We start from the raw sequence: 57671 nt of genomic DNA, 5'->3' as shown, positions 1-57671 counted from the left end.
TTGGGACGAAAGTACTTCGAGGACCTACTAAACATCGATGAGCTACCGAAGGTTATGCAGGAAGAGCTTGACCAAACTGAGTATCTCGACAGGCAAACCTCCATCTCCGATTACTAACCACAGGTATAGGCACTTATCAGCTACCGTCCCACAAATCCCTTCCCTGCTCACCCACTAGAATCAACGTTTCATCCCTAGCGGCCGCTGGTACTTGGTCTGAGCCATCACTCAGAGCATAGGACTCCCCAATCGTTGCTGATCATTAATTTAGTCAATAATTTGATAACCTGATTTGGTTGAATTCTGAAGGCACGGGAAGAATATAGAGCCTCGCCGTCGGGCGGATTTTGTTCAGGTCAGATCAGCCCGGAAAGCCCTCCAATTCGAATCCCCACGCCGTACTGCAGTTTTGTAACTTCTGGAGTTGGTTCGGTTGTGATCCGCGGTAAATTCCAAACGAACAATTCCAAGATTATGACAACGAGTGGGTATTTCTGGGACCGCAGCTCATCGCATTAGATTTCGAGGCCCAAAGACCGCAGTTCTTCGAGTTCACTTTGCACATTCTTGAGTCGTTCTTTCATCTGCCCCTCGGCTTCGAGTGCGGAGTCAAAGAGACGTTCCTGACGCTCTTCGATCTTCTCGACGCCTTTCGGGCCTAATGCCTGTCCGCACCACATACATTGAGCTTCTCCCCTTGGCGTGTCGCGCTGACAACGCGGGCACTGGACCGGCCCAATTGCCTCGATCTCGTCTTCCGAAACGTCTACACCGTGAGCTCGGGCTACTTCACGAGCAGTGTCCTCTCGGAATACGTCGATGTATCGTCGAGCCTCATCGCTATTTTTGACCCAGCCATGGTGCTTCTCTATATGATTCTGTGACACGTTCTTCCGCGCCAGATAACTTGCGGAGGATTTTCGCATCCGGGTAAACACCATCTTCGATGGCTTTCTGAGATCACCATTATCGACTGCTCGCTTGACGGGTGCTCGGAGCATCTTCAGTTTCATATTGTAGCTCACGTCCCGCCCAGTGTCTAAGTCCGACCAAAGCGGCGCATCAGGATCATTACCCCGAGGGTGAGCCTCTAGCCAGCGCCTGAGGTATGGAACTGAGGAGATTAGTACAATGGAGCGACGTCCTCGCTTCCCATCGACCGTGATTTCCATCCCGTACTTGTGATCGCTAACGTCACCGACAGCGAGTTCTTGGAACTCCTCAGACCGTGGACCAGCGTCCCAGTCTACGGCGACCGCTGCCTTGTTGCGAGCGTATTTCGCGTTATCCAGGACGGGAACGATGTGTTCGTCCCACCACCACATCTTCGTCGGGTCTGGTTTTGGATCGTAGTCCCTGGGGAGATCGGCAGAGATCCACTCGACGCTCGATGGTTTCTCCTCTTTATAGTCGCCTGCTGTGAAGTGCCCACCAAACATTCGAAGTGCGACTCGGTGGTCACGTTTCGATTCTTCGCTATCATACGTCGCGTTGATCCAACTGACGTATTTTTTCGCGGCATCCTTCTCCTTCTTGGATTCTCCGATGATGTCTGCCAGATCTGGCTCAGGTAGTTCATCTGGGGAGTACTTGTACGAGTCACCTGCCATCATCGTACAGTGTTGGAGGAGTTTCGTCCATCGGCCCACAGAGTAGTTGTGTACCCCGAGTTCGGAAGAGAACTTGAGGAGGGCGTCTTTATCCTCTGGTGAGAGATTCTCCGACCGCTTAATCCGCGTGTGGAGTGTTTCGATCTTGGGTGGCAACCCCGACATACTCTAATTTAGAACGGGTAGGCATTTGAACTCTTCGTATATTGCCGGGAGGCGGCATACTTCTTCCGCGCGGATTGGATTCGCAATACGGCGTAAGGATTCGGGCCTATATCACCGTATTTTCCCGCGAGATTTGAACCGGCTACAGCACGCACCCTGTGCCGTCGGGCGCTTCAATACATTGTAGGGGCCGTAGCCCTTTCAGTCCTTCCCCTATTTCGAGAAGAATTAGGGAGTATGATACCCCCAGCATGCTGATTTCGGACATTGAGGTAATGCGTTCACCGCAACAAGCGCGAGAGACCCGTGACGCCCGCGTGCAAGCGCTCGTTACCTAACCGAGAGGATTGGGCCACCTTCTGTGGGATACTCTCTAACGCTTTGAGCGGCTTCGAGAGCGAGGCTGTGTCACCTCTATGTTAACATACTATCCTCTCGGAGCCGTCTCGCGGTCGTGGGCGGCGGCGAGTCGGTGTGAAGACCGTTGACCGGAGTCAGCCTTGTACACTCGATATATATCACCTGTCTGTCGAATCTGGCCGAGTGTGCTATTGTACCAGTAAGACTAATGTGGTCTTACGCGTTGAAATCGTACAATGAGCGTTCACGTCGGGCCAGCCTCACTTTTGGAAACATTACCACAGTCAGTCGAGGTTGATGGGGAGTGGTATATTATAAGCAAAAATGAAGAAAGCCAGCCTGTCATATTCTCGTCAGAGTGTCCACATTTGGGTGGGACAGTTGAAGTTGTAAATGATGATTGTCTTCGCTGTCCACAGCACAACTGGGAGTTTGATGTGGAAACCGGGGATTCAACGACAGTTGAAACAGAGTCCTTGACAGCGTACAATTTGACGCAACGCGACGGGGAACTTTACGCTGACATTCCGCAAACTGACAACGTTATTGAATTTAGCGTTTCAAATGAAAACACTGCCCGTCCAAATATTTCTCTCCTGTCTCATGCTACCCTATCAATTGAATACGACGGATTCAAAATTCTGACTGATCCGTGGCTTGAAGGGCCAGCATTTCTCGATGCTTGGACACAGTATCCCCCGCCGACCTGTGATGTGGATTCAGTAGCAACAAGTACGGATGCTATTTGGATTACACATGAACACCCAGACCACCTCAACCCCCGAACTCTTGAGCGATTCCCAGATGAAACTCCAATTTATGTGCCCGAACTCAACTATCGGCGGCTCTCAAATCGTCTCCGAGAGTTAGGCTTTGAGAACGTGCATAGTCTTCCGACTCATGAACCCTATCAACTCGCGGAAGGTATTGAAGCAGTCTGTTTTGAGTCAAGTTCGACATTCAATGACAGTATTTTGGCAATAAATTGTGGCGGTTTCAAGATCGTCAATGTGAATGATGCGGGGGTTAACTGGGATGTGAACGAAGCAATTCCACAAGCAGACTTGGTGGCGACTGGATTTTCATTTGGGGCTTCAGGCTATCCAATCACTTGGAAGCACCTTACTAAAGAACAAAAGCGCCAGATGATTAAGGAGCGGAACGAGGGTCAACTACAGAAATGTGAACAGTTGGTAGAGATGTTTAACGCAGATTATTTGTTGCCCTTTGCGAAATTCTTCGAACTTGCACAACCCGAACACAAACCGTATCGAGAACTGATAGAAAAGAATCGCCCGTCCGATGTAACTGAACGGCTCTCTGAACGCGATGTGACCGTTTTAGACCTTCTACCGGGCGAAACATGGTGTGGAAACGATAAAAATATTGACCATCGGGCAAACCGAGAACAATTCTTTGATAAAGAATTCAGGGAACGATACCTACAGGACACCTACGAATCACAGACTCCCGTTGTAAATGAGCCATTCGACATGACTCATGAAGAATTGGCCACTTATTTCGAAAGTTTGGGAGAGTCTGATTTAGCCGCCAAGATTGGCGATTTTGCCCTCACACTCTCACTGACTGGTGAACAAACCCTCAACGCTCTCATCCGGATTCAAGAGGGAGAAATAGAATATAAACCGACCGAGAAACTGATTCCAGTCGGAGAACTTGACGCAAGCCACCATGTCAGTATGTCCTGTCCCGGAAGCCTTGTACAGTTTGTCGTCCGGAACGACCGATCATGGGACGATATTCATATTGGCTACTGGTGTGAGTTTGACCGCCAACCAGATGAATATAATCTCGGGTTTTGGCGTCTACTCCACGCACCTTGGGAAGCACGTGAAGATGTTATGCGTATAGCGGAAGACTACGATATTGAAACTAAACTTGAAGGAACCACTATGGCTGACCTTGTAGAGCGGAATGATGTGGGTGACATTCTATCGACGTATGGTCTGCACTGTGCTGGTTGCCCAGAAGGTCTGGGAGAAGATATTGTTGAGGCCGCTCGGATTCATGGACTTGGCCCAGAGCAGGCTCGTCGCCTAATTAGTGAAATTGAAGCCTCTGTCACCGGGGAGAAGGCCGTGAGCGATTAAACAAGTAGTTCCCTGTGGACGAAGGCTGGGAGATTAAAAAGATACAATCCACTTGGCGCGCTATCTGGTGTGTTACCTATCTTCTACGTGAAGTGAGCCGTCTCCTTGCATAAATCCGTGTTCGTTTTCCATATCCCACCTGCTCCAAGTTCTCCGATACTGAATCCATTCTCCTTCCTGGCCTATTCTTTCAAATCCATGCTTCTCAAACAATTTTTGCGAGCCGGTATTGTCTACATGAATTTCTGCTGAAAGTTCCTCTCGTTTGTCCTCAATAGCCTTCTCCAAGGCTTCCGAAGCAATTCCCTTTCCCCAGAGCCGTTTTTCTCCAATATAAATTCCAACGTCCCCATCAGCCGCAAGAGCGACAACACCAACTGGCCCGCCCATATACTCAATTATCAAATCTTCTCGGTCTTCAGGTCGGTTTTGAAACCATTCTACATGGTCGTGCCAATCTAATTCTTCGTCCTGATTTCGGAACCAGCGGTAGATCTCGGGGTCATTTCTCCACTGATAGATACGGTCTATATCTTGACGAGTTGCCTGGCGAAGCGATACGGAACGAGGCATATTCAGAACAATACAGTGCCGGGGCTTATTATTGCTGTCTCTACACCGACCGAAGCACAGAATCACCTACTCACTCGTATCTATTTGATTGCTCACTGGTGATCCTGTATATTTCAAGGGGCGAGAAGGAATTTCAGGACTCCGGCTGTCACTACTTGACTAATGACGACGACCGCAAGGTGGAAGCGTACCTACGCATGTTCTAACGCGGTTGGCCGTTCGTTCTGACAGTAGCCCTATCAGCGATTGTTTGGTCGCCATTTCGCTCACAGTATTCCTATCACCAATCGTTCCAGAATGGGGGATAGAAGGCCCACAAAAGCCATTTACGGGCGGATAGCATATCATCTATATCGACAGCCGAACACACCGCTATCGGGGAGATCTCCAAGGATGAATTGAAAGGGAAACTGACCAAGGATTCCCTTTGTCGGTGACGCCGGGTGTCGTGGGTAACACCAGACATGTCTACTACGAATCCAAGCGGCAAGAGCCTATCGAACAGTCCAATCAGTCGCAATCATGCTGTCGCCAAAACAAAGCAACTCCTTCTACAAGGCCCACAGGACGGCGAAGATTGTCTTGTACAGGCCCCGCCGACTGTTCATCCAGAGGAACTCATTCCCGGACTCGTCGCCGCTCACGACCTTCAAATTGTCTTCGTCGCCCCCACAGATTCCCAATTAAATCGCATGAAGCGGCGTTGTCGTACACTCAACCTTTCGACGCGAGAGATTAGTTCACAATATCAGAAGTGCCCCACTTACGCGGGAAAACATAATGATACGGTCAAGGAGAAATTGAAGAGCGCCACGAAGCAGATTCCTCTCGGTCTACTCCACAAGACTCGAGACTTACCATGCTGTCCCAACTGCCCATTCACCACTTGGAAGCGACCGGAGTTTACTGAACAAGTCGTTCTTGCAAATCCACGGCACGCCTATATGGACAGTGTTCTCGAAGACCGCGTTGTCTTCACTTGCTCTCTTCGCGGAGACGCGTATGTAACCAAAATTGAAAATCCATCGAGGGCGCTTGACGCCTACCTCGACAGGAATACCCAATTCACTGGCTACTGCGATTTCATTCAAAATCGAGATTCCGGCCGTGTGCCGTCCATATTGGACTACGAAGACGGGACGATTGACCCGTCCACGGACGACGAAGAGTTCGGCTATGCTATCGACAAAGACGGCCACCATTTAGCGCCACAAGCCGTCTTTGGGTTGCTACACGCCGAGGAACTCGACAATGGGTGGGAAACTTCGTTCAAGTATGAAAGGGACATAGTGAACAAACACTATCCGAAGAATCGTCCACCGGTAGGCGGCGACCCTTTTGACATTGGTGGGGTCGATTACCACCGAACGCGCGTAGTCCGACAGCCCGGTGAGACACTCAAAGAGGATACAATCTACGTGCTCGACGCACCGGATTTCACCAAGGCCAAGAGCGTCGTCGCGTTCGGCGTAGCCCCGACGCTGTGGATGTGGCGACTCTACTATGGGACAAATTTCGACCACCAGCGCGTGTACTCTGACGACGAGACCGCCGAGTTCCTTCGGAGCGCTATGAGCGTCGAGGTAGTTCAGACCGCGACGAGTCGGAAACCGTATGAGGGTAACAACGTGACACCGGGACGAGACGCGAGTATCGCTGTGTGGGCGACCGCCGAGTTCGGAAAGCCACCTATCGTCGTCAGTACGAAGAACGCGCTCGGACGCTACCGATCGAAACAGCCCGCATTGCTCAATGCCGACGCCAAGAACGGGATTCAGTATCGTCGTGGTGGTTCGGTTATTACCGGCAAATCCCCGCTTATCATTCTCAATGGGTCACCACGTCCCCGAAACGAAGAGTTCCAACTGTGGGGTGCGCTCGCGGGGAAATCGGTTCGGAACCCGAATCAAAACCAGTCGTTCGGGGAAACTGGTGACGAGATTCGACGCCAATTCTGTGAGTCTCGCGTGGGGAAGTGGGCGACTCGCTTCGACTGTCGAAATGCTACGGTAGTCTTGAACACGACCGCTGTCCCTGAATGGCTACAAAACAATCGACTCGCCACCCACGCTTCCCCGATGAATATCCTCTCCGCAAACGCAAGGGGTCGAAGAGCGGTCGCCCGGTATATTCGGGACAAAGGCGGTAATCGGGTGACGATGAACGACATTCAGACCCAAGCAGACGTTTCGGAAAATACCGCACGACGAGCGAGAAACTCGCTTATCGAACAGGAATGGGTCGCCAAGCACGCCACCAAGGGTCGTAAGCCAGACGAATATTCGTGGGTATCCTAATTCAACCTCAATCCCTCTTACAGTAGTATAGTACGGTAAGAGACATTGAGGTTGAAATTTCGTCGTCATACTCCGACCATTCCCAATCGGGGAATGAAATTTGAAACACGAACCCCCGAAATTGGTTTGGCACTCTTTCTGGTTATTCCCGATCTCGGAATGACCCCCGAAACAGGGAATATCCTATCAAATATCAGCCCAATTAACTGAAAGTCGCTCTCGAAGCAGGCCCCAGTTCCACACACCAGTAGCCGGGGGCCAGTCACAGTACCCCTACTGACGTACTTGTCGCACAGGCGAGTGAGCGTCGTCAGCACCCTGTGGATACCGAGGGTCAGGGGGGTAGGGGGTGGGAGAGACTGGGACGGTCGTTGGGGCGGGCCAGTGGGGGTCTGGACTGGGGGTATCCCCACGGGCCGTCCGGTGGGGGTCGGGGGTTCGAGAGGCGGCGATTTGTTCAGAGTACCGAGGCTCTCCCTCTGAATGTCCGTCTCTCGGGGTCAGGTAAGGGGAACCTTTGTACGCTGACAGATGGTCGCTTGGGGACGAGAATAACTCCGTTTCATAGAGAAAGAAGATACGCCACACTCTTATTAAGTTTTTAATCGTATTTAACAAGTGGGGCTTCCTATGAAAAACTGACAGCCGTCTTATATCGGTGGGAGATTGGCGGTGGTCTACTCGGAGTCGGAACCGTCTATGAGTCGTTTTTGCGCCCGGATTAGATTGGCCTTTTGTTTGCTCATAGTCTCTTCCTCGTCCGTATCCTCTTCAACCAGAGACACGGCGTCGTCGGGACTTTCGGGGATTTTCACGTCCGGGTTCTCGTCGCTCATGCTTGCATTGTGAGAGTGCGAAGGGGAATCCCTTTCGGCGGCTGGTTTTACACCTCTTCCAAGTACCCACGCCGCTGTTCGGCTCGTTGTGCCTCACTTCTCTTGTCGTAGTGCTTGTCCAATACGTCCTGACCAACGTTCATACGATCGCTAACGACCTTCTCGGGTACGTCCACCGATAGGTGGTGAGTGATACTCCCTCGCCGAATGGCGTGGGGAGAGACATTCAGTGGGCACTTGCTATATCCGTCGTAGTGCGTACCATCACACTCTTCCATATCACGTCCTTTCGGACAGTCCCCCGCGTAGTAGCACGGTCGCGTTATCTCGTAGACGGCGTCCCGAATTGACGAACCGACCATACGTCCCTGTCTGGTCGTGAGTAGTGGCTCGCGCCCTTCCTCGTCCGTCACGTCGTGGCGATTGTGTTTGATGTAGGCGTCAAGGACACTACACACGTCACCACCGAGAACGACGTGACGCTCGCCCTCGTCACCATTCTTCAGAGGCGTACCTTTCTTGGGTCGATGGTAGACGGTTAGCACCTCTTTCTCGTCGTCGTAGTCTTCACGGTCAAGAGCCTGAAGCGCTCCGAGACGCATTCCAGTATGCCACAGCAGTTCGAGGATAACGTGGCCCCGTGAAGCGTACTCGAACCGCCGTAGATATTCCAATATGGATTCGGCTTCTTCAACCGTCAGGATACTCTCGCTCTGTTCGTCTTCCTTCGAGAGCGTCGGCATAATGATTTTGTCGTGTAGTCCCTCGGGGACAGCGTTGTACGACTCACACCAACGGATGAACACCCGTAGAGCGTCAAGATTCCCTTCGAGCGTGACCGGCTTCAGGTCGCCGTCGTCTCGTCGCCACGTTCGGAACTCTTGAAGATTCCGACCGGTCAAGTCATTCATATTGTCGATACCCTTCTCGCCGCACCAGCGAATGAAGTGTTTGAGACGGTAATGGTACCCGCCGAGAGTACTCTCTGACACTTCGTGTTTCCGGGCGTCAAGGTACATTTCCTTTGCGCGCTCCGGCGTGATAGGTTCGAGTTCCTGTTGCATTTCAATCACCGAAGCGCCCAATCGGTTCAGGGTCGAAGTGCGCGCCACCGTAGCACAGTACGTGGGGAGCAACGAGACGGACAGAGAGACGCTGTCCCCCGTTCAAATCGGGGAGGCGGCATCCTGTTACCGGTCGAACGATGACCGAGAGAGGTGACGCTGTCCTGCGAGTCCGGTTCACCGTGTACGATTTCAACCGGTGACTGGACACACCCGACAGCGTGTTGCGTTCTGCAATATTTGATAGGGTCGAGGGCAACTTGATCCCGTGATAGAGACCAGATGCCGTCTCTCTGTGGGAGGTGCGAGTTATCAGAAGAGTGGCTGTTGGGCGCACACGTTCGAGCAGGCGTTCTACCCTCGTCCGAACGTACCACAGTACCAATGAGAGCCACTCGGCACACAGCAATACTCGGACGAGACGGTCGGTGTGAGTACCGGTGAGGGGTCAAGAGCCATCCAGTCTCGAACGAGTGGCTCACGCCAATTCTGCCAGTGGGGGTTCGACACCGCTTGCAGAATTCGATCCGATCGTTACTCGGGAGAGGGGTTTAAGTAGCGAACAACGGTGGCCTCGTACATGGAGACGATTCCGAAACAGGGTTTGGGAACGTGCGAGCATACGGTATTCGGACATGAATATTATTGACACCGAAGCCCATCGAGGCTTCTTCGATGTCGTCGCAAGCACCGACCGATCGCAGGCGGCGACGATGGTACTGTCACCAGGACAGTCGACCGGTGGCCCGGAAAACCGCCATCGAAACTCGGATCAGTGGCTGTTCGTCCAAGCCGGCAGCGGTGTCGCTACGGTCGGCGGCGAAACGTATCAAATCGAAGCGGGTGATCTTCTGTTAATCGAACCCGGCGAAGCTCACGAGATTCACAACGACGGTGAGGAACCACTGACGACGATCAACGTGTACGCGCCTCCGGAGTACTAGCGCCGGTCACTTCGAACAGTTATCTAGACCACGCTTCAGGAAGGTATTCAGCGAAGAGACGCGGGACCGGATTTGAGTCAGGATCGACACGGGAACCGGTCCCCGCTCGTGTTCCGTGCACAGGGAGGCCTCCACGGTGATATCGAGACGTTTCGGCAGGGTCTGATTCGTCGATCCGGCCTCAGGCGCCAGGCACGCCGAATGCGATGATACCGAGACCGAGGATGCTATTCAGTATGATGATGATGATCAGTGCGGCCAGCCACGCGACCAAACCCATAATCGCCGCGTCCGTCCAACCACCGGGATACCGCCACTTGATGACCCAGATCCAGGCGACCAGGGCGACCACGGATCCGATGAGCGGTATCAACGATCCGATTGCCCAGGCGATAGCGCCGATTACTGCTGTAACGACCGCGTACGAGTAGTCGTCGACGTCCACGATGACGCGGCCACTGATATAAATTGCCAGTCCACCGACCAGGAGCGCGACGAGGAACGACACAACGGTGCCTAAGACCATATGTGAATCATCAAAACCAGTACGATATAGTATTCGGTACACATATCAGATAAATTTATTATTACGTTCATCAGACGCACACCCCACACAGCGACGGAGAAGTTTCCAAAACGGAAACACCGGGCGCTCCGTTATCGCCGTCGGTGTCGCGGGGGGTCCAACAAAAATTCGGTCATTCGATTGATTGTGAGAGACCTCTACTTGTGGATCGTGAACGGGGCCGTCACAGGCATTCCACTTGTTACGTCGTCGCCGTTCTCGCGAGTGTAGCGAGCGGGACCGTCTCGTCGAGGTGCACGATCCGGAAGGCGATATCCCGATATTGTTCGACATCCCCACAGTCACTGTCGGGATCGATCGACAGTCACCGACGTCGCGTCGCGGCCACCCCTATTACGGCGACGAAACATGGAGCGTTATATGCCTGCGGGCGTGTGTTCCGGTTGAATGGACTCGACTGAGAACTGTGCCGTTTTGTATGAGGCGTGAGCATGATCCCACTTGCAGCCTCGGGCGAGTCCAACGTATTGATCCTCGTTGCAGTGATTCTCGCGCTCGGCGTCGCCTCTCAGGTCCTCGCCGATAGATTTCGTGTCCCAAGCGTTCTCTTTTTGATCCTTGTGGGTGTGGCCATCGGCCCGGAAGGGCTGGGAATCGTTACGGCGGACGTCTTCGGGTCGTCGCTGTCGATCATCGTGGGTATCAGCGTCGCGATCATCGTCTTCGAGGGAGCGTTTCACCTCAAGATCGAGAAGCTACGTGAGGCCCCGTCCGCGGCACTCCGACTTGTGACGGTCGGGGCAGCGATCTCGTTCGTCGGGACGACGCTTGCTGTGCGGTGGTTCCTTGGAGCCGAATGGGGGATCGCGGCCCTCGTCGGGGCGCTGCTCATCGCAACGGGACCGACGGTGATCACGCCGATCATCTCCGTGGTGCCGGTTCGTGATCGAGTGAGTGCGGCATTGGAAACGGAGGGGATCGTCAACGACGTGACGGCAGCGATCTTCGCGGTCGTTATCTTCAAACTGCTCGCCTCACAGGAGGCGCACCCGACCGCGTATTTCGTCGATTTTATCGAACGGTTGAGCGTCGGCATATTCATCGGACTCGTCGTCGCGGCAGTGCTGTGGTTCCTGCTCGTCAAAGTTGACCTCCCGGCGGGCTGGACGCCACAGAACGCCCGAATCATGACGCTCGCCGGCGCGATCCTTGCGTTCAGTCTCGGGGAGACGATCGCTTCCGAATCGGGAGTTGCCGCGGTCGCGGCCGCGGGCGTCCTGCTTGGGAACGCACAACTCCCGTTCGAGAAGACGATCGAGGAGTTCAAAGGCGACATCACGATCGTCGTACTCTCGTTCGTCTTCATCGCGCTGGCGACGCTGATCGAGTTCGACACCTTGCTGTCGCTCGGCTGGCCCGGACTGCTCGTCGTCGCCGTCGTGACACTCGTCCTCCGGCCGGCGCTCGTGTTCATCTCGACGCTCGGCGAACGGTTCACTCGAGAAGAGAAACTGTTCATGAGTTTCGTGGGGCCTCGTGGTATCATCCCTGCAAGCGTGGCGACGCTGTTCGCGATCCAATTGCAACAACCGGCGCCACCGTCAAACCCGGAGGGTGCAAGCATCCTCGCCGGCACGGTGTTCCTCGTGATCTTCGTGACGGTCGTCTTCGAGGGTGGATTCGCGAGAAAGATAGCTGAAACACTACAGGTCATTCCGATGCGTGTACTCATAATCGGCGGCGGACGAGTCGGACAGGAACTCGGCGAACGTCTCGAAGAGCGGGGAGAAAACGTCGTTATCATCGAGAAAAAGGAATCCGCCGCGGAGACGCTCCGTAACGACGGATTCACCGCTCGAGAAGCCGACGGGACCGACATCGAAGTGCTCCGTCAAGCCGGGGCGGAACGCGCGAAGATCGTCGCTGCAGTGACGGGTGACGACGACACCAATCTGCTCGTCTCCCAGCTTGCGAACTCGAAGTTCGACGTCGAAGACGTGATCGCCCGCGTCAACGAGCCCGAAAACGTCGATGCGTTCAACGAACTCGGCGTCAGGACGGTCTCGGAATCGTCGTCCACGGCGTGGGCGATCGACAACCTCATCGAGCGGCCGGCGCTGTCGAGGTGGATGACCGAGCTCGGCAAAAGTGGTGACGTTCAGGAGATCGAAGTGACGGACGAAACGCTTGCTGGCCGGACGGTCGGCGACATCAACGACGACCTTCCGGAAGGATGTATGGTCGCACTCGTCACGAGGAACGAGGAGAACACCGTCCCCGAGTCCGACCTCAAAATCGAGTACCACGATCACCTCACCGTCCTCGGCCGAACCGAGGCGGTCCACGAGGCGATCAGTCAGCTCCACCCGCACGATTGAGCGACGTCGATCGGAAGCCCCGATATCGGACGATCAGTCCGTCACGACGCGTCTCGTGAACTCGCGCAACTCCCGGTTGAATCGCTCCGGTGCCTCCCAAAACGGCGAGTGTCCGATCCCCTCGTAGAGTGAGACGTCGGAGTCATCCACCAGGTCGGCGTGTCGTCTCGCGGCGGCGGGTAACACCACCCGGTCCGCCGAGCCGTGGGTGAACAGAGCGGGGACATCGAGCGCGCGAAGGGTGTCCTCGTGGGCGCCGCTGCGGGCCTGAAGCGCCTCCCGAACCCGCGGCGGACAGCGGGCGTTGAACCCGAGCATGAGGTGACGCTCCCGAGGCGACAAGGGGTCGGCGGTACAGATGTCGAGGAACTCGAGTAAGGCCTCAACGCTCGCATCGGCGTCGCGCGTTTCGAGGTCGTCGAGCATCGCGACGAACGCTTCTCCGGCAACCGTCGCCGCCGCGTCGGTTCCCTTCTCCGTGATGGCGCCGACGAGGTTCACCCCAGCCACGTCGTCAGTCCCCTCCACGGCGAGGTAATCGGAAACCACGAGCCCGCCGTAAGACCAGCCAACGAGCACCGGATCCCCACGAGCGAGGTCGTCGATGACCGCCCGGAGATCGGCGGCCCACAGCTGTGGATCCCGGTAGCGATCGCTGCCCGCGGGCTTTTCGGAGGCACCGTGTCCGCGTAGGTCGGGCGCGATAAGTCGAAAGTCGTCCGTGAGATCGCTTCGAAACTGCTCGTGCCAGGAGAGTCGGGACTGGGAGTAGCCATGAACGAGGACCGCCGGCGGGGCAGCCGCCGGACCGGCCACGTCGACGTGTAGCTCCGTTCCCTCGCCACCGACGACCGTCTGGGACTCCATGCCACGGGATCGACGCTGGGGGGTAAATAGGGTGGCGGGACGCGGCGAACACGGGGGAAACCGCGCCGGCGGCAGGGGCGGCGAACGGAAACGAGGACGGAGACACGGAGAACGGAACCGAGGGTGGTGACAGCAGGATGATCACAAGTTCGCGAGCAGTTCACCGAGACCGTACTCGAGTAGATAGGGAATGAGAAGGCCGACCACGATGCTCGTCACCCGCTGCATCGAGACCGGATACTCGTGCATCTCCTTGACGACGTTCAGATTCATGAAATGGTTCATGTACTCGGTGGCCACGTCCGGCGATTGCGGGCGGACCTCCGGGAAGGTGGTGCCGGTCCCTTCAAGTTCGGCGACGTCGGTGGCGATGGCGTGGAGGCGGGCGTCCTTCTGATTGGCCATGAACCGATGCAGCGAGAAGACGGGATAACAGAAAACCAGCACCCCGACGAGCGTTCCGACGACGAGATAGAGGGTATCGACCGCGACGAGTTCGGCATTGCCACTCATCGCGTTAGTCCGGATCCCGGTCACGATCGTGATGGCCGTATAGAGGATCAGTCCGAGCACGTACCGATGGCCGCTCGTTTCGATCAGGTGGCCGACCGGACGAAGCCCACCGTATCCGGAAATGTCCTCGAAATCGAGGAGGCGATCCGTTCGGATCCGAGCCGGAAGCGAGAGGTGGACGTTGATCACGACCGCGAGGAACTCCGCAAGGATCGGGTAGTAGACGAACGGGATGATCACGAAGAAGGCCAGCCCGCCGGAGATCGGTCCCATCGATGTCAACACGTGCTCGACGTTTCCGAGCCCGAAGAGGTAACTCGCGTGCAAGAACAGTCCGCAGGCGAGCAAGCCGCCCCTGAGTCGCGGAGGCGCGGGATGGTCCGTCCACTCGTCCGGAGATCCCCAGATCCCGGCGAGCACGGCGGCATCGAGACGGCGAAGAACGCGATCGACGACGTCGAGATCGGCCGCGTCCACGTCCGATACCGTTCCGTACCTCGAAACCTCGTCGACGAGAGCGCGATACCGCCTCGCCAGCGTTGTGGCGGTCGCGGCGACGAGCAACAGCCCGGCGAGCTCGAGAACGTTCGAAGCGATCCCGAACGGCGTCGCCGCCACGACTCCGACGGCGAGCCCGACGGCTTTGTCGATCGCCCACACGATCGTGACGAACAGGTGCGCCGCGAACCGCCGCATCCGGAGTCTGTCGGCGATGTCGGCGACGCCGGTCCGCTTTGCATACCGTTCGATCCATAGCGACGAGCCGGAATCAGTTGTGTCTCCGACCATACCGGAAGTACACGCTTCCTCCCAAGAAGGTATCGGCGGTGCGAAATGACGAATCACCCGGATCGGCCCGCCGCCCCTTTCAAACGCTCATCCGGAGGGAGTGGCCATCAACTCACCTCGTCCGGAGACGGTGACCTTCAAGTCACCTCGCCCGGAGAGATGAACAATGGCGGACCCGGAACATACCGACCTCAACGATCACGCCGATATCGACGGTCCGGACGGCGACGCGGAGGGGGAGAGAGAGCGGGCGCCGAGCGAACTCGACGAGTCGGTCCGGAACGCGGTCGAACGGTCACGGATGGGGGCACCAGCCGTCGGGGAGGCAGTCCGGGATCGGTTCTCGGCCGACGAGGTGTTCCAGCGGATCGTCGCCGCGGCCGACGAGGAAGTCACCTCGAGCGCGAGAGAGTTGTTCTTCAGCGGCATCGCCGCGGGGTTCGCGATCAGCATCACCTTCCTGTTGTACGCCTCCGCGTCGGCGGCGACCGATCACCCGATCGTCGGCGCGCTGTTGTACCCGCTCGGTTTCATCTACATCATCATCGGCGGCTACCAGCTGTATACGGAGAACACGCTACCGCCCGTCGCGTTGACCCTCGAACGGCTCGCGAGCCTGCCCGTCCTGCTTCGCCACTGGAGCGTGGTTCTGGCGGGGAACTTCGTCGGCGGCGCGATCGGGACGGCCGTGCTCGCCTACGGCGGCGTCTTCGACCCTGCCACCGCCGAGAAGGCGCTCGAACTCGGCCGCCACGGGGCCTTCGAGACGCCCTGGTGGTCGCTGTTCTCGAAGGCCGTCTTCGCGGGGCTGATCGTCGCCGGCGTCGTCTGGGTCGGCTTCAGTGCTCGCGATACCATCTCCCGGGTGGTCGTCACCTACCTTGCCTTCCTCGCGATCCCGATCGGGGGCCTCTTTCACGTGGTCGTCTCCTTTTCGGAGGCGTTTTATCTCATGTTACACGGCGAACTGGCGATCCTACCGGGAATAACCGGGTTCGTCCTGCCGGTGCTTCTGGGGAACACCCTCGGCGGCGTGGCGCTCGTCACCCTCGTCAACTACTTCCAGACGAGTGAGGACCGCCTCGAGTCCGCTCGCTTCGAGGGCATCGAACGGCGTCTCACGCTTCGCGAGTGGACCTCCGGTCGGCTCGTGGGTCGATCGTACGTCCCGATGCTCGATCCCACCGAACAGGGGCTCTCGAGCGAGGGAACCTACCGCATCATGGTGCCGATAGCGAACCCGCGGACCGAATCGGAGCTCATCAGGCTGGCCAGCACGCTCGCAAGCGCACGGGAAGGGGCGATCGTTCATGCGGTTCACGTGATACAGACGCCAGGACGTCGTCCCGGCGATCCGGGCCAGCGTCAACGCGAGCGCATCATGGCGGAGTCAGACCGGCTCATGGAGCCGCTTCGGGAGGTCGCCGAGGACTACGACGCCGGCCTGAAGACATCAATGGTGATCACGAACCGCTCGTTCGAGGAGGTGTTCAACGCCGCTCGCCGGACCGATCCGAACCTCGTGGTGATGGGGTGGGACGACGACCGACTGTGGAGCGACGCGCAGGCCGAACGTCCCCTCACCGAGCTCACGAGCCGGCTCCCGAGCGATTTCCTCGTCGTCAAGAATCGCGGACTCGACCTCTCGCGAGTCCTCATTCCGATCTCGGGCGGTCCGAACTCGGCGTTGAGCGTCGAGGTCGCCGGCATGCTTCGATCGGTCGTCGGATCGGCCGTGTCACTGTTCCACGTCGTCGATGGACCCGAAGAACGGGCGGATGGCGAGCAGTTCCTCGAGGAGTGGGCACTCGATCAGGGCATCACCGACGCCGACCTCCGCGTCGACGACTCCGGGAACATAGAGGAGGCGATCGAGCGGGAGGCGGCCGAGCACACGCTGTTGATCCTGGGTGCGACCGAACGAGGGCTGCTCTCCCGGCTGTTGACCGATTCGTTACATCTCGAGGTCGTCAACGAGGTCGACTGCTCGGTGCTGCTCGCGGAGCGTCCGGCACCACGCTCGATCCGCGAACGGCTGTTCGGGTGAGCGGTCGATCAGGGTGAACTCCCGAGAGAGGAACGTACTGCCAACATCGAGAGCGGAGCCGACGGGATGGACGACACGCGAGACACTCCAGTCCGGAGATCGACGACAGCCCGACGATTCCGGAAGCGGCGAAACGCCGATCGATCACACCGCCGTCGGTTCGTTTCATCCCGAACCCGATCGAACGGAGCCGATGGTTTGATGATCCGTCCCCGACTCAATGCGGACGGGAGACGAAGACAACGATGACCGACACGAACGGCCGGGAACGTGACCGATGTGACCGATGTCGGGAGCCGGCGGGTGAGCGTCGAGACGGGCCGACCGCCCCGGCGACCACGCGGGTCCCGCCGGAGGCGGACCGAACCGTCTTCGAGATCGAATCGATCGACTGTCTCGGCTGTCCGGGACGCATCGAGGAGGCACTCGAGTCGATCGACGGGGTGTACGCTGCCACCGCGAGCTACGGAACCGCCACGGTCGGCATTCGATACGACGCATCGACCGTCACGGCGGATACGCTGGAAACACGGCTGGCGACGGCCGGACATCCCGTCGAGAGCCGCGATTCGGCCTTCCGGAACCGACAGGCGAGACATTGGGCGGACGCGCGCGTCGCCGCCGGAGTCATGGCGGGATTGATGACCGCCGTCTCCTACGCGACCGTCATCTACCCCGCACGCCACGAGTGGTTGCTCGGATCCGCGGTCGCAGAACACCTCCGTGCCGGCCTCGGGATGACCGGCGGATTCGGATTCTACCTCAACATCGCGGTCCTCTCCGGGATCGTCTTGTTCTTCGCCGGCGGACCGATGCTCGATCACGGGTGGGCGGATCTGCGTTCGGGTACCGCGACTCCGGAACTCGCAGCTGCCGGCCTCGCAGTCCCGGCCTACCTTCACGGCGTCGCCGTCGTGCTTGGGGGTCCGATCGGCGTCGTGGATCTCGCCGCTCGCTCGCTTCCGGTTCGGTTCGACATCGTCGTGGCGACGGTGCTCGTGTGGCTGAGCCTCCGGCACGCGCTCGGGCTCGACGCCGCGAGCACGACCGGTTCCATCTCGACGCCGGACCCCGACGGGTCCCGATCCCGCAGGGACTGCGGAGGCGCAAACGAAAACGAAGCGACGCGGACGGAGCCGACGGCCGAAACGTGACCTTCAGCGTCTGCGTCCGCGAGGCGTTTTCCGACGAAGCAGGCGAGCGCTACCGCCGATTCGGCGTCGCGGTCACGACGCCGCTTCCCGGCGTCGGGCGCCTCTGTCCGTTCGCCTCGGAGGACGCGGCGATCGCGGTCCAATCGCACGTCGACGCCGAACTCGGGGAGCGAGCGATGAAGTATCTCGCCGATGGACTGCTGATCGACGACGCGATCGGCGGACTGTTGCGCGCCGACGAGGCGCGCGATCGACGCCAGGTCCACGGCGTCGGCACCGACGGATCGTTCGCGTTCACCGGGAGTGACTGTCCGGAGTGGTCCGGACATCGGGAGGGCGAAAACGTCACCGTTGCGGGAACCCACCTTGCCGGACCAGCAGTGATAGAACGGGCACTGCGAGCCTACGAGTCGAGTGCCCACAGCTCCGAACCGCTTGCGAGCCGGCTCATCGATGCGCTCGCGGCAGGGCGTGAGGCCGGCGGTGATTCCCGGACGGACCTGTCCGTCGGATCCGCGGCATTGATCGTCGCCTCGACGTGCGAACACGACCCGGTCACACCGTATTATGACGACCTGCGGGTCGACGCCACCGAGACGCCGATCGACGACCTTCGAGAAACCTACGAGAACGCAGAACGGGGCTACGAGGAGGTCCTCGCGCGGTATGCCGCCAAGTGATTCGAACTCATAGTCGCAGGCGCACAAGCACGGGAAGGTGATCGGATGGGAACCGACCGCGATCGTCGAGATCGGCGATCGTCGCGGCCGCTTCGGCGTCGATCTCCGTGGAGACTAGCACGTGGTCGATCCGCCGATCGGTGATCAGCGACCGGAAGTCGGTGAGACTCGTCGTCGGGCCGTGTCGGAGCGGCGCCGATTCGACGGCGTCCACGAGGGGAACTGCCGGCTTGCCGACGTCGGAGTCGCGATCGGCGTTTCCACGCAGGATCCGGGAGGGCCTGCTGTCGGAACGGCAGTTGAGATCGCCAAGCACGACGACGGGAGTCCCGTCCGCGATCGTCGCAAGTCGATCGGCCAACATCGCCGCGCCTCGCCGACGAGCACGGGCGCTGCGGTGGTCGAGGTGGGTGTTGAAGACGGTGAGTGCGTCCGCATCGAGATCGGAGAGCGCACCCGTGTCGGTCGGAGCGATTCGGGCCCACGTCACGATACGCGGGTGGGAGGCGTCCCATCCGGGTCCGGGACGCTCCGGCGTCTCCGAGAGCCAGAAGGTGTCGTGATCGCGAACCTGCCACCGGTCGGAGCGAACCGCGATCGGACAGCCCTCGCCGGAGCCGTCCTCAAGGCGGCCCCGACCGTGAACCGTATATTCGGACAGTGACTCACGGAGGTCCTCACGCTGTCCGACACGTGGTTCCTGAAAGCCGACGATGTCGGGGGCGTGAAAGCGAACGAGCGACGTCACGCCGTCACGACGAAACAGCCATCGATCGTGTCCGTCGCCCGGGTTCGCGAGGCGAACGTTGTACGTCATCACCCGCAGTCGCGTCATGATCGTTCACGAGAACGCGAGATCGCATACACGGTCCGACGCCTGTCCCGTCTCATGATCAGAGGTGTTCGGGAGATTCGTTTCCGTACTGGAGATCGCCGCCACGGCCGCCCTCGACGGTGGACGCACCCGAATCACCCGACGAGGGGACGCGAACGACGACCTCCTCTATGGCCTCGAACTCCAAGAGGAGGTCGCGTTTGATGTTCGTGGCCGTGACGTTCGAGATACCGCATCCGGAACAGGTGCCGCCGAGTTCGATCACGACCTCGCCGGTGTCGGGATCGGCTTTGCGCACGACGCTCGTCCCGCCGTGCATCTGGATGATCGGCATCTGTCCGACCATCCACGTCTCGATCCGATCGGAAAGCGTTTCCTCGCTCATTACCTCCGTTTCGAGCCCGAACCCCTGGAACCTTGCGGTCGAATCGGGGAAACGTCGGAAGGACGAAACGATTCGGGGTTACGCGCGCGACCGGTCGCCGGTGCCGCCGGTGAGCGCGCTTGCCAGCGCACCCTTGACGACGACCTCGTCACCGAGTTCGGTCAGGCGGAGCTCGGGAACGTTGACGAACACGAGGTCCGCCAGCTGCTCGCGGACGGGATCGACGACGAGTTCGGGATTGTTGAGTGCGACCGCACCACCGATTGAGACGACGAGCGGAGCGTAGGCGTGACAGACGTTGGCCACCCCGATCGCGTTCCAGCGTGCGAGTCGGTCGATCACGAGGTCCGCGAAGTCGTCCTCGCCGGCATACTCGAAGACGTCCTTTGCCGAAAAGTCGGGATCCTCGACCGGAAGCGCCGTCTCGCTGGCGGTCTGCTCGTGGAGCGTTCTCGCGTAGTCGGGCACGTTACTCCCCGAACAGTACGCCTCCCAGTGGCCCGCGCGCCCGCATCCACAGGTCATCGTTCCCTCGGGATCGATCGTCATATGGCCGACCTCGCCAGCGTTGCCGTCCCATCCCGAGAGGACGGTTCCGTCGACCGCGACGCCGGCGCCGATGCCCGTCGAGATCGTTATGTAGGCCATGTCGTCGGGGTTGCGATCGCTGTGGAATCGCTCGCCGATGACGCCCGCGTTCGTATCGTTGTGAAGGTGAACCTGATCGGTCCCCAACAACTCCGAGATCGGACCGGTAAGGGGAATAGTGTCGATCGAACTCGGAAGATTCGCCGGGTTCTCGACGGCCCCGGCGGCCAGATCGAGAGGTCCGATCGATGCGATCCCGGCCGCCTCGACGTCGCCAGGGTCGACTCCCGCGTTCGAACACGCCTCACGGATCACCGAGAGGACGGCCTCGGTGACCGCGATCCCGGTCGGTCCGCGCGGCGTTCCCGTCTCCCCAGTGCCGAGGATCGTCGCCGTTCCGTCACCGACGACCGCACGGACGTTCGTGGCCCCGAGGTCAACGCCCACGTAATACATCACCCGGAAGGCAGGTCCGGCGGCACATCAATGGCGGTGATCCTCGCTTCCGTATGTGAATTGCCGGCGAACCCCGCACGACCGGGATTCAGACGCCGATCACTCCAGAAGGTCCTCGCGGACGAACGTGACCGGACACGGCGCAGAGAGCATGACCTCCTGGGCGAGGCTGCCGAAGACGGCCTTGCCGGTCGGGGACCGTTTTCGCCCGCCGACGATGACACGGTCCGCCTCGAACTCCTCGGCGAGTTCGACGATCGATTGCCCACGATCCCCGACAATGCCCCGAACGTGAGTCGCGATGTCGTCTTCCTCCATCCGGTCTTCGAGATCGCGGATCGAAGCGTGACGACCTGCAACGTGGTCGGGAGTCGACTCCTCGCTGTCAGGATCGATGTTGAGACGTTCTCGGCTCCGGTCAAATTCCTCTTCAGTATAGACGTGTGCCAAGACGACGTCAGCCCCACAGGGGCCGGCGACATCCGCGGTCTCAGTACCGATTCGACGGATCCGTTCGTCGTTGTCCGCGCCGACTGCGAGCAGAATGGTATCGATGCCCATGAATCCGAGTAGACACAGGGATAGTTAAAACCGATCGGTCGGGACATCCGATACCGATCGTGCCATCGCGATCGACCGCGGCAACGAGGCTGAGCCCCGAGCCCAGTGCGTCTCAGGTCAACTGGATGTCGTCAACGTCGTGGTGGCGGGCTGCAAGCGTCCGTGCGGTCTCGATGGTCCGTCCCGACGAGCCGATCGCGACGCCACGATCGGCATCGGCCACCTCGACGTAGGCCACCCGGTCGTTCTGCTCTGAGATCGTTACTGCTCGGACGGCCGCGGGCGCGAGCGCGTTCGCGACGAACGCCTCGGGGGTGTCCGCGTTCTCGACGAGTTCGATCGACATTCCGAGCCGCTCTTCGACCCGCGCTACAGTGTCGCCCGCCTGGCCGATCGCCGCGGCCATCTCGCCGGCGGGGACGAGAAACACGAGCCGATCGCCCTCCACGAGGCAGTCGATCGGGGTCACGTCGGTGAGTTCGTCGAACCGAGCGATGTACCGTCGTGCCTCATCGGAGAGCTCGACACGCATCAGTCGTCAGCCCGGTTCGAGCCGCTTTCCGACCGCGATCCCATCCGGAGGTCGACGTCGCCGGTACCAACGGCGACCGGCTTGCCGGCGATGACGTTCTCGATGACGCCGTCGAGTTCGTCGTACTCGCCGTGAACGGCCGCATCGAGCAGGTGATTGACGGTCACCTCGAAGGCTGCGCGCGCGAGCACCGATTCCTTCGAACCCGAAATGCCGTGACGGCCGATCGACTCGATCTCGCCGTTGTTAGTCATGATGTCGGCGACGAGCATCAGGTGACGGATGTTCACGTCGTCGAGCCCCTGCTCTTCGAGCGTGTTCATCGTTTCGTCGATGATGGCCTCGCGGGCCGCCTCGACGCCGAGGTTGCGATAGATCTCGTGGATGTTGTTACACGTGGTTCGCGTGTCGTCCACGCCCTCGATCGAGAGGACGTCGCCGAAGGCCGATCCCTCGGTATAGAGGACGAACTCCTCGCTGCCGTCGTCGAGTTGCTCCTTGCGGATGACGACGCGGTCGACCTCTTCGATACCCTTGAAGACGACCTCGCGAAGCTGCTCGACGAGCTGGAGGAGCTCTCGGTAGCTCGGCTGACTGGGACCGAACTCGATGACGGTGCCGGCCTGGCGGGTGTCGACGCCAAGCGCATCCTCGATCGTCTCCGAGATTATCTCCGCGACCTCGGTGGCGTCGGTGTGGGTCGGCCACCGCTCCAAGAGCGTCTCGTCGTTCAGGTCGATACGAACGATCATGTCCGCAACGTTCGTCGAGACGTCTCCGAGCGCGAGTATCTTCGTCGACTCGATGGACCAGACGACCTCGTGAGCACGCTCGCGGTCGGTGGCGTACTCGCCCTGGAGGTGGACCGTCATCATCGGCGTATCCGGCGTCTTCCGGGCGTCCACCAACTCGATGAGACGGGGGAGGCCCTGCGTGACGTCGATCTCGGCGACGCCCGCGTAGTGGAAGGTATTCATCGTGTTGTGTGTCACGACGCCCTCCGCAGTGGTGAACGTCTCAAGGCCCGCGACGGAGAAGTCGTAGACGTACTCGTAGTCGCTTGTGACCGTCTCAATCGACTCGATGCGATCCCAGACGACGTCGCCGTCGACAGCCTGTCGAAGGACATCGAGCGCGTCGGTGTCAACGCCGGCAGCTTCGGCTTCGTCGACGAGGCTTTCAAGACGTGTCCGATCGATTCGCTGTCGCTGAGACGCTGCGTTCACGTGGCGACTCGAAATGCCTGCATCGGATGCAACGTCGCGGAGCGAATCACCGAAGTTCGGGATTTGATCAGTCGCGTCGGGACCATCGGCATCCACGTCGTCGGCGAGCGAGAAGAGTTCCGCACCACGCTCGCCGACCATACCGACGAGATCGGCGAACTGCTTGACGTCCTTTTTTCGAATCCGGAGCGTCCGCGAGTCGTTCTGTTCTGCAAGCGTGGCATGGACGCCGATCCGCGCGAGCAGGAGAGCGATTCCGGCAGTGAGTCGGTGACTCGTGGAACTGGACCGAACGGAATTTCGATCGACGATTCCGTCGCCACTGAAGTATCCGCGAAGAGTTCCGCGAACGAATGCATCGTTCGCACCGAACACGAATCCGGGGACGATTTTTGCCCCCTCTTCCAGACATTCTTCACGGAGGAAGTCCGCGAGGATGGACCCATTGACTCGGATGTCGGAGCCTTGGGCGGATTCGCTGTCGTTCTCGTATTCGTTGACCGTCAGATCGAATCGATTCGCGAACGCACGGATCCGGTTCTGGAGCGCGGGATCGACGTTCGAAACCGAGACGGAATCGTCAGTAAGCGAGCCGTCCGCCAGCCACGCACCGAGGAAGAAGCCGGTCTCCTCGTCGAGCGGGAATCGCTCGGGAAGCGAACCGGTACCGTCGACGGGATACACGGCGTGCTCATCCAGTTCACCGCATTCGAGAGCGTCCCGCTTGTTACGAAGCTGATCCTCTCCACCGGGAACGGCCTCGACGCCACCGTCGGTCACGGTGGAGGTGTACCAGTAGTCGTTCGATGGAAGGAACTCACGGAGATCGATCTCAGTCGTGTTCTCGCCGTCGAAAGAAGCCACAACGGGGAGCCAATCGTCCTCCGTGAGTTTTTCACCGGCGACGGGAACGACTTCGTTTTCGCGTCGAGTGACGAACGAGTGCGACTTGGTTGCCCGGATCGTCCGTCCGGATTCGAGTTCGAACCGAAGGAGTTCAGCCGGCGTTTCGTGACGGCTCACCTCTTCGACTTGTTTCCACGTTACCTGCTCGTCCTCACCAAGACTCAGTGTCTCCAGCCCTTCGGGGGCGATCGTGACCTCGTGATCGCCGAACGCCCGCGACTCGCGGGAGTCAACGATATCGTCGACGACCGAGCCTATCTCAGTGATCTCCGTCTCCCCGTCACGACGAACGAGGACACGCTCATCGTACGGAACGCTCATCTGGGTTCCCGGCTCCCCGATGGACTGCGCCGAGACCGTTCCGACCGGATCGAGGGGATCGACGCGGGTGTCGAGATAGCGGTTCTCGACGCCGGTGATGATGTCGTTGGCCTGTTCGGTGGTGATTCCGCCGTGTTCGTCGGCCTTCTCGTCGATGGTCTCGTAGAGTCGTTTCCTGAGGCGTAGCGGGAGATCCGTGTCCTCGATCAGCGCCTCGATGTCGTTGGTGACGTATTCGTACTCGTCGTGTTCAGTCATCGGATTCCACCTCCAGTCCCTGCGCCTTGTTCAAGCCGGGACCGGCGTGTTCGGAGATGTTCGTCGGGCGCTCTTTGCGTCCGAGGAACTCCTTCTTTTCGCCGGCGTCGGCGAACTCCGCGGAGAGCACGCGATCGGCGATCTGTTCGACCTCGATCTCGTAGTCCTCGCTGGAGGAGACCTTGATCGGCGAGGTTCCGTCCTCGCCGAACTCGAACTGGACGAGCCTGCCGGAGGTATCCCGGACCGACCCGTCGTACTGGGCCTCCAGTTCCGAGAGCGCATTGATGAGACGTCGCTGGAGGTAGCCGGACTTCGAGGTTCGAACCGCCGTATCGACGAGCCCCTCGCGGCCACCCATCGCGTGGAAGAAGAACTCACGCGGGGTGAGTCCGCCGCGGTAGGAGTTCTCCACGAAGCCGTGTGCCTCAGCCGACAGATCGTCGGGCTTGTAATGGGAGAGGGTCCGATCCTCGTAGCCGCGGTTGATCCGCTCACCACGAACCGCCTGCTGGCCGACACAGCCGGCCATCTGGGTGAGGTTCAGCATCGATCCACGCGCGCCGGAACGGGCCATCACGACCGCCGGGTTGTCGTCGCCGAAGTGCTGATCGGCGATCTCGCCGGCGGAGTCACGGGCTTTCCCGAGCGTCTGCATGATCTTCATCTCGAGGGTCTCATCGACCGTTCGGCCGGGCAGACTCTCGAGTTCGCCGACCTCGTAGGAATCGATCAGGTCGTCGATGCGATCGTAGGCGTTGTCGATCGCCTCGTCGACCTGCTCTTCTGCGGGTGCCGGGATCGACTCGTCGTCGATACCGATCGAGAAGCCGAAGTGCATGATCGCCCGCATCGCGAGCGCCGCGACCTCGTTTATGAACACCCGGGCACGCGTCTCGCTGTACTCCTTGGTGATCGTATCGACGACGTCGCCGCCGAAGGCACCGACCGCGTCCTCGTCGATCGTCCCCTCGACGAGCTGTCCGTTTTCGATCCGGACGTCGTCGCCGGTCGAGGAAGTGAATTCGAGTTCGAGGTCGTCGGGCAACAGCTCGGAGAACAGCGACTGGCCGGTCCAGTATTCCTCCCCGTCGTCGGCCCCGTCAGCCTCAGGCAGTTCGTCAACGCGCGTCGCACGCAGTAAGTCGAGTGCCTGCGTCTCGGTGAATTCCGGATTCGTGTGAGTCAGGAGATACGTCCCGGAGATGTGGTCCTGAATGGCACCGATGATGTTCTCGCCGAACCGCGGCGAGAGGATCTGTTCTTGGACGCGCATCAACACGCGCGCCTCGGCACGCGCCTCCTCGTTCTGGAGGGCGTGCATGTTCATCTCGTCGCCGTCGAAGTCGGCGTTATAGGGCGGACAGACCGTGGTATTGAGCCGGAAGGTCTTGTATGGCATCACCACGACCTCGTGGGCCATGATCGACATCCGGTGGAGCGAGGGCTGCCGGTTGAAGATCACGATGTCGCCGTCGATGAGATGACGATTGACCTCCCACCCCTCCTCGACCTTCTCGGAGAGTTCCTCGCAGTTCGTCTCGGTCACCTTGAGGCGTCGGCCGTCGGGGCGGCGGACGTAGTTCGCGCCCGGATGCGTCTCGGGACCGTTTCGAACGTACTGGCGGGCATTCTCCGCGTTTCGCTCGGTGACGTTCAGCGTCTGGGTCATCTCCGTTGCGACTCGGTCGGGGACGCCGACCTCGTTGAGCGAGAGCGTCGGGTCCGGCGAGATGACGGTCCGGGCGGAGAAGTTCACGCGTTTCCCCGAAAGCGATCCGCGAAATCGGCCTTCCTTGCCCTTGAGACGCTGTGAGAGCGTCTTCAGCGGGCGTCCGGAACGGTGTCTGGCGGGGGGCGTGCCGGAGATCTCATTGTCGATGAACGTGGTGACGTGATACTGAAGCAGTTCCCAGAGGTCCTCGATGATGAGCTGTGGCGCACCCGCCTCCCGGTTCTCCATGAACCGCTGGTTGATGCGGATGATGTCAACGAGCTTGTGGGTGAGGTCGTCCTCGGACCGCTGGCCGTTGTCGAGCGTGATCGACGGCCGGGTGGTCACTGGCGGAACCGGCAGGACGGTCAGGATCATCCACTCGGGACGGGAGTGTTCGGAGTCGATCCCGAGTACCTCCAGATCCTCGTCGGGGATGTCCTCGAACCAGTCGCGGACGTCCGAGGGCATGAGCTTATTCATGTCCTCCTCGGTCAGGTCGACGTCAAGCGCGCGTTCGATCGCGCGACGGTCCTCGTCTCGCGGCCGGAACTCCCCGGCCAGGATGTTATTGATCCGGTCGAGGGCGATCCCGGTCTCGTCGGCCAACTCGGAGGGAGACGTACCCGTGTCGTCCTCGTCGTCGGAGTCAGGCTGCATCGCCTCGGCGATGTGTTCGGAGTACTCCCCGGAGAGGACGTCTTGGACTTCGTAGTAGGTCGTCGGTTTCTCGTGTTTGATGTCCGCCTGGGGGTCGCCACAGAACGGGCATGTCGAGGCCTTTCTGGCCTGACGAACCGCGGCCTTCAGGACGTCGTTTTGGTCCTCGCCGAGTTCCTTTGCACGAGCGTAGCGCTCGCGGAACTCCTCGCGTTCGTGTTCCTCGAGCGCGAGTTTCCCGCACTCACGGCACGTCGATCGAAGGAGCCGACGAATGAGCTTGGTGAAGCCGACGTGGATGACTGGCGCAGCGAGTTCGATGTGGCCGAAGTGACCGTTACACGATCCGGAGTGAGCCCCGCAGGTCCGACACTCCAGGCCGGGATCGATGACGCCGAGTCGGGGATCCATGAGCCCCATGTCGATCGGATACCCGTCGTCGTCGTAGGTGTCCGCCGTAATGACCTTGGTTGCGGACATGTCCCGATACGTCTCCGGGTCCATCAGCCCGAAGGAGATGCCGCCGAGTTCTTTTGGTGTTTGCATTGACATGTTTGTGTGTCTCCTAGACCGCGTCCTCCAGTTCGAGCTTCGGTCGAATGCCGAGTGCGATCATCTCATCGAGCAGGAGCTTGAACGCGTAGCTGACCTCCAGCTCGTGGATGTCGTCCTCGTCGCCAGTCACCGGATCGTAGACCCGGCGCTGTTCGCGGTCCTCGACGGCGACGAGTCCCGTCTCCTCGGAGATGTAGACGTTCTCCGCGTCCGAGGACTCGAGAAGTCGCTCATTGAGCACCATCGCCGCGCCGTGTCCGATGACGGTATCCCGTTCCATCTCGCCGACACGCAGACCGCCCTCGCGGGCGCGTCCCTCGGTCGGCTGGCGGGTCAGAACCTGCACCGGCCCGCGCGAGCGGGCGTGCAGTTTGTTCGAGACCATGTGGTAGAGCTTGTGATAGAAGATGGTTCCGACGAAGATCTCCGCCTCGATCTTCTCGCCGGTGACGCCGGAGTACATGACTTCCTTGCCCGAGGATTTGAAGCCGTTCTCCTCGAGCGAGCCACGAAGCTCCGGTTCGTCCTCGCCCTGGAAGGGCGTGCCGTCGACACGCTCGCCGCGAAGCGAGCCGACCTTGCCGCCGAGCATCTCCAGAACGTGACCGACCGTCATCCGTGACGGTAGCGCGTGCGGATTCAAGATGAGGTCCGGAACGACTCCCTCCTCGGTGAAGGGCATGTCCTCCTGGGGTGCAAGGTGTCCGACGACGCCCTTCTGGCCGTGTCGGGAGGCGAACTTGTCACCGAGTTCCGGGATCCGCTCGTCGCGGACCTTCACCTTCGAGAGCTTCGAGCCGTCCTCACCCTCCATCAGCGTGACGGTGTCGACGACGCCGTCCTCTCCCGAGCGCATCGTGACGGAGGTCTCCCGACGCTTCTGCGGGGAGAGTCCGCCCATGTCGTCGGGCTCCTCGAGGAACCGCGGCGGGCTCGTCTTACCAAGCAGGACGGACGACTCGTCGACCTTCGTCTCGGGATTGACGAGGCCGTCCTCGTCGAGGTGCGTGTATGCGTCCTCGCCGCGAGCACCGCGGACGTCCTGGCTCGGAATCTCGAAGCGGTCCTCCTGACCGCCGGGATAGCGACGCTCCTCGCCCTCGTAGGTCCGGAAGAAATGCGAGCGAGCGAGTGCCCGATCGACCGACCCCTGGTTCATGACGAGAGCGTCCTCGATGTTGAATCCCTCGTAGGACATGACCGCGACGACGAAATTCTGGGCCGCTGGGCGGTCGTCGAAGTTGATCTGCTCCGTCGTCTGGGTCTTCACCATCGACAGCTGTGGGTAGTGCATCAGGTGCTGTCGGGTGTCCGGACGGATCCGGTAGTTGGCCGACGGCAGCCCGAGCGACTGTTTCATCATCCCTGCTCCCATCGTAATTCGGGGGCTGGCGTTGTGTTCGGGATACGGAATCATGCCCGCACCGATCCCGAAGATGAGCTGCGGGTCGATCTCCAGGTGGGTGTGGTCCTCGTTCAGGTCGTCCTCGTCGATCGCGACGTAGACGTCCTCCTCCTCTTCGGCGTCGATGAACTCGACGTAGCCACGATCGACGAGGTCCTCAAATTCGAGGTCGTCGTTCTCGATCGACTCGATCTCCTGGTCAGTGAGAAGCGGCTCCCCGTCCTCGACGACGATAAGGGGGCGTCGAGCGCGACCCGCGTCGGCGTTGACGATCACCTCGCGGGTGCGATCTTTCACCGAGACGTTGACCATCTCGGAGACGTCGCCGCGACGTCGTGCCTCTCGGATCTGTTCTGCGAGCCCGCTCGGGTCCGGATGCGTCCCGACCAGGCTACCGTTGACGTAGACTTTCGCCTCGCGTTCTGATGACATATTAGTCGTCCGCCGTGGTTCGTTCGACGCCCTCGATGCCGGGGATCCCCTCGACACCCATCGACGCCAGTTCGCGTTTGAGTCCCTGTTCGTCCTCGACGTCCTGTGATAGCTCCATCGCCTGCGCGAAGTTCTTCACGAGTCCACAGTTGGGCCCCTCCGGCGTCTCGGAGGGACAGATGCGTCCCCACTGGGTCGCATGCAGGTCCCGCGCCTCGAAGTGCGGCTGCGATCGCGAAAGCGGCGATCGAAGCCGACGGAGGTGTGACAGCACACCCATGTAGTCCGTCCGATCGACGAGCTGGGAGACGCCCGACCGGCCGCCCACCCAGTTGCCCGTCGCGATCGGATGTTCGAGCCGCTCGGTCAACACGTCCGATCGAACGACGGTGTTGACGGTGAGCTGTCGATTACGCATGTTCGCGCGTTCAAGCTGGTATTTCACGTCCCGGGCGAGCTTGTTCAGCGCCGTCCGGAAGAGGTCCCTCATCAGGTCGCCGGAGACCTTCAGCCGTTTGTTGGCGTAGTGGTCCTTGTCGTCGGATTCGCGGCGACCGAGAGCGAGTTCGAAACACGCCTCCGCCATCCGGCAGAGGTAGTAGGCCTTGTTGATCCGAACGTCCTCCTCCTCGACGCCCTCCTCGTGGAGGTGCGGCAGGAGGTAGCGATCGATGACGTAGTTGGCCCGTTTGAGCTGGTAGTTTTTGCCCTGGCCGCTGGCAACGCGCTTACCGAGTTCCTCGATGGCTTCCTCCTCGGTCTGAACGGAGGCTTCCTCCAGGTTCTCGAGCATGTATTTCACGATCTCCGGGTCGTCGGAGACGCGGTGGACGATCTCCTCGTCGGACTCCAGTCCGAGTGCGCGCACGAGAGTCACGAAGTCGATCGACCCCGACACGGACGGGAACGACACCTCGAGAAGCCCCTCGCGGTTGCGCTCACACAGCACGAGCGCACGATAACCGCGCCGTTGGGAGAACGTCTTTGCGACCTGGATCTCGTCGCCGTACTTCGTGTCGTACTCGGCGAGGATCTTGTTCGGCGCGAGGTCCTCGGAGGTCATGAGAACGCGCTCGGAGCCGTTGACGATGAAGTAGCCGCCCGGATCGACGGGGTCTTCGCCGATGTCGATCAACTCCTCGTCGGAGAAGCCGGCCATGTTGCACTTTCTCGATCCGACCATGACGGGCATTCGTCCGACTTTCGTTTCCGTGGTATCGACGACCGTCTCCGGTTCCTCCTCGCCGCCGCGGACGATCGACATCTCCATGAAGACCGGCGCGGAGTAGGTGATGTTTCGCAGGCGGGCCTCCTGGGGGTAGAGCAATTCCTCGGAGCCGTCGGCCTCGCGGACGCGAGGGGTGACCATCCGAACGTCGCCGAGTTCGACGTAGACGGGCTCTTGGCCCTCCTTGTCGCCGATGTCGGTCTCGATCGTCTCCTTCTCGTCGACGACGTCCTGCATGCCGCGATCGAGAAAGTTGTTGAACGATCGAAAGTGGTGTTCTGCGAGCCGTTCGTCCGAGAAGTACTCACGCGAGACCGCGCGTCGTGCTTGCCTATTCATGAAATTACGAGCCGGTATACGATCGCCCGGTCGGTCGTTCGCGACTCTCGAACGATCCGGATCACGTCGCCCGGTTCGGCGTCGTCGGGCAACGCCGGGTCGGTGCGTTTGATCTTCGGGAGGTCAGTCTTTGATACATTGTACTCCGCGAGCACCTCGTCGATTTCCTCGGGGTCGTCAAGGAGCTCGTGGTCGGGAACGAATTTGTGGTCAGTTACGTTTACCATGGGTGCTGGGGGAAGAAGCTATCACGAGATACTACAGGTGGCTATTGGCCCTAGATGCATAAGGGTTGCCAACCTGGTTCGGGACGTACGACTACCGGATTGCGGGCGAATGCTATCGAAACACATGCAACATCGATATAAAAGCGTGACGCTGCAATCGGTCGTGAGGAGGGATCGAGGGCGGGAGCGTTGGAGACGGCTCGGATCGCCGAATGGGGAGCGTCATCGCGCAGGGCTGGATCGCCAAAGCAGACTCATCCCCGCGCCGGATGAGAGTAATCGGCACGCCTGTGGTGGATGGCAAGCCTTATTTATTGCACACGGCTACCCGCAGATGCAGCAGGCCCGGATGGTGTAGTGGCCCATCATACGACCCTGTCACGGTCGTGACGCGGGTTCAAATCCCGCTCCGGGCGCTTCCTCGCTGCAACTATCTGCCCGGATGGTGTAGTGGCCCATCATACGACCCTGTCACGGTCGTGACGCGGGTTCAAATCCCGCTCCGGGCGCTTCTTTGGGTCCGATCATCGAGCCGAGTGAGACGAAATCCGGAGCCGACCACTTATCAATTGGATTTGAACCTGAGCACGAGCGAGCGCATGCGAGCGACGAGCTCCGGGTTCAAATCCCGCTCCGGGCGCTTCTTCGAATCCAATCGTCAAGCGGTGCGGGACGAAAACCGGAGCCGACGAGCAAAGCAATACGCATCCACCAGCCCGTTACGCAGCGACCGATCACTCCTCCTCAAGCAACCCGAGATCGCGTGCCACGAGATCCGCCAATCGATCGGCAACGCCCGGCGCAACCTCGGCAATCGCCTCGCCGTCGTGGCGGCTCTCGTTGTGGCGGTCGATCGAATCGGAGAGATCCGATAGCGGAACACGGGTCGTGGTGTCACACGCCGAACATCGAATGGGAACGGTCGGTTCCTCCTCGGAGTCGTCCGAGGCCGTCGCGTTCGCGTCCGTCTCCCGCGTGTCACCGTGGTCGGTCATTCGCCGTGGTGTGGTTCGCCCGCGATAATAAGCACGTTGATGCCGACGGGGCGCGGCAGCCTCGCGTTCGGTTTCGTGAGGCCGCCCGACCACACCGCTTATTCGACCCCGCACCCAACCCCGCTTCGAGATGGACCGGCTTCACGCGCGCTACCCGTTCCTCCAGGCGGCCCGAACGGCCGTCGCGACCGCCGACGTCTCGCTACCTGCGATGGTCGCGGAGGGAGCCCCGGCCGTAGAGCGCGGTCGCGAACGTGTCGAACGGGCGCTGACCGAGGGGACTGTCGAAAGCGAAACGCCGGACACCTACGACGAACGGGCCGAACTGCTCTCGTACCCGATCGCACGGATCCTCGTGTCGATCCTCGAGTCCGAGGCTGCTATCGAGAAATACGCGCGTGCCGAGGCCAGGACGGCGATCGAACGGCTCGTCACGGACCTCGATCGCGACGACGAACTTCGATCGATCGGAACCGTATCCATCGATCTCAACGACGTCCTCCGGGAGTTCGATCTCGAGGACGCGGTCCGGTCGGACTCCGACCGTCGAAGCGCGGATCCGAGTCGAACTCGCTACCGTATCGACGTCGGTCCCTACCTCGAACTTTCCTCGCGCGAATGGGGCGATCGATGGCGGCTCGTGAACCGCGAACTCGCCGACGGATCGATCCCGATCGACCGCGAGGACCTCCTTCGGTGTCTCGAACGGGCGATCCATGATCGAGTTCTTGAGGGACTTCCCTTCGAGTTCGCCGACGACGACGAACTGGCTGCCGAACTGTCCTCCGAAGTTGAGGACTTGCGGCGGCTACTCTCCGAGCGCCCTCGCGTCGGCGCGATCGAGGTGATCGTTCCGGACCTGTTTCCGCCGTGCATGCGAAACCTGATCGAGAAGACCGAACGGGGGACCGAGCTGTCAGCCCCCGAAGAGTTCGCGCTGATGGCCTTCCTGACTGGGTTGGACATGTCTCCCGAGGAGGTCGTCACCTTCTGTGAGGGCACGAGCCTCGATGCGGAGGCCATCCGCTATCAGACGGAGTTCCTGCGCGATGACACCGGGACGCAGTATCCGCCGCCGACCTGCGAGACGCTTTCGGCCTACGGGATCTGTCACAACGAGGAGGACCACTGGCAGGTCGCCGGCGACCCGCTGGCCTACTACGAACGGCGGCTGGAGACGGCCGACGAGGTCGTGGACTGGCGCGAGCGCGCGGCTGCGAACGGAGCGAACGGCGACGCTGACGCGGACGCGTGAGATCGGACCAGAACGGGAACACAAGTCAGATCGAGGGCGGCGACGAACGCGAAAGTCGGGGATCAGGTGTCGCCGTTGGCCTGGACCAGATAGGCGCCGACGGCGGCCATTAACAGAACGAACACCGCAAGCAGACCGACGAGCGCGAGCGCGCCCTGGGGAGGCAATGCGAACGACCCCTCAACGGGTAGATCCGATGCCTTTCCGTATCTGAGACCGATGTAGACGAGGCCGGCAAGAAAGACGAGAACCGCGGCGAGGGAGACGACGATCTGCCGACGAAGCTCCGCGTCGATGTCCATATCGCGAGTCGGTACAGCTACCTCAAAAGGACTTCGAAACGCCCTCCGTCGATATCGAGGCGGCCAGAGGATGCTGGGTAAAGGGTCTGAACCGCCGATTCGCGATCCAGGATCGACGCGGAATTTAAATACGCGGGGCACCCAGTTCCACATGAAACGAAGGAATATACCTTCGAGTGATCGAATGACGCACACCCCCAACAAACCCGCGTCAACTGACGATACCCCCGATCGATCGGGGGACGAACCACCGTTTCCACAGGAGCCCTCGATCGGTTCCGCCGAGGAACACACGGGCGAGCCCGACCGGAGGGAATCGGATCCGACGATCGAAACCGATCCGACGGTCAAAAACGAATCCGAGACTCGTACCGCACGTGCGCGAACCGAACCGATGACGATCCGACCGACCCGCGATCGACGATACATCGTGGAGACGGACGGTGGAACGTACGTCGTCTCGCTTGACGCCGGGAGCTGTACGTGTCCGGACGCCGCGATCCGCGGTGCCCGGTGTAAACATCGTCGACGGGTTGCCATGGAGGTGACGAACGGTACCGTCCCCGCGCCGGACGAGCGGATCAGCGTCTGTGCGGTCTGTGGACGCGAGACGTTCGTGTCGACCGCAGCCACGGGATCTTACCTCTGTGAGACGCATCAGTTCGAGCCCGGCGAGACCGTCCGGGACCGCGAGACCGGAAACCGACTCGTAGTGACCGCCGTCACGTCGGATCGCGCTGACGCCGTGGAAACCGACGAAGGACGGCGGGTGAGCGAGTATGCCACCAACGCCGACTACGGCTCCCACGAGCCGGTCATCGAGGCGGAATACGTCGATTCCGCGCGCGAATCCGGAGAGACGGTCGAGCGAAAGCGCTACCGGTTCCCCGCCTCCCGGCTTCGACGGACGAGCGAGGACGACTATCGGGACCGGATGCAGGCGACGAGGAAGACGGAGATCGGAAGCGCCGATCGAGCGGACGCCTGAGTGGGACGCCCCCGAACGACCGCGAAAGCAGCCCTACAGGTCGTCGAGGGTCATTCGGGTCGAATCGCCAACGAACTCCGTGAAATCGGTTCCGTCCGCGAGCGCGGTCTCCTTTTTCACTCGGTAGTTGCCGCCGTCGGTGGTGTAGAGATCTCCGGGGTGAAAAAAATACCAGTCCTCGCGGTCGAACCGGACGGCGATCCGTGCTTTCGCCCCGAAGTTCTGCGAGAAGAACAACAACGCCTCCACTTCCTCGCCCGAGAGGTAGATCGGGTCGCCGGCGCTCGATTTTGCCTCAATGGCGTAGAATCGCTCACCGTTTCCAGCGAGGACGTCCGGGAGCTCGCGTTCGGTCGCACTGCCGCTTGCGGGCGCTCGCATCACCGCGAAGCCAGCCTCGTCGAGGGCGTTGACGAGCTCGCGCTCACGGCGGTCACCCTTCCGGTTAGCGGACATCGATCGCCTCCAGAGCGACGACGGCGTACTCCCGTAGGTCGGTCATCGTCGAGAATTGCACGCTCTCCGATAAAAACGCGACGCTCGGATCGGTGGGACGCTCGTCGGGGAGATCGCGGTCGGTCACTACGTCGAAGGCGGGGTCTACAGGCGGCGCAGGCTGACTGCCTCGGGGTTCACGTTCCGTGTTCCCAGCTATCCATGTAGTCGCGCTGTTCGGGCGAGAGCGCATCGTGTTCGACGCCCTCGGCAGCGAGTTTGATCTCGGCAACTTCCCGATCGAGGTCGTCGGGGACGTCGTGGACGCCCGGCCCATAGGCGTCGCCGTTCTCGACCAACTCGCGCACGCAGACGGCCTGGATGCCGAAGCTCTGGTCCATGACCTCGACCGGGTGACCGAGCGCGATCGGCGCCGCGAGGTTGACGAGGCGCCCCTCAGCGATCACGTTCAGCTTCCGGCCGTCGGGCATCTCGTAGGCCTCGACGCCCTCGCGGGCCTCGAACCGATCGACGGCGAGATCCTCGAGATCCTCGAGGTTGACCTCGACGTCGAAGTGACCGGCGTTCGCGAGCAGGACGCCGTCCGCCATGCGCTCGAAGTGCTCTCGGGTGATCACGTCCCGATTGCCGGTCGTGGTGATGAAGACGTCGCCTTTCGCGGCCGCCTCCGTCATCGGCATCACGTCGTAGCCCTCCATGTGGGCTTCGAGGGCCCGTCGCGGCTCGACTTCGGTGACGATCACGTTCGCGTTCTGCCCGGACGCCTTCTTTGCGACCCCTTTGCCGCAGTAGCCGTAGCCGCCGACGACCACGTTCTTGCCGGCGAACGAGAGGTTCGTCGTCATCGCGATCGTGGCGAGCGACGACTCACCGGTGCCGTGGACGTTGTCGAAGAGCCGCTTCATCGGCGTGTCGTTGACCGCGAAGACGGGATACAGGAGTTCGTCGTCCGTATCCATCGCTCGGAGGCGGTGGACGCCCGTAGTGGTCTCCTCGGCGCCGCCGACGATGGAGTCGATCAGTTCGGGATACTCCTCGTGGACGAGTTTGACCATGTCCATCCCGTCATCGACGGTGATCGTCGGTTCGTGGGCGACGACGGCGTGCATCGCGTCGTAGTAGGCCTCGTCGCCGACGCCACGAACCGCATACGAGGAGATGTTCTCGTGGGCGTCGAGGGCGGCCGAGACGTCGTCGTGGGTCGAAAGCGGGTTACAGCCGGTGATGGCAACCTCCGCACCGCCGTCGGCCAACAACTCGACGAGGTTCGCCGTCTTCGCCTCGACGTGCATCGCCATCCCAATGACTTCTCCCGCAAGCGGTTCGTCCGCGACGAAGGGATCACGAAGTTCCGAGAGGATCGGCATGTGCTGGATCGCCCAGTCCATCTTCCGACGGCCCTCCTCGCGGGCCGCCTCCGGGTCCGCGAGTTGGTCCGTCACCGGTGGGTACGGATCGGTCATGCCCCATCGTTTCCCGCGGCGCTCAAAAACCCTACCGACACCGATCGACGGGGCATTCCAGCGAAGAAGTGTCTCACTGGCGATCAGGAAGAATGGGGCGACGGTAGTGAGTGCTGTGGGTGAACGGTGGAACTAACGAGGAGCCCGGGAGAAGTGGTGTGGTGAGTGGTGTGGTGAGTGGATACGTCCGATGATGGACGTCCCGGGAAACCCCCCATCGTGTGCCTGTAACCCATGTCGCCCGCACTTTCAACGAGGGACGGGGAGAGAATAAATCCCCCTCGCCGTTCGGACTGTAAAAACCGTTTATGATCGTTTATACCGCCGGTTTTGACGGAGAACGGTTGGATTGGTGAAGAATCGACACTCGTGAATGCACCGCAACTTCACTCGGCGCGCGCGACGAGGTCGGCAGCGATCTCGGTAGCGCGATCCATCACCGCGTCGGCATCGAGGGTCGTAACCGTCCGATCACGCATGAGAACCGCACCGTCGCACACGCTGTGACGGACGTCCGAGCCCCGGACCGCGTACGCCAGATGTGAAACCACGTCGTGAGCAGGTGTGAGATGTGGCGCTTCCATATCGACGACGATCAGATCGGCCGCGGCACCGGCCTCTATTCGGCCACCGGGAAGCCCGACCGCGGAGGAGCCGCCACGAGTCGCCATCTCCACGGCCGCCGCCGCGGGAACCGCCGTGGCGTCGTCGGCACCGAGTTTGCCGACCATCGCGGCGTCGCGCATCTCGTCGAATACGTCGAGGTCGTTGTTCGAGGCGGCACCGTCGGTCCCGATCCCCACGGTCACGCCGGCCTCGCGCAACCGCTCGACGGGAGCGATCCCCGAGGCGAGTTTCATGTTCGAGGCAGGACAGTGGACGACCGACGTGTCTCGTTCGGCGAGCCGAGAGATCTCCGAATCATCGAGGTGGACGCCATGAGCGATGAACGTCGAGGGGGCGAGCATGCCGCACTCATCAGCATATTCGAGGGGACGGCTCCCCCGTTCGGAGACGATCGGTTCGACCTCGGTTTCAGTCTCGTTAGCATGGAGATGGATCGGGAGATCGTGGGCGGCCGCCAGATCGACGGCTTCCTCGAGAATGGGCTCGTCGACGGTCGTCAACGAGTGGGGCATCAGAGCGGTTCGGATCCGTCCGTCCGCGGCACCGTCGTAGGTCGTCGCGAACTCGACGCCCGTTTCGAGGTCGGCACGGGCCGCATCGGGATCCTTCCCGACCGTGATGATACCCCGGCCGAGACGTGCGCGGACGCCGGCGCGCTCGACGACGTCGGCCACACGGTCCATCGAGAAGTACATGTCCGCGAAGGCGGTGGTTCCCGAACGAATCATTTCGAGAATGCCGAGTTCAGCGCCGACTTCGATGTCCTCGTCAGTCAACTCGGCTTCCACCGGCCAGATGTCCTCGCGAAGCCACGTGTCGAGCGGCTTGTCGTCGGCGTATCCCCGAAGCAGAGTCATCGAGACGTGGGTGTGGGCGTTCACCAACCCGGGCATGACGAGTCCACCCGAGGCGTCGAGTGTCTCGTCGCCGTCGAGGTCGGGACCGATCACTTCGATCGTTCCGGCATCCACGTCGACCAGCACGTCATCGGTCGTCACCCGACCGTCGGGGCGCAACACCCGACCGCCGGTCACGGCAAGCGTATGCATACGCGTTCATCCGCGCCCGGCGTCGTAACTCCACCGAAGACGGGTGACTTTCGGCACCACCGAAACGGAGTGAATCGCCTCGTCTCTCCGGAGACCGAGCGAAACAACACCACCACGGGACACCGGAACTCGGTCACCGATCGGCGCAGTACTCGACGAAGTTTCGAAGGATCCGCAGTCCCGTCTCCCCGCTTTTTTCGGGGTGGAACTGCGTGCCGAAGACGTTGCCGGCATCGTTGGCGACGATCGCGGGAAACTCGACGCCGTGGTCGGTCGTGGCGACGACCGCACTGGCGTCGGCGGGATCGGCATAATAGGAGTGAACGAAGTACGCGTAGCGGTCGTCGATCCCCTCAGCGATCGGGTGGGGGCGCTCGACCGAGAGGTCGTTCCAGCCCATGTGAGGGACCTTCTCGTCGACGTCGAACCGGACGTTTCGTCCAGGGATCAGATCGAGGCCGCGAACCTCGCCCTGGCCGGCGTGGTCGGCCTCCTCACTCGAAGTGAGAAGCATCTGCATCCCGAGACAGATGCCGAAGAGCGGCCGCCCCGCCTCGGCGTGCTCGACGAGCGCCTCGCGATAGGGACCGGCGTTCTCCATGCCCTCGCGAAACGCGCCGACGCCAGGGAGGACGACGCCGTCCGCGGCAGCAAACGTCTCGGGATCGTCGGAGATCGTCACCGATGCGCCCGCACGCTCCAGCCCGCGCGTGGCGGATCGCAGGTTTCCGAGACCGTAATCCACGATCACGATCTCGGCCAGCACCTCATCGGGTGGCTCGGGAATGCTCATACGTATCCTGGGCGGGCCGTCGTCAAGTCGGTTTCCCTCCCGGCACTCGAAGGCGGTGATCGCGACGCGAGGATCGGCCCCGTCGATGGTCAAAACTCCCCCAGTCGAGACTGGCCGCCGCCCCCCTCCATGCCATCGGAATCGGGATTCCCATTCTCCGTGAGTCCGGCGATTTGGGCGGCCTCGACGATCCCCTCGAAGAATCCCTCGCGCTGGCTTCGATCGTACAGCGTCGCCGCGGGATGGACTGACAGGAGCACGCGCCGGGAGGCACCACCGATCCGCGAGTCGAGGACGGAGCCAGCCTCGGACGTGATCGCGACATCGCGTTCGAGAAGATGCTGGCTCGGAACCTTCCCGAGAGTGACGATCAACTCGGGATCGAGCCCCTCGATTTCGGCCAGCAGATGGCCGCGACAGTTCGACAACTCCTCGACGGAGGGATCCCGATTGTCGGGGGGCCGGCACCGCACACAGTTCGTGATCCGGACGTCCGATCGAACGAGCCCCGCCTTCCGAAGCGCTTCGTCAAGGACGTCGCCGGAGCGCCCGACGAACGGCTCGCCACGCTCGTCCTCGTCGGCGCCCGGTGCCTCGCCGACGAACACGAGATCGGCATCGGTCGGGCCGGTTCCGTTCACGATCCGCGAACGCGATTCGACGAGTGCCGGACAGCGCGTACAGTCGCTGACCCGAAGATCGTCGTCGAGGGTCGCGCTCGAGGCGTCCGATCCGTCGTCGTGTTCCATACCGATCCGGCGACCGCGAGGGACAAAAAGCCGATCGGGTCGCTCGAACCGCGAAGCTCGAAGGAAGCGATCGAAGCGGCAGTCTCACTCGGGAGCCGCGGCGAACCGCCGAAACGCCCGTGCAGTCCGCTTTGCAACCCGAACCGGTTCGGGTCGTTGCGCATCGTTGATCCTCAACGCACGGACGATCTCGTCGGCCCGTTCCGGTTCGATACCCGCCGAGCGCACGAAGAGGTCGGAAGTGGTCTCGTCCTCGATCGAGTCACCGTCGACGCCGCTGCCCCCGATCCCAACCCGGTGACGGTCGGGGAGCGACCGATAAATGGCCAGTCGGTCGCGGCGTTCGTCGCCGTCGAACGCCTCACGGATGGCCGGCTCAAGCCCGGGACTCGCCTCGAAGGAGACGGAGAGAACGGGACGATCGACCGCTCGGTGGACCGTCCGGAGGTCCACGAGGTTGAACCACGCGGGAGCGATCCCGGCGATCACGAGACGTCGTACGTCCTCTCTGTCGAGCGTCTCGAAGATATCGATCACGGCTGCAGTCGCATCCGTACCGCCGACGTCACAGCTCCCCCCGACCAGATCGTCCACTCGACCGTTCACACGAACGAGCGCACCCCCGATCCGGCTCCGCTCGGGTCCGTCACTGAAGGCGATCCCGAGCGAGCGGCTGCCGGGTTTCACCGAGTGCTACTCCCCGTGGTCTTTGATGTCCTGGAGTCGATCCAACAGTTCGTCGTTGGACGCGCCGATCTCGTATTCCACCTGCCCCTGGTGGTCGTTCTCGGCGGTGCGGACCCCGTCGTCGTCCTCGAAATCCGCATCCAGGTCCTGATTCTCCTGTTCGGATTCATCGTAGCTCCCAAAACCCATACATATGAATGTTATCGATTGAGCACCAAAAGAGTATTGCCGGTGACGCTCACGGGCGAGTCGCCCACGATCGACCGGGGACTCGTGAAGGGGGCCGGCGATTTGAACTGTGATGTCGCCGACGGGGCGTTCGCTCAGCCACCCTCGCTTATCGAAACGAACGGGAAGTCGGCCGAGCGGTCCTCGAATCGAGAGAGTTCGAAGGGATCGGCGGAGAACGGCGGATCCGTCTCCTCGATCAAACACCGAACGAGCGTGCCGGCGACGGGGGCAGTCATCACGCCGCGACCGTGGAAGCCCGTCGCAACGATGAGGCCGGCCGGTCCCGCCGAAGGTCGATCGATGATCGGTCGAGTGTCGGGGGTCGCCGCATCGATCCCGGCCCAGTCATCGACGATGTGAACTGGCTCGGCATCGGCGAGCAGATCGGGAACGACCGTTGCTACGTGCTCGCGAAACGCCTCGTCGGCCGATCGGCTCGCCGATTCGGGATCCTCGACCGCGGCGGATCGACCGCCGACGAGCAGGTCGTCGTCCCCCATGGGCCGAAAGTAGATGTCCGGTCCGGGAAGCCAGCCCATCGGCGCCGATCCGGGACGGAGGGCGGGTGATCGAACCAGCACGCACTGGGTCCGATAGGGACGAATCGGGATCGGAAGGTGAGGTGTGAGGAGATCGCGGGTCCGCCACCCAGCCGCCGCGACGACGGTCGAACAGTCGACGGTGCCGCGATCGGTCTCGACGCCGACGACGGTTCCGGCTTCTCCGCCGCCAGCACCGCCGCCATCGACGAGGACGCCGGTCGCCCGAACGCACGTTTCGACGCGTGCGCCAGCGTCCTCGGCGTCGATCCGCAGGGCGTTCGCAAGCCTGGACGGGTCGAGGTAGCCGGTTTCGCCGAATCGAACCGCCCCCACGTACTCGGACAGTTCCAGCGCGGGCCACCGCCGCTCGACCGTCTCTGACGGGAGAAAATCGACGTCGAGGCCGCCATCACCCCCCTCGTTTCGAAGTCGGTCGACGCGCATCCTGGCGGTCTCCTCCCGATCCGGAGACACCGGCTCGACGCTCGGTATCTCGACGTAGTCGATGGCGTCGGTCGCATCGTATCGCCTGAAGAACTCGTTCGCGTGGGCGGCGATCGCCGGGTGATTCGGGTACGACGGCGTCATCGTCACCTCGCCGGCGGCACGTCCGGTTGCACCCGAGGCGATCCGATCGCGTTCGAGCAGGAGCACCCGACGATTCGGGGCTAGCTCGCGCGCGATCGCACAGCCGATGACCCCGCCACCGATCACGACGACGTCCGGCGATGGTTCGTCTCTAAACATTCACAATCGGTTCACGGGACGTCCAAGCGAGTGATGCTTCCGCCGAATGCGATTCTCACTCGACGTCGATGTGGTGGCCGCCGGCATCGGCGGTCTGTTTCGGGAGTTCGATCGTCAATACGCCGTTGTTATAACTGGCCGACACCGCGGACTCGTCGACGTCAGCCGGAAGCCGGATCCGTCGGGAGACGGAGCGGCTCCGACGCTCGCGGCGGTGATACTGGACGTCGTCATCGGACTCTTCGTCGGCGTGCTCCTCGGACCGTTCGGCTGCGATCGTGAGCGTTCGGTCGGCGAGTGTCACGTCGATCTCGTCACGATCGTATCCCGGGAGGTCGGCAACGACCGTGATCGTCTCGTCGTCCTCCGTGACATCGACGTTGAAGCCGCCGCCGAGGCTACTCTCCAGATCGCCGCCGATCTGCTCGAACTCGCGGCCCATTCGATCGAAGAGCTGCTCGATCTCCTCGAACGGATCACGTCGTGGCATACATGGTAATTGATCAGCAAGTGACTTCAACGCAACGTTGCCGGTGCTCGACCCGGCGGACCACGACGCCGTCGTCAAATGACGTGAGTCGTATCACCGTCAAACGACGTGGGTCGTATCGTAGGAACCGAGCACACGCACCCACCCGTTCTCCGCGATCCCTTCGAGCGTCTCGAGTGCATCCTGGGTACGGGGTTCATACAGGCCGGCCTCGATGTCGAAGTGGAACAGATAGTCCCCGAGGCGGTTGCCGCTCGGCCGGGATTCCACCCGCGAGAGATTGATGTCACGGTCGGCGAACGCCTCGAGCATCTCCAGGAGGAGTCCCGGATAGTTGGCATCGGGATAGACGATAAGCGTCGTCTTCCCGCCTGCCCGAGTGCGTTCCGATGCGGGAGCGATGACGAGGAATCGCGTCGCGTTCGAGGACCGGTCCTGGATGTCCTCGGCGAGGACGCGAAGGCTCGTCCCCTCACCATCCATCGGTTCGGCGTTGTCGGGGTGGCCGATGCCGGCGACTCTGGCGTCCGAGCGCGCACGCTCTACCCCCCGAGCCGTCGAAGCGACCGCCTCCTTGTCGACGTCGGGATACTCGCGTTCGAGGAAGGAGCGACATTGCGCGAGCGCCTGTGAGTGGCTCGCGACCACGTCGAAGTCCTCCGCCTGCGCGAGGAGGGCGTGGCGGATCGGCGTGACGATCTCCTCGACGACCGCGACCTTCTCGTCCGCAAGCGCGTCGAGACTCTCCGTGACGGAGCCTTCGATACTGTTCTCTATCGGGACGACACCGCGGTCGAAATCCCCCGTTGAAACGGACTCGACGATCGCCGTGACCGATTCGCGAAACGCGACGTCATCGGCGACAGCCCGGGCAGCACGGTGTGAGTAGGTGCCGGCAGGGCCGAGCGTGACAACGTTCATCATCCGAAATAGCCGGGGAGCACTCAAAAGCGTGCCGAAGGGGACCGTTTACTCCTCGATGTTGATCGCCGGTCGACCCGGCTCCGCCTGTCGTGCCACGTCGTCGGCGGCATCCTGAGCACGGACGACTCGAACGGGCGCGTCGAACTCGCGTTCGATCAGCCAGGCTGCCGACCGGAGTGCGTCGAATTCAGCGTCGCCCCGAAGCGTCATCGAGAGAGCCTCACGGTCGGCCTGTAGATCCTGACCGTAGGATGCGGCCGCGTCGCCCTGCTCGCGGATGTGTGGTTCGGCCATCAACTCGCCGATCAGGTTGTCGGCCTCGCTGTCGATCGCGATCGAGAGGGCGTCGTATTTCCAGTCGGGTGCGACGACTACCTCGATCGCTTCCGGGTCCTCGATGCCGGCGACATCGATGATCTGCCGAACGTCCTCACGGGTGTTCTCGACGAGCTGACGGCGTTTTTCTGCGGTCTCGCGATCGACGTCGGCGGTCGGCCAGTCGGCTCCCACGACGACGCCCGCCTCGACGATGGACTCCACGTCGGCGTCGGAATCCGCCGCCACAGCCTCCGGATCCACGTCCCGGAGAGTCGCGTACAGTTCCTCCGTGAGGTGCGGCGTCACGGGTGCTAAAAGTCGGATGACAACCGAGAGGCCGCGTTCGAGGACCGCGGGATCCGGATCGTCGACATACTCCGTGTAGCTCCGAAGCGTCCCGACGAGTCCCTGCGTCTCGCGCAGGGCGGTGTTGAACGTGAGATCGTCGTACTCCTCGGTCGCGACCGCGATCGTGGCATCGATCTCGTCGGCAACGTACCCGGCGATCGGATACTCCTCAGCGGACGCATCGGTGTCCGCCTCCTCCGGGTCCGCCTGGGTCAGCGAGTCGGCGTCTTCCTCGACAAGCGTCTTCAGCCGAGTCAAAAATCGATAGGTCGAACGGACGCCCTCCTCCGACCAGTCGAAATCACGCTCGGGCTGGGCCGCCTGCATCATGAACAGCCGCGCCGTATCGGCACCGTACTCCTCGACGATCCGCTGGGGGGAGACGACGTTCCCCTTCGATTTCGACATCTTCTCGCCTTCGAGTTGGACCATCCCCTGTGCGAGCAGGTTCGTAAACGGTTCGCGGTGAGCGAGTCCCTCCGTGTCCGCGAGGACCTTCGTGACGAACCGGCTATACAGCAGGTGCATCACGGCGTGTTCGATCCCGCCGACGTACTGGTCGACGGGCATCCAGTCGTTGGCGCGTTCGAGATCGAAGGGCGCCTCCGTCAGATCGGGCGAGATGTATCGCAGGAAGTACCAGGAGGAGTCGACGAAGGTGTCCATCGTGTCGGTCTCGCGGGTCGCTGGCGCACCACACTCGGGGCAGGTCGTTTCCTTCCACTCGTCGGCGGCGTCAAGGGGATTACCGGTCGTGTTGATGAACTCGGGGAGCTCAACCGGGAGGTCCGCCTCGGGAACCAATACCGGACCGCACTCCTCGCAGTGAACGACCGGGATCGGCGTCCCCCAGTAGCGCTGTCGAGAAATGCCCCAGTCGCGAAGCCGGTATTGTGTGGCTTCCTCGGCTCCGTCGGTGTCGGCGGTGATGCGTTCGCGGGCCGTCTCGCTATCGAGTCCGGAGTACTCCCCGGAGTTCACGAGGACGCCGTCGTCTGTGAACGCCCCCTCGCTCACGTCGGGGGGTTCGGGTTCCGCACCCTCCGAGTCGTCGGGTTCGGGGGCGATTACCGGCTTGATCGGGATATCCATCTTCGAGGCGAAGAGATGGTCGCGGTCGTCGTGGGCCGGCACGCCCATCAACGCGCCCGTTCCGACGTCCGAGAGGACGAAGTCGGCGACGAACACGGGAATGGCCTCTCCCGTGACGGGATTCGTGGCGACGAGGTCGGTTCGAACGCCGTTGGGTTCGTCACCCTCGGGATCTGCCTCGTGGTGAATGAACTCGTGGACCGCCTCGTCCGTCTCGGCCAGTTCCTCTGCGATCGGGTGGTCGGGCGCAAGCGCGAAGAAGGTCGCACCGAAGACCGTGTCGGCACGGGTGGTGAACGCCTCGACAGTACCGTAATCGTGGCCGTCACCAGCTTCGTCGCCCGTCTCGTCAGCCTCGCCGGATTCGCCCTCCGTCCCCGTGATCGTGAAGGGCAGTCGGGTACCGTACTGGCGGCCGATCCAGTTGCGCTGCATCTGGCGGACGGAGTCGGGCCATCCCTCCAGATCGTCGATACCGTCGACGAGCTCGTCGGCATACTCGGTGATCTTCAAAAACCACTGTTCGAGTTCGCGCTGCTCGACGGGGGTGTCACATCGCCAGCAGAGTTCCTCCTCGCCCTCGACCTGCTCGTCGGCCAGAACGGTCTCACACTCCGGACACCAGTTCACCTCGGCGTCACGCCGTTCTGCGAGTCCCTCCTCGTGGAATCGCCGAAAGAGCCACTGGTTCCACTCGTAGTACTCGGGCGTGCAGGTGGTGATCTCCCGCTCCCAGTCGTAGCCGAAGCCCATCGAGCGCATCTGCGTTTTCATCGTGTCGATGCAGTCGAACGTCCAGTCGCGGGGGTTCGTATCGCGTTCCTTGGCGGCGTTCTCCGCCGGGAGGCCGAAGGCGTCCCATCCCATCGGGTGAAGTACGTCGTCGCCTCGCAGCCGCCGGTATCGGGCATACGCGTCCGTGATCGTGTAGTTCCGGACGTGGCCCATGTGTAGCTTCCCCGAGGGGTATGGGTACATCCCGAGGACGTAGGTCGGGTCCTCGACGTCGTCGGGCGTGCGATACGCGTCCGTCTCGTCCCACGCGTCCTGCCACCGGCGCTCGATCGCCGCGTGGTCGTATCCCTCGTCACTCATCTGTTTATATACTCGTGGTGGCGTCTCCGTCCTATACCTTTCCATCCGGAGGGCCGAACACCATCCGTGGAGAAAGTGAGAACGTGAGTCACCGCTCCCGGAAACGTCGGTCATCCTCCCGGAAACGTCGGTCATCGTTCTCGGGGGCGTGACCCACCGATTCCGGGAGCGTGGACGGAGCAAATGGCCAGGATCCTTTTCACTGGCCGCGTCCTCCTCGCGGACGTGGAACGTGATGTCCTCAAGCGGGAACTTCGAAAGGGAATCGCCGAGACGCGCCGCTACCTGCTCTCACATCACGAGCCGGAGGAGTACGATCGATGTCATCGAGTACGGATCGGATCGAGACCGGTTCATCTGTGCGCGAGATGTTCGGGGATCTACCCGGGGATCCTCGTCGGAGTCGGTTGGTTTCTACTCGGGAGCGGGAGCGCCAGGATCCATCTGGTTCTGATCGCCATCCTGCCGATCTTCGCGCTCGTCGATTGGGCGATCACGGCGTTTCGGCCGATCAGCGGGTCGAACGCGGTTCGGACGATCACGGGTGGCCTGCTCGGTATCGCCTACGGGCTCGGACTCGGACGACTCCTCCTGGGAGGTGATCTACGGGTGCTCGTCGTCGGCGCGGGATACGCCGTACTCGCCGTGATAGCGCTTTCACAGCAGCGATCGAGGACATCGTGACGGGGGGCAACGGTCACCTGCTTATAAATACTCGCGGGAACACCGAAAACGTATGGCAGGTCCTCCAGACGACGATCCGATACCGGACGAATCGACCGAGTCCGGAGAACCGAGCGAGTCGGAGAACGAACCGGGCGAGCAGGACGACCCCGTCACCGACGACGAACCGTCGATCGAGGCAGAGGATTTTGAGGACACGTCGGCCGCGTCGAGCGCAACGGCAGAGAAAGCGACTCAAGGCGGACCCGGTCCGGACGAACAATACTGCCCGAGTTGCGGCTCGATCATCAAAAAGCAAGCCGAGATCTGTCCTGAGTGTGGCGTCAGACCGACTGGAACGGGGTCCTCGAACGAGAAGGACCGAATCGCGGCGGGTATCTTCGCGTTGCTGCTCGGCGGGATCGGCGTACACAAGTTCTATCTCGGGCAAACGAAGATGGGTATCCTGTATCTCTGTTTCTTCTGGACGGGGATCCCGGCGATCGTCGGCTTCATCGAGGGGATCATCTATCTGACGAAATCCGACGAGGAGTTCCAGCGGCGCTACGTCCCCTGAGCGATCCAAGACACAACCCTTATGCAGGACTGTCTCGTCCGTACGGGTGCAATGGCAACCGGAACGGTTGATTTCTTCAACGACACTGGCGGTTACGGCTTCATCTCGACTGAGGACGCGGACGACGACGTCTTCTTCCACATGGAGGACATCGGCGGCCCCGATCTCGAGGAGGGACAGGAGGTCGAATTCGAGATCGAGGACGCCCCCAAGGGCCCGCGCGCGAAGAACCTTACCCGACTGTAAGGTCTTCGGCGATCTCGAGGGCGTATCGGCACACGGCTACGTTTTCGCGTTTTCTCACACGACGAGTGACGACCGACGAATAATCACAGAACTCGCCTGGAGGCGAGGAAATATATGTGTCGGCGTTGGGCGGCCGGTATGGAGATAACTTCCGTCGAGTCATATCCGATCGAGATCCCGCTTGCGGAGCCGGTCTCGTTCTCGAACCGGACGATCCACTATCGCGACCACGCGATCACGCATATTCGGACCGACGAAGGGTTGGAGGGAGTCGGCTACTCGTTGGGATACGAGGCGGCGGAACTGGTCGCCGAGTCCGTCGAATCGCGACTTGAAGAGGTCCTCCTCGGCGAGGACCCGCGCGACACCACGCGGCTGTGGGAGGAGATGTACGACGGAAACGTCCAGATCGGCCGGACCGGCCTGTTCCTGCGGGCGATCTCGACGGTCGATATCGCGCTGTGGGACCTGAAGGCGAAGGCGGCCGATCAGCCGCTTTACAAGCTGTTGGGCGGCAACTCCGATGCCGTTCCGTCCTACGCCAGCGGGGGCTACTACCGCGACGAGAAGGGACACGAAGGGCTCCGCGAAGAGATCAGTCGGTATCTCGATGAGGGCCACGACGTCGTGAAGATGAAGGTCGGGCGCCGGTCGGTACCCGAGGAGGAGGCGCGCGTCGCGGCCGTTCGCGATGAGATCGGTCCCGACCGGACGCTCCTACTCGATGCCAACGGCGTGTGGGCCTCGACGCCCGAAGGGGTGCGCGCCTGCCGAGCGTTCGAACCCTACGACCCGTACTTCATCGAGGAGCCGGTGATGATCGACCGGGTCGAGACGATGAGCCAGGTCAACGACGCCATCGACTACCCGGTCGCGACGGGAGAACTGGAGGGGACACGGCACGACTTCGCCGCGCTCTATGACGGCGGTGCCGCGGGAATTCTCCAACCGGACGCGACGGTGTGTGGCGGGATCACCGAGTGGCTTCGGATCGCGAACTACGCGTCCGCCCACGACGTGCCGATCGCGCCCCACTACAACTGGAACCTCCACGCGTCGCTTCTGGGCGCGATCGAGAACGGTCTATGGGTGGAGTACTTCTACCGCGACATGGACGTGAAGGTGTTCGACGACGTCGTCGCCGAACCGCTCGCACCGAACGACGAGGGGATGATCGAGCTTCCGGAGACGCCGGGCCACGGCGTCCAGTTGGACGAGGAGGCACTCGAGACGTTCAAAGTGGACAAGTGATCGGCCGACCGGACGTCCGCATCCGAACGAAGGGGGCGCGTCAGCGACCTTTTGACCGCCGAACCCGTATCCACGGGTCGTGACCGTACGGACCCTTCACGATCCGAGCCACCGCGAGGCGCTGTGGGCGCTCGAGTCCGCCTTCGATCGCGGCGACCTGATAACCGTCTTCGGCGAGTGTCGAGTCGACTACGAGGGTCGCGCCGCCTCGACGCTCGGGATGGGTCGTCGACTGCTGGTGCTCAAACCCGACGGGTCAGCGCTCGTCCACACGGACGAAAAGCGCACGCCGGTGAACTGGCAGCCGCCGGGATCCGAACACCGAGCCGCGGTTCGGGAGGGACGGCTTCGGGTGCGCTCGGTCCGAACGTCGCCCGCGGAAACGCTCACCGTCCGGTTTGCCGCCGTCGAACAGATGTCGGCGATGGACGTGACTGGAGGTCGCGATCTGAAGGTCCACGGCAGCGAGGCGGATCTCCGTCGACGGATCCTCGAGGATCCGGACCTCGTCGAGGCGGGCCTTGAGCCGGTCGGGATCGAACGCGACAGCGCCGCCGGGCCGATGGACATCCTCTGTGTCGACGCTGATTCGAACCCGGTCGTCCTCGAGTTGAAACGCCGGCGTGTCGGTCCGAGTGCCGTAAGCCAACTCGATCGCTACGTCGAGGCACTCGGGGGCGAATCCGGGATCGATCCCGACGACGTCCGTGGAATCCTCGTGTCTCCCTCGCTCACGGAGCGAGCCGCCGAGTTGCTCGATGAGCGGGGATTCGAACACGCCGCGATCGACCCCGCGCCACGCGGCGGGGGTGGTGGATCGGGTGGAGATGACGGAGCGAGGGAAAACACAGCGGGAACGGGGACGGATGGATCCACGGTCGCGGTCGACGACGATTCAGTCCCGGACCGGAACGAATAGTCGATTCGGGACGGTGTCGAGGAACTCGGCGTGGGAGGCCCTGACGGGGCGATATCCGGTGGTTCTTTCGAAGGGTTTATTCGCGAAGCGGAGGTTAGAGACGACAAGTAACCATGTCAGAAAAGCCGGCATCCATGTACCGGACGATCAGTAAGCCCTCGTACACGCGACGCGAGTACATCACGGGCATTCCGGGTTCGAAAGTCGCACAGCACAATATGGGCGACCTGCAGGCCGACCCCGAGGACTACGAGGTGGAGATCAGCCTCCGCGTCGAGGAAAAACTCCAGATCCGCCACGGCTCACTGGAGAGCGCGCGGCTTTCGGCCAACCGTCACCTCATCAAGGAGATCGGCGAGAAGGAATACAAGATGGTCCTTCGAAAGTTCCCCCACCAGGTCATCCGCGAGAACAAACAGGCGACCGGCGCGGGCGCGGACCGCGTCTCCGATGGAATGCGCCAGGCGTTCGGCAAGCCAGTCGGGACGGCCGCACGCGTCAACGCAAACGAGGCCATCTTCACGGCCTACTGTGACCCCGAGGACGCCACCGAGGTCAAGGAGGCGTTCCGCCGGGCCTACAACAAGATGTCACCCTCCTGTCGGATCACCGTCGAGCGTGGCGAGAAGCTCCTCATCTCGTAGACCGACTCGACGGCCTCGTTTTCGGTCGGTTTCGCCCGCTATCGCATCCGTTTTTCGCCGTTCGTCATCGATTCGATTTGCCGTTCAGCACTAACGCGATTCGCCGCTGAGCAGCAACGCGACGGGTATATCACGGAGCCCCACCTTCCGTGGATCGATGCTTCGGCTCGCGATGAGCAGCCGCGCGGAGACGTTCGACCGGGTCCGTCGTCCCCTCGCCGAGCGCGGGATCGACGTCGTTCACCTCCGGTCGAAAGAGCGGACGATCCAACTCACGTCGGACGGCGATCGGCGGGCTGATCCGGTCGATCCGGCGCCCGAGGACGTCGATGTCGGATTTATCTATCCCACCCGCCTGATGGAGGGCGGGGCGCTCTCCGCTCGGCTGTCGATTCCATGGGTGAACGACCGTGAGGCCGTCGTGACCTCCCGCAACAAGGCGGCGGTGACGAGCGCACTCGACGCCGCCGGAATACCCGTACCACGAACCGTGATGGTCTCGAATCCGGTCGAGGAGTCGGCCGTGATCGCGGCGATCGAGGAGGCCGATCTGACGTTTCCGGTCGTAATCAAGCCGAACTCGACGACCCGGGGGATCGGCGTCACCAAAGCGTCCGACGTCGACGACCTCTCGGGGACGATCGACCACGTGAATCTGGTTCACGACTATCGGGCGACCGGCGACAAATCCTATCTGATCCAGGAGTTTCTCCCCGAAGCCCGCGATTACCGCGTGATGGTCCTCAACGGGGAGTACGTGGGCGCGGTCGAACGTCGGCTCCCCGAAACGACCGGGCGATCGGGGAGCAAGAAGAACAGGCGATGGAAACACAACGTCCACCGTGGTGCCGAGGCGACCGGCGTCGACCTGCCGCGTCGCCACCGCGAACTGGCCGAGCGAACCGCGCAGGTGCTCGGGATCGACTATCTCGGTGTGGACCTGTTGGAGACGGACGATCGGCTCGTCGTCGTGGAAACGAACGCCCGGCCGACGGTGGACGCCGAAAAGTACGAGACGGACTTCTACGATCAACTGGCCGGAGTGATACGCGAGACTGCGGGTCGAATCTGACGGACGAACGGATCGAGAACGAAGGAGCCGCCTCGCGAGTCAAACGATCGCGGACGGCGTCGATCCTGTCGCTCGTGGTGCTCGCCGGTGATCAGTCGAGGTCGATGGACGCGGAGTCGTCGGCGCGATCGAAGACGACCTCGAGGACCCCGTTTTTGAACGTCGCCGAAGCCGACCGCTCGTCGACGCGAACCGGAAGCGAGATCCGCTCGTCGTACTCGCGGCGGTCGGAGGCCGCAGAGACGGTCAGGGTCTCGCCGTCACACTGCAACGAGAGGTTCTCCTTGGAGACGCCCGGCAGGTCGGCGACCAGCCGAACCACGTCGTCCTCGATATAGGTGTCAACGTGCGTCTCCGAACGGAATCCGGATCCGTCAGCGGAACTCTCGTCGGCGCCAGCCATCTGGTTCATCATCCGCTCGATCTCCTCGAAGAGATCGCCGAACGGGTCGTCACGGTCGTCCCTGTTCATGCCCGGATCGACGGCCGGAATCCCGATAAGCCTTCCGTCCACCGGGAACGAGGGGGCGAACATGACACGAGAGCGATCTGAACAGTTTTTAGTCTGGACGGGATTACTTCAACTATGAGTAAATCGTATCTGGACGCCGCGGACGACGTCGCTGACTCGGAGATCGTTCGTGTGGGGCTCAACGGGTTCGGGCGTATCGGGCGAAACGTGTTCCGAGCAACCCTCGAACACCCCCGAATCGAACTCGTCGGGATCAACGACGTGATGGACGCCGAAGACGCCGCCTACCTCGCGAAGTATGACTCCGTGATGGGGCGGATCGACGGAGTCGAACTCGTGGACGGCGCGTTGACGATCGGTGGAAGCTCGGTTCCGATCTACAACCGACAGGATCCGGCCTCGATCCCGTGGGACGACCTCGGCGCGGACGTCGCCCTCGAGTGTACTGGCGTCTTCCGCACGAAGGACGACGCGAGCGCGCACCTCGAAGGCGGCGCGGAGACGGTGGTCATCTCGGCACCGCCGAAAGGGGAAAAGCCCGTCAAGCAGCTCGTCTACGGCGTCAATCACGACGAGTACGACGGCGAGTCAGTCGTCTCGAACGCCTCCTGTACGACGAACTCCATCACCCCCGTCGCAAAGGTGCTCGATGAGGAGTTCGGGATCCGGTCGGGGACGCTCACCACGATCCACGCCTACACGGGCTCACAAAACCTCATCGACGGACCGATGGCGAAGACTCGCCGAGGTCGCGCCGCCGCCGAAAACATCGTGCCGACCACGACCGGCGCAGCCAACGCGGCGACAAAGATCCTTCCGCAGTTGGACGGCAAGATCGACGGGATGGCGATCCGCGTCCCGGTCCCGAACGGATCGCTGACCGAATTCGTCGTCGACACGGAGGCGGAGGTCACCGTAGAAGCGGTCAACGACGCCTTCCGTGACGCCGCCGACTCCGGACCGCTTGCCGGGGTTCTCGGCTACACCGACGACGAGGTCGTCTCCCGGGATATCGTCGGATTACCCTTCTCGAGTTACGTCGATCTGCCGTCGACGAACGTGATCGCGGACGGAGAGCTGTTGAAGATACTCACCTGGTACGACAACGAGTACGGCTTCGCGAACCGGATGCTCGACATGGCGAGCTACGTCACCGAGAACTGACGCCCCAGCCACATCGAAATCCGGTTCCGCGTCCGTTTCACGTATGGCTAAGTGGCCACGTCACCTGCGTTCGGTATGGCACGGTTCGAGACGATCGACGATCTGCCGAGCGACTCACGCGTCCTGGTTCGGCTCGATCTCAATTCACCGATCGAGGACGGAGAACCGCAGGACAACGAACGCTTCACGCGACATGCCGAGACGGTCCGCGAGCTGGCTGAGGCCGGCCATCGCGTCGTCTGTCTGGCCCACCAGGGCCGTCCCGGAAACGACGACTTCACGACGCTCTCGGGCCACGCGCGGATCCTCGAGCGCCACGTCGGACGAGAGGTGGCGTTCGTTCCGGACACGAACGGCTCGAAGGCGATCGAGGCGATCGAGGCCGTCTCGCCCGGCGAGATCCTACTTTTGGAGAACGTCCGCATGTCCGAGGGGGAACTTCCCGAGGCGGACCCGGAGACGAAGGCGGAAACGGAGCTCGTCCGGACGCTTGCACCGCTTTTCGATGCATACGTCAATGACGCATACTCGGCGGCCCACCGGAGTCACGCCTCGCTCGTCGGATTTCCGCTCGTGTTGCCGGCGTATGCTGGCCGGGTGATGGAGACCGAATACGAGGCGAACACCGCGATCGCCACCCGCGAGTTCGACGGGCAGGTGACGATGGTCGTCGGTGGGACCAAAGCGACCGACGTCATCGACGTGATGGACGCACTCGGCGAGCGAGTCGACCGGTTCCTGCTCGGCGGCGTGGCAGGCGAACTATTCCTGCGAGCCGCCGGCTATCCGGTTGGGTACGATCTCGAGGGGATGGACCGCTTCGACGACCAGTGGGAGCAGAATCACGAGACGATCGAGTCGCTTCTCGAGGAGTACGGCGACCGGATCTCGCTTGCGGTCGATCTGGCTCACGAGGACGAGGAGGGTGCTCGAACGGAAGTGGCAGTCGAGGCGATAGACGAGAAGACGAATCCGTATCTCGACGTCGGGACCGAGACCGTGATGACCTACGAGCCGATCATCCGCGAATCCGAGGCAGTGTTTCTGAAGGGCGCGCTCGGTGTCTTCGAGGACGAGCGGTTCGCGGTCGGCACGGTCGGCGTGCTCGAGGCGATGGCCGGTTCCGATTGCTTTTCGGTGGTCGGCGGGGGCGACACCGCCCGGGCGATCGATCTGTACGATCTGAACGAGGACGACTTCTCGCACGTTTCGATCGCCGGCGGTGCCTACATCCGGGCGCTCACCGGCGAACCGCTACCGGCCGTCGAGGCGCTCGAGCGAGGGCGAGCACGGAGCGAAGAATAACGGAAGTTCCACCTCGGCCAAGACGAAGGGTAACGCGGAGTGGGTGGGATTCAGTTAATAGCAGACCTCAATCGTCGGCGGTTACGAGTCCCGTTCCGGTCGACGAGGTCTCAAAGAGACTCTCGAGTCCGATCCCGAGCGACTCGTCGGTTCGAGCCCTCGACTCGGCGGCGGGAACGCCCGTCGCCATCGCGCGGATCGCATCCACGTTCTCGGGGACGACGTCCGCCTCTTGGTGGACGTTCTCGAAGAGATAGAGGTCCGACCCCTCGACGTGGAGGGACTCACCCCACACGCAGTTCTCCCAGAGGTCGCCTCGGGGGCGATCCATATCCATTGCGTAGTCCTTGAGAGCGCCACCACCGTCGATGTCGGCCTCCTCGGGGATGATGAAGACCCGCGACTCCTCGGCGAGAAGGTCGCGAACTTCGGCGGCGTCGGGGGTCGATCGAAGCGTGACGTTGAGGCCGTGGGTGTGCATCTGCGTCACCGGCGCCTTCACCGCAAGCGTGTCGACGTCGACTCCGGGCAGGACCGTGTTCACGTCGGGACCGTGGTGGGAGGGGATCTCGACGGGATCGGGAACGACGTCGTTGATCGGGCCGCGGTCGGTCTGGGCCGGATCGCCGCCGCGTCGGATCAAGGTGACGCGGGCCTTCTCGACGCCGAAAACCTCATCGAGAGGCGCGAGAAGTCGTGAGAGCGCGGTGGTGTTACACGACACCACTCGCGCGTACTCCGCGTCGCGAGCGTCCTCGAAGTTCGCACGGGCGTTGAACGAGACGTCCGCGACGTCAGCCGCCTCGCCACCCTGAAAGACCGCGGGCGTGTCGTGGGCCGCATAGCGCGGGCGGTTTCGTTCGCCGACGCCCGCAGGACAGCCGTCGACGACAACGTCGCTGGCTTCGATCAGATCGTCGAGTTGGCCGGCGAGGGTAACGCCGGCGTCGACAAAGTCCTCGGCCCGTTCGGCGATCGCGGCGTAGAGGTCGTAGCCGCGCCGAAGCGCCGCTTCTGCCTCGTAGTTCGGGCGGGTCTTTGCGACGCCGACGAGCGTCATGTCGGGTTGGGCCGCGATCGCGTCGGCGACCCGCTTTCCGATCGTCCCGTATCCGTTCACTCCCACGCGGATCATGTACCCGAGGATCCGCCCGCGATCCGTATAACAGTTGCGAGAATGTTACTATTATGCTAACTACGAAACGAGTAATAGATCGACTCAATTGATTGATATCAGCAGAGAACTGAATTACTAATGGCGTATATATATTGAAACAGTTACTTCCTATCGGGGTCGAGACGGTATGACAAATCCTAACGGGAGGCCGACGAAAGTCATCGTATGGACGCCGACGACCCCGAGCGCGTGAGTCCGGCGGAACTAGAGGCGGCAGCAAGGACCGCCGTCGGCCAGTGTCTGGGCATCGAGGAGGACGAATCGGTCGTGGTCATCACCGACGACGAGCGCCGCTCGATCGGCGAGGCGCTGTATGCCGCCGCCGGCGAGCGTACCGAGGACGTGACGATCCTTCGATACCCACCGGGCGAACAACACGGAGCTGAACCCCCGGCGCCGGTCGCGGCAGCGATGGGCGCCGCGGACGCGTTCCTGGCCCCGACCACCAAAAGCCTGAGTCACACCCGCGCGCGTGGCTCCGCCTGCGAGGGGGGGGCACGCGGCGCAACGCTTCCGGGAATCACCGAATCGGTGTTCATCACCGGCTTGGACGCGGATTATTCGGCGATCGCGGAGGCCTGTTCGGACGTCCACGATCAGGTCGTGGGCGCGGAGACGATCCGAGTCACCACCGAGGCGGGCACGGACATCACCTTCGAGCCGGGCGACCGCGAGTGGCGGCAGGACACGGGACTGGTTCGAGATCCGGGTGCGTTCTCGAATCTCCCCGCCGGCGAGGTGTTCATCTCACCGGAGACCGCAACCGGAACCTATGTCGTCGACGGGACGATGCGGCCACACGGACTGTTGGATCCCGACGAACGACTGACCTTCGAGGTCGAGGACGGGACTGTCACCGCCATTTCGGATCCGGCGATCCGCAAGCAGGTCGAGACGGGCGCGGAGTCCGTCGGGGACGACGCCTACAACCTCGCGGAGTTCGGAATCGGAACCAACGTCGGGGTGAGCGAACTCGTTGGGTCGGTGCTGCTCGACGAGAAGGCGGCCGGAACGATCCACATCGCGATCGGCGACGATGCAAGCATCGGTGGAGATACCGATGCCCCGTTGCATCTCGATGGGATCATTCGGGATCCGACCGTGTCCGTCGACGGCGAGCGTATCGACCTTCCATCGGCGTGAGCGGGACGCGGCGATCGTGATCCGGACGCGTTCGGTCACGTCAGATCGTCTCACGGCCGAGCGACAAACGCGGATTTTTACCGCCACGACGGCTATGGACGGATAATGAGCGATCAACGCGAACGGGTGGGACTCGTCTGTCCCTCCTGTTCGACCACGGAGCCAACGGTCCACGAGGTGCTCAATCCGGGCGGGGCGGCGACCGTCCGGTGTACCGAGTGTGGACACACGCACAAGACACGGATTCCGGAGCCGGAGACGGTCGAACTCGACATCGTCGTCTCTCAGGACGATGAGTCGTTCTCGACGACGATGGAAGTTCCGGCCGACACCTACACCGAAGTC

At 61.8% G+C, this 57671-nt stretch carries 54 protein-coding genes and 2 tRNA genes (2 of these 56 running past the window's edge); 23 read left to right on the top strand and 33 right to left on the bottom strand.

Annotated features, from left to right (window positions below; all coding sequences use genetic code 11):
- Positions 1-117, top strand: the final stretch of a protein-coding gene (locus ACERIT_RS06560) for a hypothetical protein (RefSeq protein ID WP_373674042.1). 1230 nt of this gene lie to the left of the window's left edge; the window shows 117 of its 1347 coding nt (coding positions 1231-1347); its start codon lies beyond the left edge, outside the window; it ends in the stop codon at positions 115-117.
- Positions 118-515: 398 nt separating this feature from the next.
- Here the strand turns inward: ACERIT_RS06560 and ACERIT_RS06555 are convergent, their stop codons facing one another.
- Positions 516-1775, bottom strand: coding sequence for a tyrosine-type recombinase/integrase (locus ACERIT_RS06555; protein ID WP_373674041.1), 1260 nt, complete (start codon positions 1773-1775; stop codon positions 516-518).
- 596 nt (positions 1776-2371) lie between these two features.
- Here ACERIT_RS06555 and ACERIT_RS06550 point away from each other — a divergent pair.
- Positions 2372-4246: a Rieske 2Fe-2S domain-containing protein gene (locus ACERIT_RS06550; RefSeq protein ID WP_373674040.1), complete on the top strand. Its 1875-nt coding sequence runs from the start codon at positions 2372-2374 to the stop codon at positions 4244-4246.
- Between the two features lie 72 nt (positions 4247-4318).
- Here the strand turns inward: ACERIT_RS06550 and ACERIT_RS06545 are convergent, their stop codons facing one another.
- Positions 4319-4819, bottom strand: a complete 501-nt coding sequence (locus tag ACERIT_RS06545; protein WP_373674038.1) for a GNAT family N-acetyltransferase — start codon at positions 4817-4819, stop codon at positions 4319-4321.
- 800 nt (positions 4820-5619) lie between these two features.
- On the opposite strand from ACERIT_RS06545, the gene ACERIT_RS06540 reads away from it, so the two are divergent.
- The gene (locus tag ACERIT_RS06540; RefSeq protein ID WP_373674037.1) at positions 5620-7116 is read left to right on the top strand and encodes a hypothetical protein; all 1497 of its coding nucleotides are present in this window, start codon (positions 5620-5622) and stop codon (positions 7114-7116) included.
- A 677-nt stretch (positions 7117-7793) separates the two neighbouring features.
- Here the strand turns inward: ACERIT_RS06540 and ACERIT_RS06535 are convergent.
- Positions 7794-7952 carry a hypothetical protein gene (locus ACERIT_RS06535; RefSeq protein WP_373674036.1) on the bottom strand — a complete coding sequence of 53 codons (159 nt, stop codon included), beginning with the start codon at positions 7950-7952 and terminating at the stop codon, positions 7794-7796.
- Positions 7953-7999: 47 nt separating this feature from the next.
- Positions 8000-9016, bottom strand: coding sequence for a tyrosine-type recombinase/integrase (locus tag ACERIT_RS06530; RefSeq protein ID WP_373674035.1), 1017 nt, complete (start codon positions 9014-9016; stop codon positions 8000-8002).
- A 635-nt stretch (positions 9017-9651) separates the two neighbouring features.
- Here ACERIT_RS06530 and ACERIT_RS06525 point away from each other — a divergent pair.
- A complete protein-coding gene (locus ACERIT_RS06525; protein WP_373674034.1) occupies positions 9652-9960 on the top strand; it encodes a cupin domain-containing protein in 309 nt (102 codons plus the stop codon).
- 181 nt (positions 9961-10141) lie between these two features.
- On the opposite strand, the gene ACERIT_RS06520 is transcribed toward ACERIT_RS06525, so the two are convergent.
- Positions 10142-10486: a hypothetical protein gene (locus ACERIT_RS06520; protein WP_373674033.1), complete on the bottom strand. Its 345-nt coding sequence runs from the start codon at positions 10484-10486 to the stop codon at positions 10142-10144.
- 491 nt (positions 10487-10977) lie between these two features.
- Between ACERIT_RS06520 and ACERIT_RS06515 the strand changes: the two genes are divergently transcribed.
- Positions 10978-12864 carry a cation:proton antiporter gene (locus tag ACERIT_RS06515; RefSeq protein WP_373674032.1) on the top strand — a complete coding sequence of 629 codons (1887 nt, stop codon included), beginning with the start codon at positions 10978-10980 and terminating at the stop codon, positions 12862-12864.
- Positions 12865-12897: 33 nt separating this feature from the next.
- Here ACERIT_RS06515 and ACERIT_RS06510 read toward each other — a convergent pair whose 3' ends face one another.
- Positions 12898-13731, bottom strand: coding sequence for an alpha/beta fold hydrolase (locus ACERIT_RS06510; protein ID WP_373674031.1), 834 nt, complete (start codon positions 13729-13731; stop codon positions 12898-12900).
- Positions 13732-13872: 141 nt separating this feature from the next.
- Positions 13873-15033 carry a hypothetical protein gene (locus ACERIT_RS06505; RefSeq protein ID WP_373674030.1) on the bottom strand — a complete coding sequence of 387 codons (1161 nt, stop codon included), beginning with the start codon at positions 15031-15033 and terminating at the stop codon, positions 13873-13875.
- A 166-nt stretch (positions 15034-15199) separates the two neighbouring features.
- Here ACERIT_RS06505 and ACERIT_RS06500 point away from each other — a divergent pair, with 166 nt between their 5' ends.
- The 3 genes from ACERIT_RS06500 to ACERIT_RS06490 all read left to right on the top strand — a co-directional run bounded on the left by ACERIT_RS06500 (position 15200) and on the right by ACERIT_RS06490 (position 18914).
- Complete coding sequence (locus ACERIT_RS06500; RefSeq protein ID WP_373674029.1) at positions 15200-17080, top strand: formate/nitrite transporter family protein; 1881 nt, start codon at positions 15200-15202, stop codon at positions 17078-17080.
- 245 nt (positions 17081-17325) lie between these two features.
- Positions 17326-18234: a cation transporter gene (locus tag ACERIT_RS06495; protein WP_373674028.1), complete on the top strand. Its 909-nt coding sequence runs from the start codon at positions 17326-17328 to the stop codon at positions 18232-18234.
- Positions 18231-18914: a DUF1028 domain-containing protein gene (locus ACERIT_RS06490; protein ID WP_373674027.1), complete on the top strand. Its 684-nt coding sequence runs from the start codon at positions 18231-18233 to the stop codon at positions 18912-18914. The genes ACERIT_RS06495 and ACERIT_RS06490 overlap by 4 nt, the downstream gene beginning before the upstream one ends.
- Before the next feature lie 7 nt (positions 18915-18921).
- Here the strand turns inward: ACERIT_RS06490 and ACERIT_RS06485 are convergent, their stop codons facing one another.
- The 10 genes from ACERIT_RS06485 to ACERIT_RS06440 all read right to left on the bottom strand — a co-directional run bounded on the left by ACERIT_RS06485 (position 18922) and on the right by ACERIT_RS06440 (position 31542).
- Complete coding sequence (locus tag ACERIT_RS06485; protein WP_373674026.1) at positions 18922-19749, bottom strand: endonuclease/exonuclease/phosphatase family protein; 828 nt, start codon at positions 19747-19749, stop codon at positions 18922-18924.
- 58 nt (positions 19750-19807) lie between these two features.
- Entirely contained in the window at positions 19808-20134 is a 327-nt protein-coding gene (locus ACERIT_RS06480; RefSeq protein WP_373674025.1) for a NifU family protein, read from the bottom strand.
- Between the two features lie 78 nt (positions 20135-20212).
- Complete coding sequence (locus ACERIT_RS06475) at positions 20213-21178, bottom strand: ROK family protein (protein WP_373674024.1); 966 nt, start codon at positions 21176-21178, stop codon at positions 20213-20215.
- Between the two features lie 99 nt (positions 21179-21277).
- Positions 21278-21739: a universal stress protein gene (locus tag ACERIT_RS06470; RefSeq protein WP_373674023.1), complete on the bottom strand. Its 462-nt coding sequence runs from the start codon at positions 21737-21739 to the stop codon at positions 21278-21280.
- Positions 21740-21851: 112 nt separating this feature from the next.
- Positions 21852-22271 (bottom strand): NusA-like transcription termination signal-binding factor, encoded by a 420-nt coding sequence (locus ACERIT_RS06465; protein WP_373674022.1) that lies wholly within the window; start codon positions 22269-22271, stop codon positions 21852-21854.
- Entirely contained in the window at positions 22271-24982 is a 2712-nt protein-coding gene (locus ACERIT_RS06460; protein ID WP_373674021.1) for a DNA-directed RNA polymerase subunit A'', read from the bottom strand. The genes ACERIT_RS06465 and ACERIT_RS06460 overlap by 1 nt, the downstream gene beginning before the upstream one ends.
- A complete protein-coding gene (locus ACERIT_RS06455; protein WP_373674105.1) occupies positions 24975-27902 on the bottom strand; it encodes a DNA-directed RNA polymerase subunit A' in 2928 nt (975 codons plus the stop codon). Before ACERIT_RS06455 ends, ACERIT_RS06460 begins: the two co-directional genes overlap by 8 nt.
- A 19-nt stretch (positions 27903-27921) precedes the next feature.
- Positions 27922-29748, bottom strand: coding sequence for a DNA-directed RNA polymerase subunit B (gene rpoB, locus ACERIT_RS06450; protein WP_373674019.1), 1827 nt, complete (start codon positions 29746-29748; stop codon positions 27922-27924).
- Position 29749: 1 nt separating this feature from the next.
- Positions 29750-31315 carry a DNA-directed RNA polymerase subunit B'' gene (locus ACERIT_RS06445; RefSeq protein ID WP_373674018.1) on the bottom strand — a complete coding sequence of 522 codons (1566 nt, stop codon included), beginning with the start codon at positions 31313-31315 and terminating at the stop codon, positions 29750-29752.
- A complete protein-coding gene (locus ACERIT_RS06440) occupies positions 31312-31542 on the bottom strand; it encodes a DNA-directed RNA polymerase subunit H (RefSeq protein WP_373674017.1) in 231 nt (76 codons plus the stop codon). The genes ACERIT_RS06445 and ACERIT_RS06440 overlap by 4 nt, the downstream gene beginning before the upstream one ends.
- 343 nt (positions 31543-31885) lie before the next feature.
- Here ACERIT_RS06440 and ACERIT_RS06435 point away from each other — a divergent pair.
- Both ACERIT_RS06435 and ACERIT_RS06430 read left to right on the top strand, forming a co-directional pair.
- A tRNA-Asp gene (locus ACERIT_RS06435) sits at positions 31886-31958 on the top strand.
- A gap of 20 nt (positions 31959-31978) precedes the next feature.
- Positions 31979-32051, top strand: a tRNA-Asp gene (locus ACERIT_RS06430).
- A gap of 225 nt (positions 32052-32276) precedes the next feature.
- Here ACERIT_RS06430 and ACERIT_RS06425 read toward each other — a convergent pair.
- Positions 32277-32537: a hypothetical protein gene (locus tag ACERIT_RS06425; protein ID WP_373674016.1), complete on the bottom strand. Its 261-nt coding sequence runs from the start codon at positions 32535-32537 to the stop codon at positions 32277-32279.
- A 130-nt stretch (positions 32538-32667) separates the two neighbouring features.
- Here ACERIT_RS06425 and ACERIT_RS06420 point away from each other — a divergent pair, with 130 nt between their 5' ends.
- Positions 32668-33792, top strand: a complete 1125-nt coding sequence (locus ACERIT_RS06420) for a DNA primase (protein WP_373674015.1) — start codon at positions 32668-32670, stop codon at positions 33790-33792.
- Between the two features lie 62 nt (positions 33793-33854).
- Here the strand turns inward: ACERIT_RS06420 and ACERIT_RS06415 are convergent, their stop codons facing one another.
- The gene (locus tag ACERIT_RS06415) at positions 33855-34094 is read right to left on the bottom strand and encodes a hypothetical protein (protein WP_373674014.1); all 240 of its coding nucleotides are present in this window, start codon (positions 34092-34094) and stop codon (positions 33855-33857) included.
- A 184-nt stretch (positions 34095-34278) separates the two neighbouring features.
- Here ACERIT_RS06415 and ACERIT_RS06410 point away from each other — a divergent pair, with 184 nt between their 5' ends.
- A complete protein-coding gene (locus ACERIT_RS06410; RefSeq protein ID WP_373674013.1) occupies positions 34279-35082 on the top strand; it encodes an SWIM zinc finger family protein in 804 nt (267 codons plus the stop codon).
- Positions 35083-35115: 33 nt separating this feature from the next.
- On the opposite strand, the gene hjc is transcribed toward ACERIT_RS06410, so the two are convergent.
- From hjc to leuS, 12 genes are all read right to left on the bottom strand, one after another.
- On the bottom strand, positions 35116-35538 hold the full coding sequence (hjc, locus tag ACERIT_RS06405) for a Holliday junction resolvase Hjc (RefSeq protein ID WP_373674012.1): 423 nt from the start codon (positions 35536-35538) through the stop codon (positions 35116-35118).
- Complete coding sequence (locus tag ACERIT_RS06400; RefSeq protein WP_373674011.1) at positions 35528-35665, bottom strand: hypothetical protein; 138 nt, start codon at positions 35663-35665, stop codon at positions 35528-35530. Before ACERIT_RS06400 ends, hjc begins: the two co-directional genes overlap by 11 nt.
- Positions 35666-35714: 49 nt before the next feature.
- Positions 35715-37001, bottom strand: a complete 1287-nt coding sequence (locus tag ACERIT_RS06395; protein WP_373674010.1) for an adenosylhomocysteinase — start codon at positions 36999-37001, stop codon at positions 35715-35717.
- Between the two features lie 386 nt (positions 37002-37387).
- Positions 37388-38677, bottom strand: a complete 1290-nt coding sequence (locus ACERIT_RS06390) for an amidohydrolase (protein WP_373674009.1) — start codon at positions 38675-38677, stop codon at positions 37388-37390.
- A 133-nt stretch (positions 38678-38810) separates the two neighbouring features.
- A complete protein-coding gene (gene hisH / locus ACERIT_RS06385; RefSeq protein ID WP_373674008.1) occupies positions 38811-39470 on the bottom strand; it encodes an imidazole glycerol phosphate synthase subunit HisH in 660 nt (219 codons plus the stop codon).
- Positions 39471-39559: 89 nt separating this feature from the next.
- Positions 39560-40219, bottom strand: coding sequence for a uracil-DNA glycosylase family protein (locus ACERIT_RS06380; protein WP_373674007.1), 660 nt, complete (start codon positions 40217-40219; stop codon positions 39560-39562).
- A gap of 84 nt (positions 40220-40303) precedes the next feature.
- On the bottom strand, positions 40304-40906 hold the full coding sequence (locus tag ACERIT_RS06375; protein ID WP_373674005.1) for a DUF99 family protein: 603 nt from the start codon (positions 40904-40906) through the stop codon (positions 40304-40306).
- Between the two features lie 6 nt (positions 40907-40912).
- Complete coding sequence (locus ACERIT_RS06370; RefSeq protein ID WP_373674004.1) at positions 40913-41095, bottom strand: DUF5786 family protein; 183 nt, start codon at positions 41093-41095, stop codon at positions 40913-40915.
- A 134-nt stretch (positions 41096-41229) separates the two neighbouring features.
- Positions 41230-42426 carry an NAD(P)/FAD-dependent oxidoreductase gene (locus ACERIT_RS06365; protein ID WP_373674003.1) on the bottom strand — a complete coding sequence of 399 codons (1197 nt, stop codon included), beginning with the start codon at positions 42424-42426 and terminating at the stop codon, positions 41230-41232.
- Positions 42427-42481: 55 nt separating this feature from the next.
- A complete protein-coding gene (gene hsp14 / locus ACERIT_RS06360; protein WP_373674002.1) occupies positions 42482-42916 on the bottom strand; it encodes an archaeal heat shock protein Hsp14 in 435 nt (144 codons plus the stop codon).
- Between the two features lie 99 nt (positions 42917-43015).
- Positions 43016-43837 (bottom strand): prephenate dehydratase, encoded by an 822-nt coding sequence (gene pheA / locus ACERIT_RS06355; protein ID WP_373674001.1) that lies wholly within the window; start codon positions 43835-43837, stop codon positions 43016-43018.
- 48 nt (positions 43838-43885) lie between these two features.
- A complete protein-coding gene (gene leuS, locus ACERIT_RS06350; RefSeq protein WP_373674000.1) occupies positions 43886-46693 on the bottom strand; it encodes a leucine--tRNA ligase in 2808 nt (935 codons plus the stop codon).
- Between the two features lie 183 nt (positions 46694-46876).
- Here leuS and ACERIT_RS06345 point away from each other — a divergent pair, with 183 nt between their 5' ends.
- From ACERIT_RS06345 to ACERIT_RS06315, 7 genes are all read left to right on the top strand, one after another.
- Complete coding sequence (locus ACERIT_RS06345) at positions 46877-47377, top strand: DUF2085 domain-containing protein (protein ID WP_373673999.1); 501 nt, start codon at positions 46877-46879, stop codon at positions 47375-47377.
- Between the two features lie 52 nt (positions 47378-47429).
- Entirely contained in the window at positions 47430-47933 is a 504-nt protein-coding gene (locus tag ACERIT_RS06340; RefSeq protein ID WP_373673998.1) for an NINE protein, read from the top strand.
- A 51-nt stretch (positions 47934-47984) separates the two neighbouring features.
- Positions 47985-48179 (top strand): cold-shock protein, encoded by a 195-nt coding sequence (locus tag ACERIT_RS06335; RefSeq protein WP_373673997.1) that lies wholly within the window; start codon positions 47985-47987, stop codon positions 48177-48179.
- A 138-nt stretch (positions 48180-48317) separates the two neighbouring features.
- Positions 48318-49430, top strand: a complete 1113-nt coding sequence (locus ACERIT_RS06330; protein ID WP_373673996.1) for a mandelate racemase/muconate lactonizing enzyme family protein — start codon at positions 48318-48320, stop codon at positions 49428-49430.
- Positions 49431-49509: 79 nt separating this feature from the next.
- Entirely contained in the window at positions 49510-50349 is an 840-nt protein-coding gene (nucS, locus tag ACERIT_RS06325) for an endonuclease NucS (protein WP_373673995.1), read from the top strand.
- A 113-nt stretch (positions 50350-50462) separates the two neighbouring features.
- Positions 50463-50993 (top strand): 50S ribosomal protein L16, encoded by a 531-nt coding sequence (locus ACERIT_RS06320; protein WP_373673994.1) that lies wholly within the window; start codon positions 50463-50465, stop codon positions 50991-50993.
- Between the two features lie 157 nt (positions 50994-51150).
- Positions 51151-52065, top strand: coding sequence for a RimK family alpha-L-glutamate ligase (locus tag ACERIT_RS06315; protein ID WP_373673993.1), 915 nt, complete (start codon positions 51151-51153; stop codon positions 52063-52065).
- A 91-nt stretch (positions 52066-52156) separates the two neighbouring features.
- On the opposite strand, the gene ACERIT_RS06310 is transcribed toward ACERIT_RS06315, so the two are convergent.
- Complete coding sequence (locus ACERIT_RS06310; protein ID WP_373673992.1) at positions 52157-52537, bottom strand: Hsp20/alpha crystallin family protein; 381 nt, start codon at positions 52535-52537, stop codon at positions 52157-52159.
- Between the two features lie 114 nt (positions 52538-52651).
- Between ACERIT_RS06310 and gap the strand changes: the two genes are divergently transcribed.
- Both gap and pgk read left to right on the top strand, forming a co-directional pair.
- A complete protein-coding gene (gene gap, locus ACERIT_RS06305; RefSeq protein WP_373673991.1) occupies positions 52652-53701 on the top strand; it encodes a type I glyceraldehyde-3-phosphate dehydrogenase in 1050 nt (349 codons plus the stop codon).
- Between the two features lie 75 nt (positions 53702-53776).
- A complete protein-coding gene (pgk, locus tag ACERIT_RS06300; RefSeq protein ID WP_373673990.1) occupies positions 53777-55006 on the top strand; it encodes a phosphoglycerate kinase in 1230 nt (409 codons plus the stop codon).
- A gap of 67 nt (positions 55007-55073) precedes the next feature.
- Here pgk and ACERIT_RS06295 read toward each other — a convergent pair whose 3' ends face one another.
- Positions 55074-56141, bottom strand: a complete 1068-nt coding sequence (locus ACERIT_RS06295) for a type II glyceraldehyde-3-phosphate dehydrogenase (protein WP_373673989.1) — start codon at positions 56139-56141, stop codon at positions 55074-55076.
- A 207-nt stretch (positions 56142-56348) separates the two neighbouring features.
- On the opposite strand from ACERIT_RS06295, the gene ACERIT_RS06290 reads away from it, so the two are divergent.
- Together ACERIT_RS06290 and ACERIT_RS06285 are read left to right on the top strand one after the other, a co-directional pair.
- A complete protein-coding gene (locus ACERIT_RS06290) occupies positions 56349-57326 on the top strand; it encodes an aminopeptidase (RefSeq protein WP_373673988.1) in 978 nt (325 codons plus the stop codon).
- 105 nt (positions 57327-57431) lie between these two features.
- A protein-coding gene (locus ACERIT_RS06285; protein ID WP_373673987.1) for an HVO_0476 family zinc finger protein crosses the window boundary here: on the top strand, positions 57432-57671 show its start. 411 nt of this gene lie beyond the right edge of the window; only the first 240 of its 651 coding nucleotides appear in the window; its start codon is at positions 57432-57434; its stop codon lies beyond the right edge, outside the window.

This window comes from Halopenitus sp. H-Gu1 (genome assembly GCF_041821145.1).
Classification (GTDB): Archaea; Halobacteriota; Halobacteria; order Halobacteriales; family Haloferacaceae; genus Halopenitus.
Note: the sequence above shows the minus strand (reverse complement) of the source record. Positions and strands in the feature narration are given on the sequence as shown.

Bases quoted from the DNA above. Each gene is read 5' to 3' on its own strand.
- ACERIT_RS06500 (WP_373674029.1), top strand. From the start codon at position 15,200: ATGGCGGACCCGGAACATACCGACCTCAACGATCACGCCGATATCGAC.
- ACERIT_RS06365 (WP_373674003.1), bottom strand. From the start codon at position 42,426: ATGTTTAGAGACGAACCATCGCCGGACGTCGTCGTGATCGGTGGCGGG.
- ACERIT_RS06520 (WP_373674033.1), bottom strand. From the start codon at position 10,486: ATGGTCTTAGGCACCGTTGTGTCGTTCCTCGTCGCGCTCCTGGTCGGT.
- ACERIT_RS06535 (WP_373674036.1), bottom strand. From the start codon at position 7,952: ATGAGCGACGAGAACCCGGACGTGAAAATCCCCGAAAGTCCCGACGAC.
- gap (WP_373673991.1), top strand. From the start codon at position 52,652: ATGAGTAAATCGTATCTGGACGCCGCGGACGACGTCGCTGACTCGGAG.
- ACERIT_RS06475 (WP_373674024.1), bottom strand. From the start codon at position 21,178: ATGTATTACGTGGGCGTTGACCTCGGGGCCACGAACGTCCGTGCGGTC.
- ACERIT_RS06480 (WP_373674025.1), bottom strand. From the start codon at position 20,134: ATGAGCGAGGAAACGCTTTCCGATCGGATCGAGACGTGGATGGTCGGA.
- ACERIT_RS06390 (WP_373674009.1), bottom strand. From the start codon at position 38,677: ATGCATACGCTTGCCGTGACCGGCGGTCGGGTGTTGCGCCCCGACGGT.
- ACERIT_RS06440 (WP_373674017.1), bottom strand. From the start codon at position 31,542: ATGGTAAACGTAACTGACCACAAATTCGTTCCCGACCACGAGCTCCTT.
- ACERIT_RS06395 (WP_373674010.1), bottom strand. From the start codon at position 37,001: ATGACCGATCCGTACCCACCGGTGACGGACCAACTCGCGGACCCGGAG.
- ACERIT_RS06420 (WP_373674015.1), top strand. From the start codon at position 32,668: ATGGACCGGCTTCACGCGCGCTACCCGTTCCTCCAGGCGGCCCGAACG.
- ACERIT_RS06320 (WP_373673994.1), top strand. From the start codon at position 50,463: ATGTCAGAAAAGCCGGCATCCATGTACCGGACGATCAGTAAGCCCTCG.
- ACERIT_RS06485 (WP_373674026.1), bottom strand. From the start codon at position 19,749: ATGACGCGACTGCGGGTGATGACGTACAACGTTCGCCTCGCGAACCCG.
- ACERIT_RS06295 (WP_373673989.1), bottom strand. From the start codon at position 56,141: ATGATCCGCGTGGGAGTGAACGGATACGGGACGATCGGAAAGCGGGTC.
- ACERIT_RS06545 (WP_373674038.1), bottom strand. From the start codon at position 4,819: ATGCCTCGTTCCGTATCGCTTCGCCAGGCAACTCGTCAAGATATAGAC.
- hjc (WP_373674012.1), bottom strand. From the start codon at position 35,538: ATGTCCGCTAACCGGAAGGGTGACCGCCGTGAGCGCGAGCTCGTCAAC.
- ACERIT_RS06410 (WP_373674013.1), top strand. From the start codon at position 34,279: ATGACGCACACCCCCAACAAACCCGCGTCAACTGACGATACCCCCGAT.
- ACERIT_RS06335 (WP_373673997.1), top strand. From the start codon at position 47,985: ATGGCAACCGGAACGGTTGATTTCTTCAACGACACTGGCGGTTACGGC.
- ACERIT_RS06315 (WP_373673993.1), top strand. From the start codon at position 51,151: ATGCTTCGGCTCGCGATGAGCAGCCGCGCGGAGACGTTCGACCGGGTC.
- ACERIT_RS06455 (WP_373674105.1), bottom strand. From the start codon at position 27,902: ATGCAAACACCAAAAGAACTCGGCGGCATCTCCTTCGGGCTGATGGAC.
- ACERIT_RS06470 (WP_373674023.1), bottom strand. From the start codon at position 21,739: ATGGGCATCGATACCATTCTGCTCGCAGTCGGCGCGGACAACGACGAA.
- ACERIT_RS06525 (WP_373674034.1), top strand. From the start codon at position 9,652: ATGAATATTATTGACACCGAAGCCCATCGAGGCTTCTTCGATGTCGTC.
- ACERIT_RS06460 (WP_373674021.1), bottom strand. From the start codon at position 24,982: ATGACTGAACACGACGAGTACGAATACGTCACCAACGACATCGAGGCG.
- ACERIT_RS06530 (WP_373674035.1), bottom strand. From the start codon at position 9,016: ATGCAACAGGAACTCGAACCTATCACGCCGGAGCGCGCAAAGGAAATG.
- pgk (WP_373673990.1), top strand. From the start codon at position 53,777: ATGGCACGGTTCGAGACGATCGACGATCTGCCGAGCGACTCACGCGTC.
- ACERIT_RS06465 (WP_373674022.1), bottom strand. From the start codon at position 22,271: ATGCGTGTCGAGCTCTCCGATGAGGCACGACGGTACATCGCTCGGTTC.
- ACERIT_RS06415 (WP_373674014.1), bottom strand. From the start codon at position 34,094: ATGGACATCGACGCGGAGCTTCGTCGGCAGATCGTCGTCTCCCTCGCC.
- ACERIT_RS06495 (WP_373674028.1), top strand. From the start codon at position 17,326: ATGACCGACACGAACGGCCGGGAACGTGACCGATGTGACCGATGTCGG.
- ACERIT_RS06425 (WP_373674016.1), bottom strand. From the start codon at position 32,537: ATGACCGACCACGGTGACACGCGGGAGACGGACGCGAACGCGACGGCC.
- ACERIT_RS06515 (WP_373674032.1), top strand. From the start codon at position 10,978: ATGATCCCACTTGCAGCCTCGGGCGAGTCCAACGTATTGATCCTCGTT.
- ACERIT_RS06290 (WP_373673988.1), top strand. From the start codon at position 56,349: ATGGACGCCGACGACCCCGAGCGCGTGAGTCCGGCGGAACTAGAGGCG.
- ACERIT_RS06345 (WP_373673999.1), top strand. From the start codon at position 46,877: ATGGCCAGGATCCTTTTCACTGGCCGCGTCCTCCTCGCGGACGTGGAA.
- ACERIT_RS06555 (WP_373674041.1), bottom strand. From the start codon at position 1,775: ATGTCGGGGTTGCCACCCAAGATCGAAACACTCCACACGCGGATTAAG.
- ACERIT_RS06505 (WP_373674030.1), bottom strand. From the start codon at position 15,033: ATGGTCGGAGACACAACTGATTCCGGCTCGTCGCTATGGATCGAACGG.
- hisH (WP_373674008.1), bottom strand. From the start codon at position 39,470: ATGAGCATTCCCGAGCCACCCGATGAGGTGCTGGCCGAGATCGTGATC.
- leuS (WP_373674000.1), bottom strand. From the start codon at position 46,693: ATGAGTGACGAGGGATACGACCACGCGGCGATCGAGCGCCGGTGGCAG.
- ACERIT_RS06550 (WP_373674040.1), top strand. From the start codon at position 2,372: ATGAGCGTTCACGTCGGGCCAGCCTCACTTTTGGAAACATTACCACAG.
- ACERIT_RS06340 (WP_373673998.1), top strand. From the start codon at position 47,430: ATGGCAGGTCCTCCAGACGACGATCCGATACCGGACGAATCGACCGAG.
- hsp14 (WP_373674002.1), bottom strand. From the start codon at position 42,916: ATGCCACGACGTGATCCGTTCGAGGAGATCGAGCAGCTCTTCGATCGA.
- rpoB (WP_373674019.1), bottom strand. From the start codon at position 29,748: ATGTCATCAGAACGCGAGGCGAAAGTCTACGTCAACGGTAGCCTGGTC.
- ACERIT_RS06310 (WP_373673992.1), bottom strand. From the start codon at position 52,537: ATGAACAGGGACGACCGTGACGACCCGTTCGGCGATCTCTTCGAGGAG.
- ACERIT_RS06370 (WP_373674004.1), bottom strand. From the start codon at position 41,095: ATGGGTTTTGGGAGCTACGATGAATCCGAACAGGAGAATCAGGACCTG.
- ACERIT_RS06330 (WP_373673996.1), top strand. From the start codon at position 48,318: ATGGAGATAACTTCCGTCGAGTCATATCCGATCGAGATCCCGCTTGCG.
- ACERIT_RS06445 (WP_373674018.1), bottom strand. From the start codon at position 31,315: ATGAATAGGCAAGCACGACGCGCGGTCTCGCGTGAGTACTTCTCGGAC.
- ACERIT_RS06380 (WP_373674007.1), bottom strand. From the start codon at position 40,219: ATGGAACACGACGACGGATCGGACGCCTCGAGCGCGACCCTCGACGAC.
- ACERIT_RS06510 (WP_373674031.1), bottom strand. From the start codon at position 13,731: ATGGAGTCCCAGACGGTCGTCGGTGGCGAGGGAACGGAGCTACACGTC.
- pheA (WP_373674001.1), bottom strand. From the start codon at position 43,837: ATGAACGTTGTCACGCTCGGCCCTGCCGGCACCTACTCACACCGTGCT.